A 57505-nucleotide genomic window follows, 5' to 3' on the forward strand; every position below is an offset into this window, starting at 1 on the left:
ATCGGACCGTTACGCTGCTTGCCGATAATGATTTCGGCGTCCATATCATGCCCCTTGTCGCAGGTCTTGTCCTTGTTGCGACACTCCTCGCAATAGACCGCCTCGCGATAGACGAACATGATCACGTCAGCATCCTGCTCAATGGCACCCGACTCACGCAGGTCGGCCATGATCGGCCGTTTGTCGGTACGATTTTCCAGTGAACGGTTAAGCTGCGACAAGGCCATCACCGGCACATCGAGTTCCTTGGCCAGGGCCTTGAGGGAGCGGGAAATTTCAGAAATTTCCTGTTGACGGCTTTCCTGATTGGAGCCCTGCATCAACTGCAGGTAGTCGACCACAATCAACCCGAGTCCGCGTTCAGCCTTCAGACGCCGGGCCTTGGCGCGCAGTTCAAGAACTGAAATCGCCGGAGTATCATCGATATAGACCGGCGCCTCCGCCAACAGACCGGCACCGGTAGTCAACTTCGGCCAGTCCGATTCACCGAGATTGCCGGTTCGCAGGCGGCTGGCATCAACCCGCGACAACGAGCAGAGCATACGCTGAACCAGCTGTTCCTTGCCCATTTCGAGGGAGAAGACCACAGTCGGCACCGGTTCCTTATGATGCACGGCGGCGTTCTCGACGATGTTGAGACAGAAGGCGGTCTTACCCATCGACGGCCGCCCGGCGAGAATGATCAGGTCGCCGCCCTGCAGGCCGGCGGTCTTTTCATCCAGGTCGGTAAACCCGGTGGGAACCCCGGTAACCATCTCCTTGCGGTCATAGAGCTTCTCAATCGCCTTGAAGGTATCCTTGAGAATTTCCTTGGCCGAGAAATAGGATTGCTGGGTCTTCATCCCGGTGATCTCGAAGATTGATTTCTCAGCCCAGTCGAGAGCCTGTTCGACATCCCCGCCCTCATACCCCCGCGTAGCGATCTCGGTGGCGGTGCTGATCAACCGGCGGGAAATCGCCTTTTCTTTCACCAGTTTGCAGTAATAGGAAATATTGGCGGCGGTCGGAACATAATCGACCAGGGCCGCCAGATAGGCATTGCCGCCGACGGCATCGAGTTCACTTCTGCGGTCAAGCTCGGCCGTCAGGGTGACAAGATCGGCGGGTTCACCTTTTTCGGAGAGGTTCACCAGGGCGGTGAAAATCTTGCGATGACTTTCCTTGTAGAAATCATCGGCGGAGAGCAACTCAAGCGCCTTGTTGAGAGCCTTGTTCTCAAGCAGAATCCCGCCGAGAATCGACATTTCCGCTTCCAGGCTCTGGGGCGGCAGGCGATGAATGCTGTCGGTCATCCGACCCCCGGGATCAATACCGGCCGGGGAAGAACCCCCGGCCGGCAGGATGGTTATTCACCTTCAGACTCGGCAACAACAGTCAGCTTGATGGTGGCGGTGACACCGGCATCGAGCTTGACGGCGATTTCAAAATCGCCCAGCTGCTTGATCGGTTCATCAAGCTGGATTTTCTTCCGATCCAGTTCAATGCCCTTCTCGGCCAGTTTGGCCTCGATCTCCATGCCGGTGACGGCACCGTAAAGCTTGCCTTCTTCGCCGGCCTTGTGGGCAACCTCGATGCGGTTCGCTTCGATCTTGCCCTTGAGAACCTCGGCAGCCTGGACAACGCGTTGGAATTTACGCTCGGCCTGGCGCTTCTGGTGCTCAAACTCCTTGATGTTACGGCTGTTGGCGATGACGGCCATCCCCTGGGGGACAAGGTAATTACGACCATACCCGGGTTTCACCTTGACCAGATCACCAATATTGCCGAGACCATCAACATTTTCGGTAAGAATGATTTCCATCGGTCTCCTCCAAATTCTTTCTATCAGTCAGATTTCTTTTGCCTTGGTTTACGAAAATCGGCCCACATATCGAAAACCCCGATTCCGGTCACGATAATCGGCAACGGGTTCAGTACCGCAATCAACAGGTAACCGAAGCCACGTATGAAGGAAGGGATTTCCTTCCGGCCGAAAAAGAAGCTGACTACCGCCAGCCCCTGCAGAAAATAAATCGGCAGCAGCAGAACCAGGCCGTTCAGGGCCACAAGTCGGACCGCACCTTCACCGAACACGACCCCGAACCCGGCCAGGATCAAGGGCCAGATCAATATTTCCGGGGCCTTCCAGCCTGAAAGCGGAGCTCCGGGTATCCGGTATTCACCACGCGCCAGCCGCCCGAGAAATACCACCTGCAAACCCAGCATGATGGCGGTCACCAGAGCGATCCAGGCAGGAAAAGTCCCCTTTAAAAAGGTGCCCATCTGCTGTATCGCCGATCGAAACGACTCGGCCTGTTCAGCATTGAGATTCCCCTGGTCGGCGAGTTTCAGGGCGCTTGTCACCTCACCCTGGAGATACTGATCCACCATTGATGGAAGTGAGACGCCGGATTGTTGACTGTAGATCAGCAACGTCACCGAAGCCAGCGAAACCAGACCGAGAGTACCGTACAACAGAACCCGGTCCCAGGGGACTCCCTGGCGGAGCAGGCCGGCGACGATCATTGCCGGCAAGGCGAACTGGGCGGCAAAGGCGAACATGGCACTCAGGCCGCCGAGCATCTGCATCCCGCCACAGGCCAGCAATGCCGAGCCGCAGCCGATCAGCATCCCGCGCCTCATCGCCACATAAGCAAGCGGCACCGGCACCAGAAAACTGAGCAGCATTCCCAGAACCCCGAACTGCCCCGCGAGCAATTGCAGCAACAGGCTGCCGAGAGTACCGATCAGCAGAAACCGCAGGTTGTCCCTCTTCATGCGGTTCGTTACAATCCCCGCTAGTCTTTCAGAGAATGACTGGAGGTAAAGGGCAGCAACGCGATATTACGGGCACGCTTGATGGCAGCGGTCAGTTTACGCTGATGCGTGGCGCAGTTGCCGGAAATCCTCCGCGGGACAATTTTCCCGCGCTCGGAAAGAAAATATTTCAGGGTGTCGATATTTTTATATTCGATGGTCAGGCTCTTGTCAGCACAGAACCGACAACCCTTACGCCGGGAATAACGCCGCCGCGGGCCACCGCCACCAGTGGATCGTCTCTGAAATGCCATGGTATCTCTCCTTCGTCTCTGTTTGGGTGTCAGGCAGTCGCTTCGCCTTCAGCGGTTTCGGTTTCAGCAACCGGCGATGCGGTCTCTTCTTCGGACTCTTCGGCAACCGGCTCGGCAGGAGCCTGGTAGCCCTTTTCAAGCTGAACAGTCTGAAATTTGAGAACCGAATCCTCGATCCGCAAACGTCGCTCAAATTCGGCGATGGCGGCGGCGGGAGCCTGATAGATGTACAGGACGAAGGTCCCACGGGGTTGTTTCCTGACCAGGTAGGCCAGCTTTCGTGAGCCCCAGTTGTCGATGTTGAGGATCTCGGCCTGTTCACCCTCGAGATACCCTTTGAGCTTGTCGATCTGGGCGGTCAGCTCATCCCCGATCAGATCAGGGTGCAGAATGACCACTGTTTCGTAGGTACGCATAACGTTCCTCCTCATGAGTTGTGAGCCCCGGTCAGCCGGAGCAAGGAGCTTTCACGTCGGACCACCCGACGTAAAAGGGAATTTTTAGCACAGGTCGGCGGAAAAAGGCAAGACATCAGACGTTGAATCGAAAATGCATGACGTCACCGTCCTGCACCACGTAGTCCTTGCCTTCCAGACGCATCAGCCCCTGGTCCTTGGCGCCGGCTTCACCGCGGGCACTGATGAAGGCCTCATAGGCAATGACTTCCGCACGAATAAACCCTTTTTCAAAATCGGTATGAATCACGCCGGCCGCCTGCGGGGCCCGGGCACCGTCGACAACCGTCCAGGCACGCACTTCCTGCACGCCGGCAGTGAAGTAGGTGATCAGCCCGAGCAGCCGGTAACCGGCATGAATCATCCGGTCGAGCCCGGATTCGTCAAGACCCAGTGCCTGCAGAAACTCAACCTTTTCTCCGCCGTCGAGTTCTGCGATTTCGGCCTCGATCTTGCCGCAGAGAATGACCAGTTCGGAGCCTTCCGCCGCAACATGTTTGCGGAGTTGTTCGACATAGTCATTGCCGTCGGGGAGGTCATCCTCGGCCACATTGGCGACATAGAGGACCGGCTTGGCGGTAATCAGGAAAAGATCCCGCAGCAGGGCCAGTTCCTCGGGTTCCAGCCCGGCCGCACGAACCGGCTTGCCATCGTTGAGGACCTCTTCGACACGCTGCAGAACAGACAATTCGGCCTGAGCCGACTTATCACCGCTTCTGGCCAGTTTTTCGATCCTCTGGATGCGTTTGCCGAGGGTCGCCAGGTCCGCCAGGTTGAGTTCGGTCTGGATCACCTCAACATCCCGCAACGGGTCAACGCTGCCGTCGACATGGACCACGTTGTCGTCTTCGAAGCAGCGAACGACATGAGCGATGGCATCGACCTGGCGAATATGACCAAGAAACTGGTTTCCCAGACCTTCCCCGGTGCTGGCCCCCCGAACCAGGCCGGCAATATCGACGAACTCGATGGCGGTCGGCAGCACTCTTTTCGGCTGGACGATCTCCGCCAGAGCGTCAAGGCGCTCATCCGGGACGGAAACAACCCCGACATTCGGTTCAATGGTGCAGAAGGGATAATTGGCGGCCTCAGCACCGGCCGAGGTGATGGCATTGAAGATGGTCGACTTGCCGACATTCGGCAGACCGACGATACCGCATTTAAAGCCCATAGTTTTTTTCGTCCGCAAACAGATAGCCGGGGCGCAGGGCCCCGGCTATGAAGTGATTCAGTTTTTCATCAGCCGCCTAGGCGAGCAGCGGGGCAATAACCAGCGAAACAACACTCATCAGCTTGATAAGGATGTTCATCGCCGGGCCGCTGGTGTCCTTGAAGGGATCGCCGACGGTGTCGCCGATAACGGCAGCAGCGTGGGCATCACCGCCCTTTTTCTCCCCTTCAATCTTGCCCTGCTCAATATATTTCTTGGCATTGTCCCAGGCGCCGCCGCCATTGGACATCATCAATGCCAGCAGCACACCGGCCAGAGTGGCACCGGCGAGCATCCCGCCGAGCGCTTCCTTGCCGAGTACAAGGCCGACCAGCACCGGGGCGACAACCGCGACCACGCCCGGCAGGACCATTTCCTTGAGAGCGGCGCGGGCGGAGATATCGATACACTTCTCAGGTTCCGGCTTGACCCCTTCCTTGCCTTCGAGCAGACCGGGGATTTCGCGGAACTGCCGACGGATCTCGTCAACCATCTTGCCTGCAGCGCGGCCGACGCTGGTCATGGTCATCGCACCCATGAGAAACGGCAGCGCGCCACCAACCAGCAGGCCGACAACGACCAGCGGGTTGATCAGGTTGATGCTCTGCAGCCCGACAGTGGTGGCATAGGCGGAGAAGAGAGCCAGGGCGGTCAACGCCGCCGAACCGATGGCAAAACCCTTGCCGATGGCAGCGGTGGTGTTGCCGATGGCGTCGAGGCCGTCGGTGATTTTCCGCACGTCTTCGCCGAGGCCGGCCATTTCCGAAATACCGCCGGCATTGTCGGCGATCGGACCATAGGCATCAACCGTCATGGTGACGCCGACGGTGGCCAGCATGCCGACGGCGGCGATGCCGATGCCGTAGAGCCCGGCCGTGGCGTTGGCGACCAGGATGCCGGCGCAGATAATCAGAATCGGCAGGCCGGTGGATTCAAGACCGACCGCCAGTCCCTGGATGATGTTGGTCGCCGGGCCGGTCTTGCTCGCCTCGGCAATACGCATCACCGGGCCGTGGGCGGTGTAGTACTCGGTAACCTGGCCGATGGCGATCCCGGCCAGGGTTCCGGCGAGAATCGCCCAGAAGACCCCGGTGGCGATGCCCAGCGCATGGATCATGATGAAGGCGGCAACCAGGAATCCGCCGGCGGCAACAAAGGTGGTGGCATGCAGCGCCTTGGCCGGGTCCATGCCCTTGAGAACCTTCATCGACCCGATACCGATAAGCGAAAAGACCAAGCCGACGATAGCCAGACCGAGCGGCAGCAGCATGGCGGCCGCTTTCACTTCGGCCAGACGGGTCAGGGCTTCCGGACCGCCGCCGAGTTTGACCAGCAGCGCCGGGCCGGCAGCCGCGGCGATGGCGATGGTGGCGATGATCGAGCCGACATAGGATTCAAAGATGTCGGCGCCCATACCGGCGGTATCGCCGACACAGTCACCGACGTTGTCGGCGATGACACCGGGGTTGCGGGGATCATCTTCAGGGATGCCGGCCTCGACCTTGCCGACCAGGTCGGCGCCGACATCGGCGGCCTTGGTATAGATCCCGCCGCCGACACGGGCAAAGAGCGCGATGGAGGAAGCCCCCATGGCAAACCCGTTGATGTACTTGGCCGTTTCCGGGTCACCACCGTACATGATGTAGGCGATGCCGACGCCGACCAGGCCGAGGGAGGCAACCGCCAGCCCCATGACAGCGCCGCCATTGAAGGAAACCTCAAGGGCCTTGGCCTGACCGTGAGCCCGGGCCGCCTCGGTGGTGCGGACATTGGCGCGGGTCGCGGCCTTCATACCGATAAAACCGCAGGTCATGGAACAGATAGCACCGCCGACGAAGGCGAGAGCTGTCTGATAGTTGATGCCGATGACGATCAGCACGAAGACCACGGCGATAAAGATGGCCAGCACCCGATACTCGCGACCGAGAAAGGCCATGGCACCGGCATGGATATCGTCGGAAATCTCCCGCATTTTCTCATTGCCGACCGGCTGAGCCTTGACCATGATGTACATCACAATGGCGATCACGAATCCGACCGCCCCCAGGATGGGAGCAAACATCTGCAGTTCCATTGGACTCTTTCCCTCTCTTCTTCTCTACACTCGGTTAATGTTTCCCTGCCACCGCGGACAGGTATTTAGGAAGTGAACAAATCCCGATTATTGTATGCGTTCATGCCGGCTTCGACACCTTCGCAAAGGGCGATCCGCAAGGCATCGACGGCACCGTCAAGAACCTGATCAAGAACCTTCCGTTCAGCGCTGCTGAACGGTTTGAGGACATGGGCCACAACATCCCCTTCACCGACCGGACGCCCGACACCGATTTTACAGCGGACAAAGTCGCCGTGACCAAGAACCTGACGGATGTGCCGGATACCGTTATGGCCGCCATGGCCACCGCCGAACTTGAACTTGATCCTCCCGAACGGGAGGTCAATATCATCGTGAACCACAATCAAATCCCCCGGAGCGATACCGAGGGACTTGAGGGCAGAGCCGATGCTGGCGCCGCTGAGGTTCATGTAGGTCTGGGGCAGCAGTACCGTTGTTTCGACCGCGGCCACCCTCCCGGCGCCATACAGGGCCTGATGCCCCTTGCGCTTGAGCGCTATACCGGCAACGGCGGCCAATCGCTCGGCCACCATGAAACCGACATTATGCCGGGTCAGCCGGTACTTTTCTCCGGGATTACCAAGCCCGGCCAGCAGTTTCACAGAATCCCCGCTTCGCGGCCTTATTCGGCTGCAGGCTCTTCGACCGCCGTCACCTCTTCGCCTTCTTCATCGGCAACAACTTCATCTTTGTGGCCGGTACAGGTGATGACGGTAAAGTTGACATCATGAGGGATCTCGACACCAGCGGGGGTCGCGATATCAGCGACATGCAGCACGTCGCCGATATTCAACCCGGTCACGTCAACCTCGATGGTGGACGGAATCGCGGTCGGCAGACAGACAACCTCCAGTTCATGGCGCACCACTTCGAGGTTGCCGCCGGCAATCTCGCCGGCCGACTTGCCCACCGGCACCAGGGGGACCATGACGCTGACCGTGGACGTCAGATCAACCGCGTGAAAATCAACGTGCAGAGTCTGTCCCCGCAGGGGGTCAATCTGCATATCCTTGACGATCACCTGCCTGCCGTCAAAAGCGCCATCCCCCTTGAGGGTGATCAGCGTATTCCAACCGGCATCCGGATCCAGACACTTGATCAGCACCTTCGGGTCGACGCTGATCGGGCAGGGCTCCATACCGGGGCCATACACCACGGCGGGGACCAGCGCTTCGCGACGCAGAGAGCGGGAAATGCCCTTGCCGACCTTGTTGCGGGCGGAAACATTAAGTTCAACGTGTGCCATATCTATGATCCTCCAGTAAATTCTCGAAAATGATGTTCTGTTCTCCGACCCTCGTCAGACAAACAGGGAACTGACCGATTCGGCCCCATGAATACGCCGGATCGCCTCGGCGAGCAGACCTGCCACCGAAAGCACTCTCAGCTTGGAACATTTTTCAAGCTTATCTTCAATACCGATGGTATTGGTGACAACGACTTCCTCAAGAGCACTGTCATTGATCCGCTCCAGGGCCGGGCCGGAAAGAACCGGGTGCGTGGCGCTGGCATAAACCTTGTCGGCACCCTGCTTGATCAGCGCCTGGGCAGCCTGACAGAGAGTTCCGGCGGTATCAATCATATCGTCGACAATCAGACAGGTCTGCCCTTCCACGTCCCCGATGATATGCATGACCTCGGAAACATTCGGACCACTGCGCCGCTTGTCGATGATTGCCAGCCCCGCGTCAAGGCGCTTGGCGAAAGCACGGGCACGTTCCGTACCGCCGGCATCGGGAGAGACGACCACCAGGTGCTGATCCCGGAACCGCTCCATGACGTCAGCCAGAATAACCGGAGCAGCATAGAGATGATCAACAGGAACATTGAAAAAACCCTGAATCTGCCCGGCATGCAGATCCATGGTGACCACCCGGTCAATACCGGCCACCGCAATCAGGTCGGCGACCAGCTTGCTGGTGATCGGCGTGCGGGGCGCCACCTTGCGATCCTGACGGGCATAACCGAAATAGGGAATGACCGCCGTAATGCTGGCCGCCGAGGCCCTCTTCAGAGCATCTGTCATGACCAGCAGTTCCATCAGGGTATTGTTCGACGGCTTGCAGGTGGACTGAATCAGGTAAACATCACAGCCACGGACATTTTCGCCGATTTCGACCATGATCTCGCCATCGGAAAAGGTCTTGACTTTGGCTTTGCCGAGAGGGACGGACAGGTTGTGACAGATCTCCCTGGCCAGTTCGGGGTTGGAATTCCCGGCAAATATCTTCAACTTGTCGACGACCTTACTGCTCATATCCGCTACCCGTAAAAAAACGATGAGGCCATGGAAGCGCCATGACCTGCCCGGTTGCCGAGGGAGAAAGACGGGACCCGTTCCAACGCCTTCCGCTATTCATTAAACGTGAACCCTGAAGACCCATCCCGCTGCTGCCTTTGCACCATGACAAAGGACCAGCAAGGAGACCGGTCACAACTGCGAAGTGGCTGGGGCGCCAGGAATCGAACCTGGGAATGCCGGAATCAAAATCCGGTGCCTTACCGCTTGGCGACGCCCCATGAATGCCTTCGCGCCCGCAGTCTGCCGGTTCAGGGCAACGACCGAACCACAAAAGTACTCCACCCGGTGGCGACGGAGATGCTCCGCTCTGCCTCGCGAGCGGCCGACTCGGAATCAAACAGACCGAAAACAGTGGCCCCGCTGCCCGACATCAGAGCCCCCAGAGCCCCGGCGGACAACAGTTTTTGTTTCATTTCCACAACCACCGGAAAACGACGGCAGGTCACCGCCTCAAGATCATTGTGAAACAGACGCACCAAGTCACCTGTATCCCGGGGAAACTCGCGCAGTTTAGCCGTCTGCCCGGGGGATGTCAACCCCAAATTTTGGAACACCCAGGCGGTTGAAACCGGGATATTCGGATTGACCAGCAGGTACCAAACCCGCGGCAGATCGGCCACTGGCCGGAGGCGTTCGCCAATCCCTGTTGCCCAGGCCGCCGAACCAAGCAGGAAAAAGGGCACATCGGCACCGAGACGAACCCCCAAGGACATCATTTCCGGGACGGAAAGACCCACCTTCAGCATCTGGTTGAGACCCTGCAGGACCGCGGCCGCGTCCGCAGAACCGCCCCCCAGACCGGCGGCAACCGGTATCTGTTTTTCAATGGTGATCACCACGCCACAATCGACCCTCGCCCGCTCCAGCACCATGCGAGCGGCGCGCGCGGCGATATTCTCCTCGCCACTTCCAAGGTCCAGACCGGGACAGATAACCTCGACCCCCGGCCGGTCACACAAGGAAATCGCCACCCGGTCATAAAGCCCCACCTGCTGCATCAGCATGGCCAACTCATGATAACCGTCGCTCCGCCGACCGAGGACATGAAGACAGAGGTTTATTTTAGCGGCCGCCCTGAACGTAGCCTGTTCAATCATCTCAACCATCCTTTAGTAATCAACCTTGCTGAACCTACTCCATGTCACGCCCGCATTCAACCGGGAATCTCCCTCAGGGTCGATGGGCAATTTTGGCCACCATCAACTCCTAATCGGCTGAAATTGGCCACCTGTTCAGGAAACCGGTCGTGCAGCCGGACAGACCATCGTTTGGCGCAACAGTCAAATAGAAAAGGATTCTATTTTCTTTCATGCCCGGTGGAAAATTCATCCCCGACGACTCTCGCCACCCCTGCCGTATACCCTGTATTTCAACAACTTGAGCATCCTTCCAGCCAGTTCCCACCCCCCTGCGGGAGCATTGCCGGCAGAGATGGATCCGTCACCAAACAGCGCAAAAGCAGCTTTTGATCCTGTTAAACATTAGTTTTGCGACATCCTTGAAAATGTTTCCAACATGCTGATTTCCATAAACTAATCTCCTTCAAAAAATTCAAACGGGAAATTTCGTTCTATTTGCTGGCATTCTATTTGCTCAAAAAACGTAAGTTACGGATTCGTTCGGGCTGGACAGCTCCGTATGCGAATCGGCGTTCCAATAGGCATCCATGCCTTTAAGGTGTTGCTATGGTGGCAACATTATTATCACCCATCACGCAAAGAGGAGAGTTGAACATGAAAAAGAAACTATTGCTGGTCAGTCTGTTTGCCGCGGTTGCCATGGTCGTTACGGCCACGGCATCGTTTGCCGCCCCGATCGTCATCAAATTCTCACACGTGGTCGCGGAAAACACCCCCAAGGGCCAGATGGCCAACAAGTTCAAGCAACTCGTCGATGAGCGGCTGGCCGGCAAGGTCGTGGTAGAGGTCTTCCCCAACTCGCAGCTCTTCACCGACAAGAAGGTCCTTGAGGCGATGCTGCTCGGCGACGTGCAGATTGCGGCCCCTTCCCTGTCGAAATTTAAGAAGTACACCAAGAGCCTGCAGATCTTCGACCTGCCGTTCCTGTTCAAGAACATGGACGCGGTGGAAAAATTCCAGCAGGGCCCCTACGGACAGAAGCTGCTCCGGGCCACGGAGAAAAAGGGGCTGATCGGCCTCGGCTACCTGCACAACGGCCTCAAACAGCTCTCGGCCAACTCCAAGCTGGTTGTTCCTGCCGATGCCGCCAGGAAAAAATTCCGCATCATGAGTTCCGACGTCCTCGCCGCGCAGTTTGAAGCGGTGGGCGCCCTGCCGATCAAAAAACCCTTCTCCGAAGTCTTCACCCTGCTGCAGACCAAGGCGATCGACGGCCAGGAGAATACCTGGTCGAATATCTACTCCAAGAAGTTCTACGAAGTGCAGCCCTACATCACCGAGTCAAACCACGGCGTCCTCGACTACCTGGTCGTGACCTCGTCCGAATTCTGGAACGGCCTGCCCGCCGATATCCGCACCGAAGTCAAGAAAGCCCTCGACGAAGCCATCGCTTTCGGCAACAAGGTCGCTGCCGAGAAGGCGATTTCCGACCGCCAGAAGATCATCGACTCCGGCCGGTGTGAAGTCATCGAGCTGACCGACGCCCAGCGGCAGCAGTGGGTTGACGTGATGAAACCGGTCTGGAAGAAGTTCGAAGACCAGATCGGCAAGGAATACATCGAAGCCGCTGTCAAAGCGAACGACTAACCACGTTTGGAACAACCCTGACGCGGACCTCGCAGGGCGGGGTCCGCGTTATTTACTGCCCGGTGTCATAAGGAATTGATTATGTTGAACAGGATAATAAACAGCCTCGAAGAAGGGATCATCTGCATTCTTCTGGCCGCCATGACTCTTGAAGTCTTCATCGAGGTCGTCATGCGCTACGGCTTCGGAACCGGGGTCATGTGGGGAGAGGAACTGACCCTGCACCTCTCGGCCTGGATGGTCCTCTTCGGCGTCTCGTACGGCCTCAAGGTCGGCTCGCACATCGGTGTTGACGCCCTGGTCAAAATCCTCCCCCCTCTGGCACGCAAGATCGTCGGCGGGGTGGCGATCTGTGCCTGCCTTTTCTACTGCGCTCTCTTCATCGAGGGAGCCTGGGTCTACCTGCACAAGGTCTACAGTATCGGTCTCGAACTCGACGACATGCCGATCCCCAAATGGATCGCCCACAGCATCCTGCTGATCGGCATGGTGATGATCGCCTGGCGTCTGCTGCAGCTGTTGTGGGGAATTTTTACCGGCAAAAATGAAGGATTCGTCCTCACCGACGAGGCCAAGGAAAGCATGCGTCTGGCGAAAGAAACCGCCCAGGCGGCAGGTACGGGAGGTGAATCCAAATGACCACGGCGGCACTGTTTGTTCTTCTGCTCCTGTGCATGCTGACCGGCATGCCGATCGCATTTGCCCTGGGGCTGTCGAGCATCACGACAATCCTGCTCTTCTCACATGACTCGCTGGCTTCGATCGCTCTCAAGCTCTTCGCCACCCAGTCCGAACATTACACACTGCTGGCGATCCCCTTTTTCATCCTCTCGTCGACCTTCCTGTCGACCGGCGGAGTCGCCAACCGCATCATCAATTTTGCCACGGACTGCGTCGGCTGGATCCGCGGTGGACTGGCCATGGCGTCGGTTCTCGCCTGCATGATCTTCGCCGCCGTTTCCGGCTCGTCACCGGCCACCGTTGCCGCCATCGGCTCGATCGTCATCACCGGCATGGTCAAGTCGGGATATCCGAAGGAGATGGCCGCCGGGGTCATCACCAACGCCGGAACCCTCGGCATTCTGATTCCGCCTTCGATCGTCATGCTGGTCTACGCCGCCGCCACCGAGCAGTCCGCAGCGCGCCTGTTCATGGCGGGATTCCTGCCCGGTCTGATGATGGGCACCCTGCTGATGCTGGTCATCTACCTGGTCGCGCGGGTCAAGGGCCTGCCGGCGCAACCCTGGGTCGGATTCAAGGGCATTCTAAAATCGGGCGGCAGGGCCAGCGGCGGCCTGATGCTGATCATCATCGTGCTCGGTTCGATCTACGGCGGCATCGCCAGCCCGACCGAAGCCGCCGCCGTTTCCGCTGTTTACGCCTTCTTCATCGCCATCTTCGTCTACCGCGACATGGGGCCGCTCAAGGGAATGGTCTGGCGGCGTGAAGGAGATTCAGCCGGCACCGTCTTCGCCCGCAACCTGCTGCTGTCGATCAAGGCCTTTCCGCTGTCACTGTTTCACAAGGACACCAAGAAGGTCCTCCTCGACTCGGCCAAGGTTTCGATCATGCTGTTGTTCATCATCGGCAACGCCATGCTCTTCGCCCACGTGCTGACAACCGAGCGGATTCCGCACCACATCGCCGAGATCATCGTCAGCTGGGGCCTGCCCGCCTGGGGTTTCCTGATCGTGGTCAACCTGCTGCTGCTGGCGGCCGGTAACTTCATGGAGCCTTCGGCGATCATCCTGATCATGGCACCGATCCTCTTTCCGATCGCGGTCAGACTCGGCATCGACCCGATCCACCTCGGGGTCATCATGGTCGTCAACATGGAGATCGGCATGATCACCCCGCCGGTCGGACTCAACCTGTTCGTCACCGCCGGGATCACCGGAGAAAACCTGGTCTGGGTGCTTCGCGCCGCCCTGCCGTGGCTGATGATCCTGCTGTTCTTCCTGGCACTGATCACCTACATTCCGCAGATCTCACTCTGGCTGCCGGAATACATCGACTACCTCAAGGGGTACTGACAGGCGATCACAGACCTGCCGGCAGGGGCCACGGCTCCTGCCGGCAGGACATCCCTTCTGACGACCGGAAACGATGCGACGTTTGACCCGAAAAACCATCATCAGGCAGCTCGGCCTGCAACCCCGCCGCCTGTTCACGCTCCTGGTGCCTCTGTTCCTGCTGGCCGCCATTACGCCGGCTCCGGCCGCCCAGGTGACGATCAAGTTCAGCCACGTTGTTGCCACCGATACTCCGAAAGGGCAGGCCGCACTCTATTTCAAACGACTTGTCGAGCAGAAATCAAAGGGAACCATCAGGGTCGAGGTCTACCCCAACGCTTCTCTCTACAGCGACCACGAAGCCATCGAGGCGCTTTCCCTGAATGTCCTGCAGATGGCAGCTCCCGCATTTGCCAAGTTCACCCGGTTTGTCCCGGAACTGCAGCTGTTCGACCTGCCTTTTCTATTTGAAAACACCCGACACCTGCACCGGGTTCTCGACGGAAACGTCGGACGGGCCCTGCTCAGAAGTGTTTCCAAACGTGGCCTGGTCGGACTCGGATTCTGGGACAATGGCTTCAAACAACTGACGGCCAACCGCCCGCTGGTGTACCCTGCAGATGCCGCCGGCCTGAAATTCAGGATCATGAATTCCATGGTCCTGGCCAGACAATTCAGGGCTCTCGGAGCTCAACCGGAAGTCCTTCCCTTTGCCGAGGTCTACGGTGCCCTGCAGCACAAAACGATTGATGGGCAGGAAAACACCCTGTCCAACATCTACAGCAAAAAATTCTTTGAGGTCCAGAAGGATCTCAGTCTCACCAACCACGGCTATCTCGGCTACCTGGTGGTCACCAACCAGCTCTTCTGGAATCAGCTCACCGACCGACAGAAAGAAATTATCACCAGTTCGCTGCAGGAAGCCACCGCCTATATCCGTGGCAGGGCAGCCGAACTGAATCGGCAGAGCCTGAAAGCCATCAGGTTCTCCGGCAAAACCCGCATTCATGACCTGACCCCTGAACAGCGTCATGCCTGGCAGACCCGACTGCGGAAAATCTATCCCGAATTCTACGACACGATCGGCAGAAGGCTGATCGAAGACACGGTGGCGGCAGAACAATAAACACTGCCGGTGAGACGCAGAAAAGACCACTTCCATACCTGTCCGATTCTTATCTGCGGCTGATCAAAAAATCACTGAACCATGTTAAAATTATCTGGCTACCAGCACCGGCGAGCGGCCGGACAAGAACAGAGGATGTCGTTGTCGTTATTTCCTGAAACACGATTGATAAGGAGACCCCATGCTGCCTCAATACAAGAACATTCTCGTGACCACTGATCTCAGTCCCAACTCGGAGCACGCGTTCCGCCACGCGGTGATGCTGGCCCGTCACAATGATGCCAGAATCCATCTGCTTCATGTCGTCCCCGAAATTGATGCGACGGTTCGCAGCTATGTTGCCGCGGTCATGGGGGAAGGAAAACTGGAAGACTTTGAAGCTCAGCATGAGACCAGGGCACAGGCCGCGATCCACGCTGAAATCGATCATTTTGCCACCACCGAACTGACCGATCATCCAGAGGATCTGAAACGTTTTGCCGGAAGCATCGTCACCCACGGCCCGACCGTCGCGAAAATCCTGCAGGTCGCCGATCAAATCAAGGCCGACGTTATCGTCATGGGAACACACGGTAAAGGGGCCCTTGAGTATACCTTTCTCGGCAGTACTGCGGAGAAGGTGCTGCGCAAGTCGAAACGGCCGGTCTTTGCCATTCCACTTCCGAACTGAGAGAAGATCCTTTCGTCATCCTATGCGGGACGGTACAGGGTCTTCCCTGTACCGCCCTTTCTGCATCAGTTCGAGGAGGGTCTGATGACCATTCGCCGGCCTTTTACGGTTCTGGCAATACTGTTCCTGCTCCTCCTGGTCCCTCCGCAGACCGGAGGAGCCGCGACAACAACACTCCAGTTCAGCGGCGGCCCCGACGGTGGAACCTTCCAGTACTTCTCCAACGGGATTGCCACCCGCCTCAGCCGTCTGGCCAACAACCTCGAAGTCAACAATCTTTCATCGGCCGGCTCCGTGGAAAACATTCGCCGTGTCAACGCCGGCGAAGCCGATTTCGGCATCGCTTATGCGGGTGACATTTTCCTGGCCGCAAAAGAGAGGCTCGACAAAGACCCCCAAAACGACCTCAACGTCCGGGTCATGGCCTACCTGTACGGAGCACCGGTCCACCTGGTCACTCTCGCGAGCAGTGACATTCACCAGGTCAAAGACCTTGTCGGGCACAGGATTGCTGTCGGGGGAACCGGTTCAGGCGCCGCGGCCGCCGCGCAACGCTACTTCACCGCACGAGGTCTCTGGACACGGATGAAGATTGAATTCATCGGATACAGCGAGGCGGCGCGAGCTCTGGCCGGCGGCCGGATAGACGCCATGTGGATCCTGGCCGGATGTCCCAATGCCAGCGTCACCCAACTCGCCGCCCGAAAAAAGATCCGCCTGCTGGACACCTGGGAAACCGGGGTCGAAAAACAGCTCCTGCAAAACTACCCCTTCTACGACCCGGTCACCATCCCGGCCGCCACCTACCCCGAGCTCGGCAGGGACATCAGGACTTTTCAGGATGCCGCTCTCTGGATTGTCGGCAGCCTGGTCCCGTCAGAAATCGTCCATCGCGCCCTGGAAGATATTTTCAGCCCTGAAGGATTGAGCTACATGGTCAAGGTCAAGAGTACCGCCCGGGCAATGTCCATCACCGGCGCACTGACAGGAGTCGTAACACCGCTTCATCCGGGAGCGGAAAAATTCTGGGAAGAAAGGGGACTGACTCAGCTCCCCTCGTCACCATAGTCACAAGTGAGAAGAGTTATCGGTGCTTCCAGATAACTTTTCAGCGTCATCATGAATTCAGCCGCATCCGCGCCATCCAGAATCCGGTGGTCGGCCGCCAGAGTCATGCGCGCCACAGTGGCAACCGCCGGTTCCCCATGATCATCGACAATCACCTCGCCCCGCACCGTTCCGACCGCCAGCACCGCCGCCTGGGGAGGAGTGATGATGGCTCGAAAGGATTCAACTCCGAGCATGCCCATGTTGGTGATCGTGAACGTTCCCGCATCAAGATCTTCCGGCAGCAACCGGCCCCGCTGTGCCCGGTCAACAAGCTCGGCGGCCCGGCGGCTGATTTCCTTCAGACTCATCCCACTGCAATCCTTGAGGACCGGATTGTAGAGCCCCCGGTCCGTCGCGACCGCCATGACGATATTGACGTTCGGCTGTTCAACGGCCTCACCGTCAACCCACCAGCTGTTCACCCAGGGATGTTCCCGCAGAGTCCGGGCCGCAGCGGCCAGAACAAACGAATTAATGGTAATACCAAGATCTTTACGAAAACGAATGACATCTGTCATATCGATCGCGTAAGTGACATAAAAATGGGGGATGGTACGCCATCCTTCCGTCATCTTGCGCGCCATGATACGCCTGATTTTCACTGATTTCTTTAATTTGGCAGGTTTCTCCGGAGTTTCCCGCATGGGCTCTGTCGCCCCGGATGAAACACCGGCAACCCGTTCGACATCCTCCAGAACAATCCTGCCCCCGGGTCCGCTGCCGACAAGGGTCGCGGTGTCCAGACCCAACTCCGCGGCTCTCTGTTCGGCCGCCGGTGACATGGAACCTGTCTCTCGACAATCCGCCGACACCTCCCGGCACCCTTGCGGATCATCACTGATCACAGCGAGAACGCCGCCGACCGGCACTGTCTCACCGACTGCGGCCGGCAACGCGGAAATCACCCCATCACAATCGGCTTCCAGCTCAATCGTCGCCTTGTCGGTTTCAATGTCGGCGATGACAAGCCCCTTACGGACCGGATCACCGACTCCGACGCGCCAACCAAGCAGGGTTCCCTCCTGCATCTCCTCACTCAATTTCGGCAAACAGATAGTCTTCCCCATACCATGTCTCTCCCCAAATAGATCGCAACACGACGTCACGAAAACAGTTTACCCTCTGCAACACCAATAGCAAAAGGCCGGGCGTGCGGCCCGGCCTTTTGAAACTCAAAATCAACGTGGGTTACTCAACCCAGAAAAACATTATTGTTCCTCGCCCGGTTGGCGAGAATCGTCGGATCGACCACCTCACCACAGGAGCAGCATTTCCAGGCGTCGAAGGAACGAACAAAATCGTAATACTTCTCAGCGTACATGCGTCCACGGCATTTCGGGCATTTCATGGCGTCTCCTCCTTGTTCAATGGTTTGATCAAATCCTTGACAGGATGTTTTCTTTCCCTTGTGCCATCGAACTATTTCACAGGACGTGCCAGACTTGAAAAAATAAAATGACTTTTTTGGTAATGTTTCTCCAGAAATTTTTTTCTCTTTATTTTTCAGCAACTTCTAAGATCAAAATAATGCTGAATTTTTTCTTAATACTGCAGGACCGATACCGGGAACTCTCTGAAGTCCATTGAAGTTACGGAAATCGCCATATTTTTGACGATTCTGAATGATCCGCCGGGCCAAACCGGGCCCCACGCCCGACAAAAAACACCAATCCGATTCTGTCATGCGGTCAGGATGAAGCGGTATCCGTAGAACAACCCGCTGTGCCGCAGGCATCCAATGCCTCACAAGAACCTGTTTTTGCGCCTGATTCCCTGTAAATTCAAGGCATTCACCACTTCTGATCGGCATGCTCCGCAACGCCCGCGCGAGACGGGACCGATTTTCGGGAGAATCCGTCATCAAAATGACGGACAATGCATCAGAAGCGTCAGAAAATTGGTGGACTCCCGGACTGTGAAACCCTTTCCCAAGTGATATCAGTAACTTATTATGGTCAAAAACAAAAGACGGGGTCCCCCGATGCAGCAGGGGACCCCGGTAAAAAGATGCGGCTGTCAGAACCAGCAGCAACAGGCCCAACAGGAGGGCGCCATCCCGTTTACTCTTTCTTGTCGGCAGCATAATCCTGGACAAGTTTATACTGGATGGCGTCGATCAGGGCCTGGTAGGAAGCATCGATAATGTTGTCACTGACACCGACGGTTCCCCAACGGGAATTTTTATCTCCAGACTCGATCAGAACCCGGGTAATGGAAGCCGTACCACGGCCTGCCGGCAGGACCCGAACCTTGTAGTCAAGCAGTTTCATCTGCTTGAGCTGTGGATAGAACTTCTCCAGCGCCTTGCGCAGGGCGTGGTCGAGAGCGTTGACCGGCCCCCGCCCTTCAGCCGCGGTATGCTCGATCTTGCCACCGACCTTGACCTGGATCGTCGCCTCGGAAAGAGGATTGTCATCACCATGGCGCTTGGTATCGATCACCCGGAACCCGAGGACCGAAAAGAAGTGCCGCAGAGTGCCGAGAGCCCGACGCATCATCAATTCAAAGGAGGCTTCCGCTCCTTCGAACTGGAACCCCTGGTTCTCAAGGTTTTTGATGGTTTCAAGAATCTCCTGGGTCACCGGGTCCTTGCTGTCAAGGTCAATGTTGAACTGCTCGGCCTTGGCGAGGATGTTGGAACGACCGGAAAGATCCGAGACCAGCACCCGCGTCAGATTGCCGACCTTCTCCGGCCGAATATGCTCATAGGTTTCGGGGTGTCTCTGGATGGCGGAAACATGAACGCCCCCCTTGTGGGCGAAGGCCGAATTGCCGACATAGGGCTGATGCTTGTTCGGCACCAGGTTGGCAAGTTCGTACACCGTCCGCGAAGCGATCCGCAGCTGGCGCAGCTGGTCCTCGGTCATGCACGGGCGGTTCATCTTCAGGGTCAGAGCCGGAGCGATGGAACAGAGATTGGCATTGCCGCAGCGCTCACCGAAACCATTGATGGTTCCCTGGACATGAACGGCGCCGTGCTCAACAGCGGTCAGGGAGTTGGCAACGGCACATTCGCTGTCATTATGGGCATGAATCCCGAGCGGAGTGCTGATATGCTTCCTGACGTCGTCAATGATGTCGGCGATCTCAAACGGCAGGGAGCCGCCGTTGGTATCACACAGGACAATGCAGTCAACGTCAGCATCGGCAGCCGCCTTGAGCGTCTGCAGGGCATACGCGGGGTTGGCCTTGTAACCGTCGAAAAAGTGTTCGGCATCATAGATCACTTCACCGACATGCTGCTTGAGATAAACCAGCGAGTCATTGATCAACTCAAGGTTCTGTTCCAGAGAGATCCGCAACGCCTCGCGCACATGGAAATCCCAGGATTTTCCAAAGATGGTGATGGTATCCGGCTCGGCCTGGATCAGGGTACGGATATTGTCGTCATCTTCCGGTTTGACTCTGGCCCGACGGGTCGATCCGAAGGCGGCGATTTTAGCCTGTTTGAGGGAAATGTTGCGAATCTCCTTGAAGAAAGCGATATCCTTCGGATTGGATCCCGGCCACCCGCCCTCGATATAATGAATGCCGAGATCATCGAGCATTTCGGCAATACGAACCTTGTCGGCGACCAGAAACGAAATATCTTCGGCCTGGGTGCCGTCCCTCAGGGTCGTATCATACAAACGGATCTGACTCATACTCTCCTCCCCTTCTCAAAGGAGCCCGCCCACATCGGCAGGCCACCCGCAAAATGGCTGCGCCGCGGCGCAGCAGTCTATTCCTGCTGCACATCCTCGGCACCCAGCCCGAAGGCCTCGTGCAGAACACGTACCGCCAACTCGGTATATTTCGCGTCAATAATACAGGAGACCTTGATCTCGCTGGTCGAAATCATCTGGATGTTGACCCCCTCCTGCGCCAGGACCTGGAACATCTTGCTGGCAACCCCGGAGTGAGAACGCATGCCGACACCGATGATGGAAATCTTGGAGATCGCCTCGTCGCTGCGAACCTCGGCGGCACCGATTTCCCGGGCGGACTCCCCGACAATCTGCAGGGCCTTGCGATAATCTCCCTTGGGGACGGTGAAGGTCATATCGGTGATGCCGTCACTTGAAACATTCTGAATGATCATGTCGACGGTAATGTTGGCATGCGCCAGCGGCGTGAAGAGCTGCGAGGCGATGCCGGGCTTGTCGGGGACTCCCAGCACGGAGATCTTGGCTTCATCCTTGTTGTAGGCGATTCCCGAAACCAGCACGGTTTCCATATCGGCATCCTCCTTCGTCACCAGGGTCCCCTGGTGGTCGTTGAAACTTGAGCGGACGTGAATGACCACGCCGTATTTCTTGGCAAACTCGACACTCCTGATCTGCAGCACCTTGGCCCCCAGCGAGGCCATTTCAAGCATCTCGTCGTAGGAGATCTTCTCAATCTTGGAGGCATTGTCGACAATGCGCGGATCGGTGGTGTAGACGCCGTCGACGTCAGTGTATATCTCGCAGACATCGGCCTTGAGAGCGGCCGCCATCGCCACCGCGGAGGTATCGGAGCCGCCGCGGCCGAGGGTGGTGATATTGCCGTCCGGATCGATACCCTGAAAACCGGCGACGATGATAATGCTGCCGGCATCGAGATCGTGCCGCACCCGGGCATCGTCAATACTGTCGATTCGGGCCTTGGCGTGAACGGCATCGGTCCGTACCGGGATCTGGCTGCCGAGATAACTCTTGGCGGCGTACCCCATCGACTGCAGACACATCGCCAGCAGACCGATCGTCACCTGTTCTCCGGTCGAAACAACAACGTCGTACTCGCGCTCGTTGGGGAATTCACAGATCTCCCGGGTCAGGGCGACCAGGCGGTTGGTTTCTCCGGCCATGGCCGAGACGATGACCACGACATCGTTGCCTTCATCATAGGTTTTTGCCACGCGGCGGGCAACATTGCGGATCCGTTCGACCGTACCGACCGACGTTCCGCCGTATTTCTGAACCACCAGAGCCATGGTTCTTCCATCCTCCCTGAGAAACCGGCCCCCTTCGGAGTGCCGGAATTGTTAACGTTTACGCCGTCCGACCTTGTGAACGGCCAGACCGCTGACATCCTCGGCCGCCTCCTTGACCATCTCCGGAAGAGTCGGGTGAGAATGAATAATTTCACCAAGCTGCTCTGCTGTCAGACCGGCGGCCATGGCGGCACCGACCTCGGCAATCAGGGTCGAGGCATCGGCCCCGGCGATCGATGCGCCGAGCAGGCGCCCGCTCCCCTTTTCGGCAAGCAGTTTGATCGACCCTTCGGTTTCACCTTCACAGACCGCCTTGCTGGTCGCCAGGTAAGCGAAGCGGCCGACCGCAACCTCGATCCCCTGTTCCTTGCACTGCTCTTCACTGAGACCGACCTGGCTGACTTCGGGCAGAGTGAAAATGGAACTCGGCACCACCCGGTAGTCGGCATGCGCCGAACCACCCAGCGCATTGGTCACAGCAATGCCGGCCTGGTAGGAGGCAACATGAGCCAGTTGAATGCCGCCGGTCACGTCGCCGATGGCATAGACATCATCAACGCTGGTGCGCATCTGGTCATCAACCTGAACACAACCACGTTCATCGCAGGCGACACCGACCTCCTCAAGCCCGAGACCTTCGGTATTGGGCCGCCTGCCGATCGCGATCAGCACTTTTTCCACCTGCAGGACGTCACCACTTGAAAGTGTCGCCCTGACCCCGCCGTCAACGGTCTCAAGAGCCGTGACCGAGGTTCCGGTGTGAACCTTGACGCCCTGCTTCTGAAAGCTTTTTTCAACCTCCCGTACCGCCTGCCGGTCACTCATCGCCAACAGCCGCGGCAAGGCTTCGACCACCGTCACCCGGCAGCCGAAAGTTGAAAAAATACTTGCAAATTCACAACCTATGTAGCCCCCCCCGACCACCAGCAGGCTTTGCGGAAGGTTCTTAATAGCAAGAATTCCGGTACTGGTCAAAATATTTTCCTCGTCAACCGGCAGGCTTTTCGGCACCGCCGGCAACGACCCGGTCGCCAGGATAATCTTTTTCGCCCGGACGTGACCGACCACCCCGCCTCGCCGCACCCGCAAGCGTCCCGGACCCTCCAGGGCTCCACGGCCGCGAAACAGGTCGACACCATGCCCCTTGAGCAACTGCTCAACCCCGCCGACAAGTTTCGCCACCACCTTGTCCTTGCGTTCAGCGGCGCGGGTATAATCAAAATTGAGCGAAGGGATATCGATGCCGTGATCGGCAGCCTGCCGCAGACGACGCAGCAGGTGGGCGGTACTGAACAGGGCCTTGGTCGGAATGCAGCCGCGATTGAGACAGGTTCCGCCGGCCTTGTCATCTTCAATCACACAGGTCGCCGCGCCGGCACGGGCAGCCTTGATCGCCGCGACGTAACCACCGGGGCCCGCTCCGACGACTGCGATATCAAATTCCTTCATCATTTCCCTCCCTGACAACCCGTCATCTGCGGGCCGTTTTCCGTTTGCCACCTGTTACGAACCTGCTCCAGCCAAGCTTCGGCCGGACCTCCGCGGGCATTGAAGCTGAGCAGACGCTCGTCCTCTTTCCTACCATATCCGAGCCGCAGGAAGATTCCCGGCGGCTGCAGATCCGGGAAACGGTCCAGCCACTCGACCAACGTGACACCAGTTCCGTAGAGACAGTCATCAAAACCGATCTCATCCAGTTCGGTGATATCCGTGAGGCGGTAGAGATCGAAATGAAACAGCTGCAGTCTCCCCGGATAGAGATTGAGCAGGGTATAGGACGGGCTGGTCACCGGGATCCGCTCCGGGACTTCCAAACCGGCAGCCACTCCCTGGGCAAAACAGGTTTTTCCCGCCCCCAGTTCACCATTGAGAAACAGCGCCGCCCCCGCCGGAGCGGTCGCACCGAACATCCGACCGATGCGTTGGGTCTCCTCCGCGCTGCGACTGAGCCTTTCCCAGCAACGGTTCATAAATTCATCGAGCGAATGATATCAAGCCGGCCGACCACGCCGAGGACATGACGATTGTCATCCACGACCGGAACCAGGTGAACTTTTTTATCGACCATCAGCTGCGCCAATTCGGCAACGGTTGTTTCCGGTCGACAGGTCGGCGGGTCACGACGACAGATGGCATCGACCCGGCGGGCAGTGACCTTCGCGACTTCCTGCCGGAACTCCTTTTCGCTTTCGAGATAGAAAACCCAGTCAAAGATCGAAATGACGGTCGGAATATGCAGGGGACGGTCCTGCTCGACCAGATCGGTCTGGGTGACGATACCGAACAGCTTCTTCTGTTCATCGATCACCGGCAGGGCGTTCTTGTCCAGTTCGACAAACTTTTTCCCCAGTTCATCGACGCTGGTGTCAGGTGTTACCGTATGGACCTCGCGGGTCATGATGTCAGCAGCGGTCAGCATAGCAAGCCTCCTTTCAAAGCCTGGCGGGTCGGGGGAATTTCGGCGGCCAGTTCACCGGCGAGCATGCCGGCATCCCCTATTCGGCAACGCAACCGGTCGGCAGCGGCGCCATGCAGGTAGACACCCAGGCGTGCCGCTGCAAAACTGTCCAGTCCCTGAGCGAGCAGTCCACCGATCAGCCCGGTCAGGACATCGCCGCTGCCGGCGGTAGCCAGCAGCGGATTGCCGCTGCTGTTGACCGCCAACTCTCCCGCGGGAGACGCAATCAGCGTCGGTGCCCCCTTGAGGACCACCACCACGTCCCGGAGTCTGGCGAAATCGCGAGCCGCGGACGGTCGGTCGGCTTCAACCTCGGCGACAGTTGTTCCCAGCAGACGCGCCATCTCCCCGGGATGCGGCGTCACCACCAGTGGTTCTGCATCACGACGACGCAAAGTCTCAGTTGCGTCGGCCAGGACATTGAGAGCATCCGCGTCGAGCACCATGGGACCTTTCCAGTCGTCAAGCAGACGGGTCACCAGGGTCTGGATCGAAGAGGACTGTCCCAGACCGGGGCCGATGGCGAGCGCCTGTTTTCCGACCGTCAGCCGCGACAGCGCATCGGCCGCCGCGGACGCGATCTTTCCCTGATCCTCGGCCATCGCTTCCGTCATCACTTCCGGAACCGCGGCCGCGACAATCGCCTGCTGGCTGCCGGGCACCGCCACCGTGACCAGTCCTGCGCCACTGCGCAAGCCGGCTTTCGCGGCGAGAACCGCCGCTCCGCTTTTACCTCGGGAACCGGCAATCAGCAGGAGATGCCCGAAGGTGCCCTTGTGTCCGCAACAGGGGCGATCCGGGAGCAGGGAGCGCGCCACCTCCGCGGTCAGCCAAAAGCAGCTTTCGTCCAGATCTTCGGCCAGACGTTGCGGGATGCCGATATCGGCAATACGCAATTCTCCCCGCAACTCGGCACCGGGATGCAGCAGGTGACCGAGTTTCGGCGCGGCAAAGGTGACCGTCACATCGGCCCGGACGGCACAACCGAGTTGCCGACCGCTTCCGGCGGCAACTCCCGACGGAATATCGACCGCCACCACCGGTCCGGCAAAGGCGTTGATCCACGCGACGGCCATCACCGCATGACCGCGAAGGTCGGCATTCAGGCCGGTACCGAACAGGGCGTCGACCACCAGTTTCGGCTGACAACGAGCCAGTTCGGTCCGCAGACTTTCCTCGTCGGCGACGACTGTGATCTTTCCATGGCGATTCCGCAGTGCCCGCAGGTTGACGGCGGCATCACCAACAACCTGATCGGCCTCGGCCAGCAACAGGGTTTCAACCTGCCAGCCGCGATCCAGCAGCAACCGGGCAACCACGAAGCCATCACCGCCGTTATTCCCTCTGCCGCACAGAATCAGCACCGGCCCAGGAGAAAGGTCGGCGTACTCACGGCACAGAACATCGGCAACCGCGCGTCCGGCGTTTTCCATCAGAACGACGCCCGGCACCCCGATCTCCTCGATGGTGCGCCGATCCAGTTCGCGCATCTGTTCGGCAGTCAGGACTCGCATAACTTCTCCAGTATAACAGTTGCCATGGCGTAATCACCGTCATGGCTGTAGGAGAGTACCGGCGGCAGCAACCCGCGCTCCGCCTGCAGTTCGGCCGCCTTTCCCGTCAGGACAAAGGATGGTTTTCCCAGCGCGTCACGAACCACCTCCATATCCTGCCAGCTGAGCCCCTGACGCAGGCCGAGGCCATAAGCCTTGAGCAGTGCCTCCTTGGCGGCGAAGCGGGCGGCGAAGTGACGGGCCGGAACCGCCCGGGCCAGGCAGTCATCCCGTTCCGAAGCGGTGAACAGCCGCCTGAGAACCGCCCGGGACGGGTCGGCAAGCAATTTTTCAAAACGGGAAATGCGAACCAGGTCGACGCCCAACCCGGCAATGGAAGATGACAACTGCATCAGCTGATCAGCGCCAGCATCTCACGCACCGCGCGCTCCATGCCGACCAGCACCGCTCTGGAGATGATGCTGTGACCGATATTGAATTCATGAAACCCGCTCAGCGCCGCGACTTTATCGACGTTCTGGTAATTGAGACCATGTCCGGCGTTGACCCCGAGGCCAAGCTTGCGACCGGCCCGCAGGGCGGTTTCGATCTTCTCCAGCTCCTGACGGCGAAGCTGGTCGGTCCGCGCCTCGCAATAGGATCCTGTATGGATTTCAATAAAGTCGGCGCCGGCCCGATGGGCCGCCTTGACCTGCTCGATGTCAGGGTCGATGAAAAGGCTGACACTGATACCGGCCTGCCGCAGAAGGCCGGTCTGTTTCTTGATCAGGTTCCGATGCAGGCAGACATCCAGCCCGCCCTCGGTGGTCAATTCCTCGCGTTTTTCCGGGACCAGGGTGGCACTGTCGGGGAGAATATCAAGCGCGATCCCGACCATCTCGTCCGTTGCCGCCATCTCCAGGTTGAGCCGTGACTGTACTGTCTGCCGAAGCAGACGCACGTCACGATCCTGGATATGGCGGCGATCTTCGCGCAGATGCACGGTGATACCGTGGGCTCCGGCAAGTTCCGCCAGAGACGCGGCGATAACCGGGTCGGGTTCACTGACGCCGCGGGCCTGACGCACCGTGGCCACATGATCAACATTGACACCTAGTTTTGCCACCGGATCAAGCCTCCTCTTCCGCGCCGATTTCAGTTTTGACCATGGCCGCGATGTCATCCGCCATTTCGGCAATCTGCCGTTTGTCAGGCCCTTCCAGCATGATCCGCAGCAACGGTTCGGTACCCGAATAACGGATCAGCACCCGCCCTTCCCGACCGAGCTTCTGCTCCACCGCGGCAACAGCTTTCTGCACACCGGGGCATCCCGAAAGATCGCGTCTTTCGGCAACCCGGACGTTGACCAGCACCTGAGGCAGAGCGGTCATCACCCGGGCCAGTTCCGAGAGTCTGCGCCCGCTGCGTTGCATGATCGCCAGCACCTGCAGCGCGGAGAGCATACCGTCGCCGGTGGTATTGTGATCAAGAAAAATCATGTGCCCCGACTGCTCGCCACCGAAATTGTAGCCGTTACGGCGCATTTCCTCGACCACGTAGCGGTCGCCGACGGCGGTACGAACCATCCGGCCGCCGGCCTCACGCATCGCCAGTTCGAGGCCGAGATTGCTCATCACCGTCGCCACCAGCGTGTTGTTGGCCAGCGTTCCGGAGTCGAGCATCCGGGTGGCGCAGATCGCCATGATGTGGTCTCCGTCGACCTCGTTGCCGAATTCATCGACAAAGATAACCCGGTCAGCATCACCATCTAAGGCAATACCGAGATCAGCCCGATTCTCACGCACTGCTTCGGCAATCCCTTCGGGATGCAGGCTGCCGCAACCGGCATTGATATTGGTCCCGTCCGGAGACACTCCGAGACGAACCACCTCCGCCCCGAGTTCCTCAAGCACCGCCGGTGCGACCTTGTAGGCGGCGCCATGGGCGCAATCAAGGACAATCTTGAGACCTTTAAGGTCGAGATCACGGGGAAAGGAATTTTTCAGGAAGACGATGTAACGGCCGCCGGCATCATCGATACGGAAGGCCTTGCCGACCTCGGCGGCAATCGGTCGCAGGGCATCGATTTTTTTCGAGAAAATCAGATCTTCGATACTCAGTTCCTGCTCATCGGGAAGTTTAAATCCGTCTCCGGAAAAAAACTTGATGCCGTTATCCTGATAGGGATTGTGAGACGCGGAGATCACCACCCCGGCATCGGCCCGCATCGACGAGGTGATAAAGGCGATGCCCGGGGTCGGCAGGGGCCCGACCAGCAACACGTCAACGCCCATGGAACAGATCCCGGCGGCGAGGGCATTTTCAATCATATAACCTGAAAGACGGGTATCCTTGCCGATGACGATACGATGTCGCTTCACACCGTCCTTGAAAATATAGGCCACCGCCCGTCCGAGCTGCATGGCGATTTCACTGGTCATCGGGTGGATATTGGCAACGCCTCGCACCCCGTCGGTTCCGAACAACTTCTTCTTCATTTTGTGTCCTGTTTTTTGCCGGCGGAGCCCTTGGCACCACCGGCAGCTTCAGCCGGGACCTTTTCTACCAGGTTGCCCTCCGGCTCAGGGGGGCCCTTAATTGTGACCTGCACTTCAACCGCCGCCTGTCCAATCAACCTGGTATAGGTGCCGCGATAAGCAACCGGCACCATCAGCGTAAAACTCTCCTTGACCCCGGTCAGGTCAACCGGCTCGGTCTGGACCTGGTGGACATTTTTCAGCTCACTCTCGGCACCCTCGATCGTAACCTTTGACGGTTTGATACTGACCTTGACCAGTTTGTAGCCTTCGGGCGGTTCACCGCTGACAGCCACCTTGACCGGAACACTCTTCTTTTTAACCCGTTCCAGCTTGACGTCGACATAGGAGGGAGAGAGTCGCGTGACACGCAACGCGCTGGGGATATTGAGCCGTTCATCAAGTCGCTTAAAGGAAGTGATTCCCGGTTCAAGGCCCTTCAGATCGACAGAAATACTGATATCCTGCGGGCTGAGATTCATCAGCAGGGTACGTGGCCCACTGATACGCACATCGATCAGATTCGGCACTTCGTTGGCAATCATCATCCCCTCCGGGATATTGCCGAGGTTGAGGGGGACGGAGAGGCCGATTTCCTGTCGTCGTTCTCCCATGACAAAAAACCACAGAACCAGAGCGAAGATCAGTGAAATCAGTTTCAGGAACCAGTTTTGCGCCAGACTACTCAGCATAAATCACCGTTTCTTCGGGGATTTCCGGGTCTTGCGACTCTTCGGCTCCAGCAGTTTCTTCAACACCCGTTTCAAGCCGTTAGAATCGAGATCACGAGTAATCCGCCCGCCGATAACCACCGAAATCTTGCCGGTTTCCTCCGACACGACAATCGCCAGAGCATCGACCAGCTCGGTGAGCCCGATAGCAGCGCGATGCCGGGTTCCGAGAGCCTTGCTGACGGTGGTATCCTGGGTCAGCGGCAGAAAACAGCCGGCACGTTTCAGGCGGCCCTCCTGCAGAACCAGCGCGCCGTCGTGGATCGGGGCCTTGGGATTGAAAATGGAAATGATAAGCTCGCAATTGACCTGGGCGTCAATCTCGACGCCAACCTCAAGAAAATCGTTGAGCCCGGTTTCGCGTTCAATGACGATCAGCGCGCCGATGCGCTTGCCGGCCATAATGACACAGGCCTTGACCAGCTCCCCCATGATCGCGCTCTCTTCCCGATACGACATATCGGCAAAAAAGGGATTCCGACCGACGTGAATCAACGCCCGCCGGATATCATTCTGGAAGATGACAACGATCACCAGGATGATTGAAGAGAGGAAATTATCGAGCAGCCAGTGCAGGGTATAGAGCCCGGTGGCCTGGGAGACGACATAGACGATCAGAACCACCGCCAGGCCGAGCAGCATCTGCACCGCGCGGGTGCCTTTGATCAACAGGATGATGCGATAGATAATAAACGCCACCAGCCCGATATCGAGTGCATCGAGCAACCAGCGAAAATCATGCAGTGCGTCAATCAGACCGCCCATGGGGCTCCATCCTGTGCAGCAGAGAAATAACGGGAATCATTCGTCCCGAACGTAACGGAACACGGGCGACCTAACAGACAACGGGATCGCGACAAACCGCCCAGGCCATCAGCGCCGCCTGGCGTGCCGCGGCGACATCATGCACCCGGTGCAGCATGGCCCCCTGGCTGACCCCCAGCGCCACCGTCGCCAGGGTTCCGGCAAGGCGCTGCTCCGGATCCTGCTGGTCGAGTATCCGACCGATAAAACTCTTGCGTGAAGTCCCCAGGAGAATCGGCACTCCAAGACACTGCAACTCGGAAAGACGGCGCAGAAGTTCAAGATTTCCGGTCACATCCTTGCCGAAACCGATACCGGGGTCAACCGCCAGCTTTGCATGGGGAACACCGGCCGCCTCGGCCAGCTCCATGGCCCGACGCAGAAAGGCAACAACTTCACCTAAGAGATCATTGTAGCCGGTCTGCTGCTGCATCCGGTCCGGGCGTGCCGGCGTGTGCATCAGAAACAGCCCGGCTCCGGCAGCAGCAACCACCTGAGCCATCCCGGCATCAAAGGTGAGGCCGCTGATATCGTTGACGAAATGAGCACCGGCGGCAAGGCATTCGCGTGCCACCCGACTCTTGCTGGTATCGACCGAAATGACCGGTCCAAGCCGCCCGGCAAGGGCCTCAACCACCGGCACAACCCGGGCCAGCTCTTCTTCTTCGCTGACAACCGCGGCACCGGGACGGGTACTTTCGCCGCCGACATCGATCAGGTCGACGCCTTCAGCCATCATCCGTTCCGCATGGCGCAGAGCCTCATCCAGACCCGTGTAACAGCCGCCGTCATAAAAGGAATCAGGGGTCAGATTGAGAATCCCCATGATTCGCGGGCGGTCAAGCTGGATCCGACACTCTCTACCCTCAAGGACAGGGGCCGGAGCCTGTACATGGAAGGGCATCAGGACTCCGGGGCATCGGACTCCGGGGCATCGGACTCCGGGGCGGCCCGCCTGTCGGAATCCCTGTCCGCCGGGGGCTCCTCAGCGGGGAAAACCAGGGCCTTGAGCTCCTGGGCATCCAGGTTTTCCCGTTCAAGCAACGCCTCGGCAACCCGATTCAGTTCGGCCTTATGATCCGCCAGAATCTGCCGGGTACGCTGATAATTGGAGGTGACGATCGCCTGAATTTCCCCATCGATCTGCCGTGCCGTGTCCTCACTGTAATTCTTCATGTGGCCCATATCACGACCGAGGAAAACCTCACCCTCCTTTTCACCGAAGGTCAGGGGACCGAGGGTGTCACTCATCCCCCATTCACAGACCATCTTGCGGGCTATGGCCGTGGCCCGTTCCAGGTCATTGGCGGCACCGGAGGTAACACTGTCGAAGGTCAGTTCTTCGGCCACCCGACCGCCAAGCAGGGTGCAGATCTTGGTATGCAGTCCATCCTTGGTTTCATTGTATTTTTCTTCTTCGGGCAGATACATGGTGACCCCCATGGCCCTCCCCCGGGGAATGATCGAAACCTTGTGCACCGGATCAGCACCCGGAATGTACTGGGAAACCAGCGCATGCCCCGCCTCGTGATAGGCCGTCACCTTTTTCTCTTCCTCGGTAATGACCATCGAACGACGCTCCGCACCCATCATTACCTTGTCCTTGGCGGCCTCAAGTTCCGCGGTTTCAACCCGGTTCTTGTCAGCACGAGCGGCAAGCAGAGCCGCCTCATTGACCAGGTTGGCCAGATCGGCCCCGGAAAACCCGGGCGTGCCGCGGGCAACGGTCTCCAGATCGACATTGTCCGCCATCTGCACCTTGCGGGCATGAACCTGCAGGATTTTCAACCGTCCCTTGATGTCAGGACGCGGCACCACTACCTGACGGTCGAAACGGCCGGGACGCAAAAGCGCGGGGTCGAGAACGTCGGGACGGTTGGTGGCCGCGATCAGAATCACGCCTTCGTTGGATTCGAACCCGTCCATCTCGACCAGCAACTGGTTGAGAGTCTGCTCACGTTCATCGTGACCGCCCCCCAGACCGGCTCCGCGGTGCCTGCCGACGGCATCGATCTCATCAATAAAAATGATACAGGGCGCCTGCTTCTTTCCCTGCACGAACAGGTCTCGCACCCTGCTGGCACCGACACCGACGAACATCTCGACAAAATCAGAACCGGAGATGGAAAAGAAGGGGACCCCGGCTTCACCGGCTATCGCCCGAGCCAGCAATGTCTTGCCGGTTCCCGGTGCCCCGACCAGCAATACCCCCTTGGGAATACGGCCGCCAAGCCGGGAGAACTTTTTCGGATCCCTGAGATAGGCGACGATTTCCTCAAGTTCATCCTTGGCCTCATCGATTCCGGCGACATCCTTGAAGGTCACCCGGGCCTGACCGTCGTTGAGCAGTTTGGCCCGGCTCTTGCCGAAACTCATCGCCTTGCCGCCGCCGGACTGCATCTGGCGCATGAAAAAGATCCAAACCCCGATCAGCAGCAGAATCGGCCCCCAGGAAACCAGCAGGGTAAACCAGAAACTGCGATCCTCCTCGGGACGCGCCTGGATGACAACCCCCTTGGCACGAAGATCCTTGATCAGTTCAGGATCATCCGGAATGTAGGTCTTGAAAGTCTTGCCGTCCTCGTAACGGCCTTCGAGATTTGGCCCCTGGATGGTGACTTCCTTGACCTGACCGTCATTGACGGCCTCTAAAAATGCCGTGTAGCTGATCGGCTTCTGATCCTGTCCATGCTGTGTCATCATGTTGAACAGCAGGATCATGACCAGGGAAATGACCAACCACAGAGCGAGATTTTTATAAAACTGGTTCACGGTACCCCCTAGGTGGCGTAGCGACAGGAATGCGCTCTTCCTCAAGCGCTTAATGATCCGGAAAACTTAACACGAAAAAGCCGTCTTCTCAAGCAGTTTTGTCCCCTCCGAGCCCCCGGACAAGCGAGCACCGCAGCACTTTTTCACCCTCTTCGGCAACCAGCCCGTGGCACCGGCGCAACCCGACGACCCAGAGGATCCGGTCCCCGACCAGCAGCGCCTGACCGGCCCGCTGTTCATGGCTCAACCTGGCGGCAATGAAATAATCCTTTAGCTTGCGCTGACCGGGGGCGCCGCAAGGGTAAAAACGGTCTCCGGGACGTCGGTTCCGCAACCACAGGGGAAAACGGATTTGATCCGCGGAGAATTCAACCTCATTCTCTCCCGGGGACCTGCCCTTTTCCGCGTAAGCCAATCGCAGAAACCGGCCGCCGGGAAGCGGGTAGACTCCCGGGGCGGCAACCTCAATCTGCCACTCGCCGGGAATTTCCGGGGGCTGCCGGCGCAGCAGCACCCGGTCGTAACGACGCGCCACCCAAAGTCCGGGCAGATCGACCGCCAACTGCGGACGGGCGGCTTCGAGCAATCTCTCGCATGCGATCAGATGAACTTCACCGTAATCATCCCGACCGCCGTACCGCCGCAGCAACTGCAGCCAGATCCTCTGCCTCAGCGCGGGATGCTGTTGCGCCAGAGAGGCCAGCGACAGCCACGCACCGTCGGCCTCGGAGTGAACATGAAAGCCGGTCCAGTCGTCAACCATCTGCCGCCAGTAATCCTCGTCCCGCCCCGCCCGGGCGGCCAGTTCGGCCAACTTCCCAGGCGCATCCGACTGAATTTCACTTAACAGGGGCAGAACCTGATGACGCAGACGGTTACGGGTCCGGGCCAGGTCACGGTTGCTGCGGTCCTCCCGCCACGCCAGTTGCCGATCACGCAGAAAAGCCCGCAACTGATCACGGGAAAAGCCCAGCAGGGGGCGGAGAAAAGGGGGATCACAAGGCGCCATGGCGGCCAGACCGGTGGTGCCGCAACCGCGTAAAATGCGGAACAGGACCGTTTCCGCCTGATCATCGCGGTGGTGACCAAGAGCAATACGACTGCAATCGGTCCGTTCCGCCACCCGGCGAAGAAAACTGCGTCGTACCCGCCGGGCAACGGCTTCGAGATTCCCGCCGGCGGCGGCACCAGCGACATCCTCCCGTTCGACAAAGCATTGCAGACCGAGACGATCGGCCTGTGCAACGACAAATCGTGCGTCCTCACCACTCTCCGGACGCAGACCATGATCCAGGTGAGCCACCACGAGATGAAGATCCAGGGCCGGGGCCGCCAGGGCAAGCAGCTGCAACAGCGCCATCGAATCGGCGCCGCCGGAGCAGGCCACGACCAGCCGGGTTCCGGCGGCAAGACGACATGGCCCCTGCAGGGCGGCAAGGAATTGCTGAAACACGGCAGCCTCGAAACGACAGCAGCCCCCTCCGAAACCGAAGGGGGCTGCTGTCATGGTTGGTGGCGGTGCAGAGATTCGAACTCCGGACACTGCGGATATGAGCCGCATGCTCTAACCAACTGAGCTACACCGCCGTAAACTATGGTCAGCCTTCCATCCCGAAAGGCATTGATTCTGGTTGCGGGGGAGGGATTTGAACCCCCGACCTTCGGGTTATGAGCCCGACGAGCTACCAAACTGCTCCACCCCGCGTCAGAGCTTGGGAATTTACTCGCCCGAAGTGGCAAAGTCAAGATTTTTTTTCGCTCCATCCGCGCCACACACCACGTCTCAGCGTTTGCGCACCAGCGGTGAAAATTTTTCTTCCTTGCGCAATCGTCCGGCGGCCTTGTCAGCAAGCCCGCGCTCACTGTACGGCCCGGCGTAAACCCGGTGCCAGATCCCCTTGCTGCCGAGATCGGCCCGCTTGACAAAGGTCACATAGCCCTTGCCGGCCAACCGGTTGCGCAACGCGGTCGCCTGTTCCACCTTCTGGAAGGAGGCGATCTGCACCACGTAACCAGGCCCCGAAACGGGTGCGGCGGAAGACGTCGTGCGCGGCGCGGGCACAGCCGGTTTCGACACCGCCGTCGGGCGGGCCTGGCGGACCGGTCTGGTGGCAGCAGCCTCCTTTTCCGGGAGTGACGACGGTGCGGGTGTTGTCGCCGGCGGCAGGTTGATGCCACTGCCGAGCGGCTGCTCGCCGCGCGGCAGGGTGTCGTAAAAGGTCAGCTTGTCGGGCGCGCCTTCAGCGGCGGCGGCCGGAGCCTGGGCGCCGGAAACCACATCGGTCGTTGCCGCCGGGGGGGATTGCCCCGTCGCGGGAGTCGACGCCGCCCCCGCTGAATCGGCTTTCGGCAGGGACAGGGGCTGATCCATCCGGACAACCGGCGACGGCGCGCGACCGCCGCTGCGGCCGACCATGACCCCGAGCGAAAAACTCGCCAGCGACACCACCAGCACCAGCAGCACCAGGATCACCGCCTGTTTACGTTCCATGCGTCGCTGCGTGCGCGAAACAACTCTCTGAGCTTGAGCCATGTTGCCGCCTCCCCTCCCCTACATCCGTTCCGGCGCGCTGACACCCAGCAGCCGCAGGGCGTTTTCGAGAACCTGGCGAACACCGTTGAACAGATAGAGTCTGGCCCGGCCGGTTTCGACATCTTCACCCAACACCCGGCAACGATTGTAATAACTGTGAAACATGGCGGCGAGATCCTGCAGATAATAAATAACCCGGTGCGGCTCCAGATTGCGGGCCGCCGTCGCCAATGTTTCGGGATACTGGTACAGCATCTTGGCCAGCGCCAGTTCTTCGGCCCCGGTCAGTCGATCGACATCGGCTTCTCCGACCCCCGGCACCTGCAATCCCTGCTCGGCCGCGTTGCGGTTGATGCTGCAGATCCGGGCATGGGCATACTGGACATAGTAGACCGGGTTGTCATTGCTCTGCTGTTTGGCCAGCTCAAGATCGAAATCGAGCTGGCTGTCGGCCCGCCGCATGAGGAAGAAGAAACGGCAGGCATCCCGACCGACTTCGTCAACCACTTCACGCAGAGTGACAAACTGGCCGGAACGTTTCCCCATCGACACCGGTTCTCCGCCCCGCAGCAGGTTGACCATCTGAATCATCAGCACCTGCAGCGCTTCCGGCTCTCGGCCGAGACCGGCCAGCATCGCCTTCATACGCGGAACATAGCCATGGTGGTCCGCCCCCCAGACATCGATCACCCGCGAAAAACCACGATCGAATTTTTCCATGTGGTAGGCGACATCCGAGGCAAAATAGGTTGGGCTGCCGTCGGAACGGATCAGCACCCGGTCCTTGTCATCACCGTAGTCGGTGGTCCGCAGCCAGAGGGCGCCGTCCTTTTCGAAGGTCAGGCCGAGTTTTTTCAGCTTGCCCAACTCTTCGGCCACCAGGTCACGCTCGTAGAGAGACGACTCCCGGTACCAGTTGTCGAAACGAATGCCGAAACAGCCCAGGTCTTCCTCAATTTTACCCAGCAGCAGCTTGACGCCATAGGAGCTGCAGATCGGCACCGCCTCGGCTTCCGGCGCATCCACCAGAGTCGGCTGTTCCGCGGCCAGCGAGGCCGCAACTTCACGAATGTACTCCCCCTGATAGCCATCTTCGGGGAAATCGACGGGACAGCCGGCCTGCTCGCGCAACCGCAGCCAGATCGAACGGCCGAGCAGAGTGATCTGGTTGCCGGCGTCGTTGATATAGTATTCGCGCTGGACCTGATGTCCGGCCGCCTCCAGCAGTGAGGCCACGGCATCGCCGACCACCGCGCCGCGGCCATGGCCGATATGCAGGGGCCCGGTGGGATTGGCGCTGACGAATTCGACCTGGATCCTCTCACCACCGGGCTCAGCCGCCAATCCGTAGGATTGTCCCTGGCTCAGGACCTGGTCGAGGACCGCGTACCAGCAGCCGCGTTTGAGATAAAAGTTGATGAAACCGGGGCCGGCGATCTCGATCCGCTCCCAGGGACCGTCAACCCGGCCGAGAGCCGCAATCAGGATTTCGGCGATCTTGCGCGGGGCCTTGCGCTCGGCGCGAGCCATGGTCATGGCCACATTGCTGGCGAAATCACCATGGTCCGGGTTGCCGGGAACCTCGATGGTCCAGCCGGACGGCAACTGGGCGGAATCGAGGGTTTCCTCGGCAAAGCAGGATTCAAGAGCGGTGACAATATGCTTTTCTAGTTGTTTTTTCATTTTTTCCCGGAAAGTTCTGAAGAATCTTCATCGGCATCCTGTGCCGACGACCTGCGCAAGGTGAGATCTTCACTGAAATCAGGACAATGCAGGCTGACGTCACTGCCCCTGTTGAAGCGTTTCTGGCAATTCGCCCGCCAGGCACAGACCAGGCAGGTTTTCTGGTTCGGACGGCTCATGGGGCCTCCTTGTTCAAGACCTGAATCAGCGACGAGCTGACCCGGTTGAAACGGCAGAACATGTTAGCGCTCCGTCGAGCGGGGTGTCAAGGCAGCCGACCCGTCCCCTGACGATCTTTTTTCCGTTGCAGTCCCCGTCTTTCCGGTTGGCGGAAACTGATAGACCAGCTCATCCGGACGCACCATCCCGAGTTTTCGCCTGGCCAGGTCCTCGATTGTGCGCCGGTCATTTTTCAACGCTTCGATTTCCTGCCGCAGGCGGCGATTCTCATCACGCAACTGCTCCACCCTGGTCCGCAGTTCCTGACGCTGCTGGTACCCCTTCCACAGACGCAACACGCCGTTGTCACCCAACAGGGCGAAACCGGCCAGCAGCAACAGCGGAAGCAGCCACCAAAGGGGAAAGCGGAAACGCCGGCGAAATGAAAACGGTTCTGTCATGACTGTCACAGCTGCGTTGCGGGCGGTTTCCTGCGCGACCCGCTCCGCCCCAACCCACTCAGGGAAAAGGAGAAGAGAAACTCGGTATCATCACGGCGGTCACGGTAGGTAAAAAAGAGACTCCAGCATTGGGAACGATATTCCAGGTCAACCACCTTTTCCAGGCTCCCGCCGCCAGCGGAAAAATTGTAGCGCTGCTGATAATTGACATAGAGCGGTTTGAAGACGGAGAGATCAATTTCAGCGCGGGCGTAATCAACCGCCCCTTCGCGATAACGATAACCGATCTGCAACCCATTGCCACGGCCGTCACGATAACGACCATCGACATTGAAGGTGGTGAAGCCGCGTTTATCCCGATTGGGATCGAAACGGGCGTCGACATCAAGCAGGCTGTTGCGGGTCGGGCGCAGAATCAGTTCGCTGCGCAGAGACGAAAAGGGACGCCGCTCGTCAACCGGGTTGAGCAGTTCCCGCCGCGACTCCCCGATATCGTACTCCTGCGTGAGGCGGAGATAAAGGAATTCATGGTAAACGGGGTCGGCGCCGGGAGATTCAATGCGGGCAACCAGCCGATTGGTGAGACCATAACTGAGACGGTTGACCGCTTCGATCCGGTCGAGAGAATCGAACTCCGGGAGATGTGACTGATCTTCGTCAGGAACGAAAGTATAAGCCAGATCGGTTTCAATGCTGTGTCGAATCCGGGTGACCAGTTTTCCCGACAACGGGAAAACCCGGTAAAGGGTGGTCGAAATGCGGGTTTTGAAATCATAGATGCCGCTGTCTTCGTAGCCCGGCCCTTCTCCGGATGTCCAGTAATGGCTGCGGGTATAGCCTATTTCCGGCTGGATCTCGATGATGTCCCCCGGCTGCCAGACCACCGACAGCGCCGGCCGCCCCTGCAGCCGTTCCCCCTTGAGGCCCCTCCGCCTCCAGAAGTAGGTACTTGCCCCGGCAAATTCCGCGTAGACGGGCAAGGAACCAAGCCGCTGCTGCACGGCTTCGAAACGAACCTCGGGGAGCCGCTGCAGGGTCTGGTCATTATTTTTCTGCAGGTCCTTGGTGTACTTGATCTGGGTCGTCAGATTGAACTTGTTCCAGTTGCGGTTGACGCTGATTGTCGTATCGACCTTGTCCTTGTTGTACTCCCCGGAGACCTTGCCGAAATCTTCAAAATAGTCACGACTGCTGACGTACTCGGCATCGGCTTTCAACCGCCACTGATACGGCAGCATGCCGTCGTGATCCCATTTGCCGGCATAGCGGCTGTCAGCCCCCTTGACCCCGTTGATATGGTAGAGGTCAAGATCACCGACATTGCCGCCACTGAACACGTAACGATATTCAGCCCCTTTGCCGAGGCCGAGATCGGAGAGCCAGTCAAGGTAGAAGGTGGCATCCTGGTTGCGGGCGATAGCCCAGTAGAAGGGGATCGAAATCTGGGTGCCCCGCCTCTGCGAATAGCCTCCGCTCGGCATCAGGAACCCGCTTTCACGTTCCTGTTTGACCGGGTAAATCAGGTAGGGCGTGTAGAGGATCGGGATATCGCGCAGATAGAAAACCGCATCGTGCCCCTTGGCGTAACCATCGACAGTGACCTCCAGGTCGCGGGCCGAAAAATGCCAGTCGGGGTTGTCACCGTCACAGGTGGTAAAACTTCCGCGGGTGAGATGATAGGTTTTCTGGTCGAGCTTCTCAATCTCCTCACCGGCAACATGAAAGTTCTGCTCCCGGATCAGTAATTTCCCCTTTTTCAGGCGGCCTCGGCCGGAACGGAGATTGAGGCGCAGTGACTCGCCCTTGAGTTCTCCTTCCGGGCTGCTGATGCTCACCTTGCCACTGGCCGTGACCTCCGTCGTCTGCGGATTGACCCTGACCGACTCGGAACGCAGCGTTATCGGACCGGACGTGATACGTACCGCGCCGTCCGCCTGGTAGGTTCCGCTCTGCTGGTCAAACTCCAGCCGGTCGGCCTCGATGTCGATGGGCTGGTTTTTCAACTGATCGAGGGCGCCGACGGTCGGCACCGTCTCCTCCGATTGAGGATCGGCCGCCACCACCGGCCGACCGGGCAACAGCGACAGTAAAAAAAGCAGCAGCAGAACCGAACGCATCGATACCCTCAACAATCCGAAGAAACAGTCAATACATGGTGATCGGCACGACACAGTTCTGTCCGCGCCTCGGCGACCAGGAACAGGGAGCCGGCCACCAGCACCCCCTTCTCACTGCCGGGACTTTCAAGGGCCGCCCGCAACGCCTCGGCAACCGACGCAAAAATGTCCGCGGGCAGACCGGAGGCCTGGAGACGATCAACGACCTCCCGGGGCGCAACGCTCGGCTGGCCGGCCAGGGGAGCAATGCAGCAGGAGCGGCAGAAGGGGGCCAGCAGCGAGAGGATTTCACCGCAATCCTTGTCCGCCTTGAATGCCGTAACCAGGACCAGTTCGTCCAGCCCCTCGGCAGCAAGATAGTCGGCCAGGCTGCGGGCACCGGCAGGGTTGTGGGCACCGTCGAGCAGAACCGGCCCCCGTCCTTGCCAGAGTTCAATCCGACCGGGCCAGGTCAGTCTCTTCAGGGCATCGGGAAAGTGGCGAGGGTCAAGAGCACAGCCCATTTCAGTCAGTTGTTCAGCAGCCGCCAGGGCGAGTCCGAGGTTGTCACACTGGTGGGCGCCGGACAGGGCCTGCGGCACGTCAGTCAGCCGCCAGTTGCGACCGGAGAAATTGATGCTCCGCGGGGAACGGGACGCGACCTGCCAATCCTCCCCGGCAATGCGCAACGGGGCGGCAAGACGCACGGCGCGCTGCTGGACAACCCGCATTGCTTCGGGAGTCTGCCGGGCACTGAGGACCGGTACCGACGGTTTCATGATTCCCGCCTTTTCCATGGCAATCGCCGTCAATCCTTCCCCCAGCCAGACCTGATGATCAAGGGCGATCGGTGTCAGCAGACAAAGCCGCGGATGCACCGCATTGGTGGCGTCAAGCCGCCCGCCGAGCCCCGTTTCGAGGACCACCCAGTCGACCCGCCGGCGCTGAAAATAGAGCAGCGCCAGCACCGTCGTAAACTCGAAGAAGGTGACCGGGATGCCGACCGCGACAGACTTCAGCTCCGCTGTCAGTGCCGCGACATCTGACTCCGGGATCGGCGTCCCCGCGATCTGGATGCGTTCGGTAAAGGAATGCAGGTGGGGCGAGGTATACAGCCCGACCCTCAGGCCGCTGCTGCCGAGAAGGGCGGCAAGGGCACAGGCAGTCGAACCCTTGCCGTTGGTTCCGGCGAGGTGCACGATTGACAGCGAATGCTGCGGATTCCCCACCCGCTTCAGCAGTTCCTGAACATTGTCAAGCCCGAGCTTGATGCCGAACTGCTGCAGGCTGTAGAGATAATCCAGGCTGCGGCGGTAATCCACCGCTCAGCTCTTGGTGAAGATCCGCAGGATCTGCGCCAGGCGTGCCTTCATTTCCTGGCGCTGGACAATCATGTCGACCATGCCATGCTCAAGTAGAAATTCGGAGCGTTGAAACCCGTCCGGAAGCTGTTGGCGAATGGTCTGTTCAATGACCCGCGGACCGGCAAAACCGATCAGCGCTTTCGGTTCGGCCATATTGATGTCACCGAGCATGGCAAAGCTCGCCGTCACGCCACCGGTGGTCGGATCGGTAAGAACTGAAATAAATGGCACACCTTCGGCCTTGAGCTTGGCCAGCACGGCACTGGTCTTGGCCATCTGCATCAGGGAGAGAATGCTCTCCTGCATCCGCGCGCCCCCGGACGAAGAGAAGATAATGACCGGGCACTTCAATTCCAGCCCCTTCTCCATGATCCGGGTGATTTTCTCGCCCACCACCGAACCCATGCTGCCGCCCATGAAGCTGAAATCAAAGACTCCGACGGCGACCGGCAGCCCCTCAATGGCGCCTGTTCCACAGACAATGGCATCCCCCCCGCCGGCCTTGGCCAGGGCGGCCTTGATGCGGTCCTTGTATTTCTTCGAGTCCTTGAAACCAAGAAAATCAACCGACTGCATGCCGGCATCGACCTCCTCGAAGGAACCGCCGTCAAGCACCAGGTCAATCCGCGCCCGCGCGGAAATACGGAAATGGTAATCGCATTTCGGACAGACGTTCAGATTGCGCTCGATCTCCTTGGTATAGATGATCTCATCGCAGTTTTTGCACTTGGTCCAGACGCCTTCGGGCATCTGAACCTTTTTCGCCTCAACCGCCCCGGTCAGGGGCTTTTTCTTTCTCTTGAACCAGGCCATGGTTACCTCGCAGCACGCACAGAACCGGCGAAATAGAAGGCTTCGCCCCCCTTGAGAACTTCCAGTTGAAGGTCTCCCAAGGCGGCCAGTTCGGCTTCAACTTCAGCCAGAAACTGGGGTTTTACATGGAAAATTTTGACGGGAACATCCGGACGGCCAAACTTGGCAAGTTCACTTCTGAGCATCGCCGGAGTCAGGTGACCGCTGGCAATCGCAAGCTCACGAAGCCGGTCCGGAAATGAGGTTTCGATAAACGCCAGCAACAGATCACGACACCCTCGGCCGAGCTGCCAGATGGCTTCGGTCGTCGTGGTATCCCCGGAGAAGAGGACCGAACCGGCATCACCGTGGAGCAGATAGCCGGCGGTGAACACCGGGTGGCTGGTGCGAGCCCACTCGACCCGATAACCGGCGATTTCAGTTCCACCCGCCTCATTGAGAGGACAGAACTGCAGGGCCGGCGCGGCGGCCTGCGGCAGGCGCGAAAAGTCGGGCCAGACCTCACCATTGAAGAGATTGCGACGCAGGCTTTCCAGCACGACGGCAGGGCCCCAGACCCGCAACGGGCTTTCACGCAGGGTCAGGACATTGTCAACCAGAAAAGCAAGGTCGACCATATGATCGAGATGGCCGTGAGTCAGCAGCACATCGTCAATGGCAGCCTGTTCTTCCAGGGGAAGAATGGCGGTCACGGTGCCGGCGTCGAGCAACAGTCGTCCGTCAAGCAGCAGACTGCTGGTATTGAAGCCGGGCAGGCGCGATCCAAAACTGCCTAAGACACGTATCTCCATGAATTCCCCGTGGACCGCCCCGAACTTCAGGCGGCCCGGTCAACTGCCTGGCGCAGGGCGGCGATAAATTCCGCGACCCGCTCCGGTAGTTCGGGTGATTTGCCATATTCGGCAATAATCTTGACCAACGCACTGCCGACCACCACCGCATCGGCAAAAGCGGCCACCGCTTCCGCGTCGCTCGGCGAGGTGATACCGAAACCGACCGCAACCGGGACCCTGCTTTCGCGGCGCAACTCGGCGACATCTGCAGCAATCGCCTGAGGATCGACATGCTGAGTACCGGTGACGCCGGTCATCGAAACATAATAGAGATAACCTTCGCCGGCGGCAGCCAGCTGCCGACGACGTTCCGGGGGGCTGGTCGGGGCCAGCAGCGTTATCAGGTTGATCTGCCTGCGGCGCAGGGCTCCATGGATTTCTCCCGCCTCTTCGGGCGGCAGGTCGACCAGCAACAGGCCATCCACTCCGGCAGCGGCGGCATCCTCGGCAAAAGCATCGATGCCATAACGCAGCACCGGGTTGAAATACCCCATCAACACAATCGGCGTGCTGGTGTGCTGCCGCACCCGACTCACCAACTGCAGAATCGCCCCGAGAGTCACGCCACCGGCCAGGGCCCGCTCTGAAGCGGCCTGAATCGTCGGTCCGTCCGCCATCGGATCGGAAAACGGAATCCCCAGTTCAATGACATCGGCACCATTCTCAACCAGGGAATGCAACAACGTCTCGGTGGTCTTCATATCCGGATCGCCGGCGGTCACAAAGGGCACCAGTGCCTTGCGACCCTGTTTTTTCAGTCTAGCAAATGTTTCGGCAATCCGTCCCATGCTCTACCCGTTTTCCATTCAAATTCTGCCAGTTTAATCGAACGACGATACCTTTTCAACCGTTATCCCGCCAGGCGTCGTACCGTCTGCAGCAGGTCCTGAAACATGGCAACCGTCAGACGACCGGTCTGAATATTGTAACGGCTGGTATGATAGCTGCCGACCAGACTCGGCGCCCCGGCAAAGGGATAAACAACACCATGCCCGAAAGGATAATCACCGAGACGTTCGACAAACCCCCAGGCCTTGTAGGCCTGCAGCAGGGAACGGAAAGCATCTCCTCCAAGGGCGACCACCACCCGCAACCGCGGCAGGGCGGCCAGCTCATTCAGCAGAAATCCGCGACAGGCATGAAATTCATCGGCCCGCGGTTTATTTCCCGGTGGCAGACACTTGACGGCATTGGTCAGATAGAGATCATGCAACCGCAGGCCGTCATCCGCCGCCACCGCCTGGGGCTGATTGCTGAACCCCGCCTGGTGCAGCAACGGATACATGAAGTCACCGGCGCCATCCCCGGTGAAGGGGCGTCCGGTACGATTGGCTCCATGCGCCCCGGGCGCCAGTCCGACCAGGCAGACACGTGCCTGACAGTCGCCGAATCCGGGCACCGGCCGGTTCCAGTAATCACTGCGGCTGAGACCGCGGCGGGGCGGAAGCTCGCCGAGCAACTGCACCAGACGCGGACAACGCCGACAGCTCAACAGACCGGGGAGTTCAGCACCGAGCATCATCATCTCCCGGCAACCCGATCCAGTGACACGGTGCTGGGCCGAATGGATGGAGAACGGCCATGGTCTGTCAGGATCCGCTCTTCGGACCGCGCTGTTTCTGCCGGGGGTGTCGTCTGGACCGACGCCGCTTTTCACCTTCGGTCGGTCGTCCCTTCTGCGGCGGTTTCTTGCGCGGCGCCGGCCGCTTGTAATTCCAGACCAGCTGATCATCCTCGGGAAAGGTGCTGGGAATCTTCTGCCCCAGGTATTCCTCGATGTCGGCCAGGTAAAAAACCAGCTCTTCATCAGCCAGGGTGATCGCCTTCCCCATTGCTCCGGCACGCGCGGTCCGACCGATGCGATGAACATAATCTTCCGGATCCTGTGGGAGATCGTAATTGATCACGTGGCTGACATCCTCGACATGGATGCCGCGGGAGGCGACATCGGTCGCAACCAGGAAATTCAACCGGCCGGCCTTGAAATCGTCAAGGATACGCATCCGTTTGCGCTGCACGATGTCACCGGAAATAACTGCCGCCTTGCAGTCGTTGGCCTTGAGCTTGTCGGCCAGATGTTCGGCCTCGCGCTTGGTATTGACAAACAACAGGGTGCGCTGCGGCTTTTCCTGCCGGATCAGCCCCAGCAGCAGGGGGAATTTCTCCCGGCGGGTGACATGATAGAGGATCTGCTCAACCCGGTCGGCGGTCATCTTCTCGGGCTCGATGCGGACCTTTTCGGCAATATCCATGAACTCGTAGGCCAGTTCCATCACCCGCTGGCTGAGGGTCGCCGAAAAGAGCATGGTCTGGCGCTTTTCATAGGACGGCAGCTTGCGCAACAGAAAACGCAGGTCCCGGATGAAGCCCATGTCAAACATCCGGTCGGCCTCGTCGATGATCACTGCCTCGATGCGGTCGAGGGCAAAGACCTTCTGTTTGTAGTAATCGATCAGACGCCCCGGTGTCGCCACAATCACGTCGACGCCGTTGCGCAGCGCCTGGCGCTGTTTTTCATAATCGACGCCGCCGAAAATCGGCTGCACCTTGAACGGACAACCGCTGCCGAGCCCTTCGGCATCGGCGCAGATCTGCACCACCAGCTCCCGGGTCGGGGCGATGATCAGGGCGCGCGGGTTGGCGGTGGTCCGTCCCCCGCTGCGCAGCAGACGGGTAAAGAGCGAGATCAGGAAGGCGGCAGTCTTGCCGGTGCCGGTCTGGGCCTGGGCTGCGACATCCTTGCCGGCCAGCGCCAGCGGGATGGACTGTTCCTGCACCGGGGTCAGTTCGCTGAAACCGACAGCGTTGATCCCCTGCAGCACTTCGGCCGGCAGGTCGAGTTCGGTAAATTTCATAAGCTCCTGGTTCCGGATGTTGCGGATCACCGCGACTGCGGGATCTGGCATCCTGTTGATGAACGTGCCCGCCATGCATGGCGGGATTTGCGAAACCCGGTCGATAAAATCGCTCCCGGATAAATTCTCAGCAGGGTGTCGAAAAAATCATTCCCGGGCTGAGCAAAAATGTCAAATCTCGACGCCGATGGCATCGGCGACGGTATGTATATCCTTGTCTCCGCGACCGGAGAGGCAGACCACCAGCACCTGGTCCCTGCCAAGCTGCGGGGCCAGCTTGACCACATGGGCGATGGCGTGGGCACTCTCCAGTGCCGGAATGATTCCTTCAAGCCGGGTCAGGGTCTGAAACGCCGCCAACGCCTCGTCATCCCGAATCGAGACATATTCGGCCCGGCCGATATCATGCAGGTGGGCATGCTCGGGGCCGACGCCCGGATAATCAAGACCGGCGGAAATAGAGTGGGCATGCTCGATCTGCCCATCTTCATCCTGCAGCAGATAGGTCTTGTTGCCGTGCAGCACTCCGACCTCACCGGCACCGATGGACGCGGCGTGCCTGCCGCTGTCGATACCGAGTCCGGCCGCCTCGACCCCGATCAGGCGCACCTTTTCATCCGCAATAAAGGGATAGAACATGCCCATGGCGTTGGAGCCGCCACCGATGCAGGCCACCGCCGCGTCGGGCAGTCGGCCCTCGATTTCGAGAATCTGGCGACGGGTCTCGCGGCCGATCACCGCCTGGAAATCGCGCACCATTTCCGGGTAGGGATGCGGCCCGGCCACGGTACCGATAACGTAGAAGGTATCACGCACGTGGGTGACCCAGTGGCGCAGGGCGTCATTCATCGCGTCCTTGAGGGTGGCCGTGCCGCTGGTCACCCCGTGAACCTCGGCGCCGAGCAGTTTCATGCGAAACACGTTCAATGCCTGGCGGCGGATATCCTCGGTCCCCATGAAAACCTGGCATTCGAGCCCGAACAGGGCAGCGACCGTGGCGGTGGCGACGCCGTGCTGACCGGCGCCGGTTTCGGCGATCACCTTCTTTTTGCCCATCCGCCGTGCCAGCAGTGCCTGGCCGACGGTATTGTTGACCTTGTGGGCCCCGGTATGGTTAAGGTCTTCACGCTTCAGGTAGATTTTCGCCCCGCCGAGGTGCTCCGTCAAGCGCCGGGCGAAATAAAGCGGGCTGGGACGGCCGACATAATGGCGCAGGTAATAGTCAAGTTCGCGCTGAAAGGAGGAGTCCGCCTGCGCCTTGCGATAGGCCTCCTCCAGTTCCTGAATCGCCGGCATCAGGGTTTCGGCAACATAGCGACCGCCGAAAATACCGAAGTGCCCCTGGTTGTCTGGATAATTGTAGCTCACTCTCACATCTCCCGCCGGGGAGGCGAATTCATCCCCCGGCTCTCTCTCCGGACAGCTCTGATAAAGGCTGCAACCCTGGCCGGATCCTTGATTCCCGGCGCCGACTCGACTCCGCTGGAAACGTCGACGGCATAGGGTCCGACACAACGCACGGCGTCGGCAACATTGTCCGGTGTCAACCCACCGGCCAGGATCAGCGGCCGGCGACCCGCCAGCTCCGCCGCCAGCTGCCAGTTGAAACTGCGTCCGCTGCCACCATAGCACTCCGGGTCCCAGGCATCGAGCAGCAACGCCGAAACCTGGTAGGAGCCCGCCTGTTCAAGTGTGGCCGCGTTTCGTACCCGCAAAGCCTTGATCACCTTCACCCCGTCCAGGCGACAGGCTTCCGGCGGCTCGTCGCCATGGAGCTGAACGGCATCCAGCCCGCAGGCCGTCACCGTTTCATGAATCGTCTGCGGGTCGGCATTGACAAACAGGCCGACCAGGGTGATGAAGGGTGGCAGCCCGGCAACAATCCTCTGCGCCTGCTCGATGCTGACACAGCGCGGGCTGTCCTCGAAGAAGACCAGTCCGAGCGCGTCGGCACCACAGGCAATGGCATGCTCGCCATCCTCGCGCCGGGTGATACCGCAGATTTTGACCCGAACCGTCAACGCAGCTCCTAACCGATCTTCGGCAGCGCCGCGAGCGATTCCCTGATCGCCTCGGCCGGATAGGAGTAATCCTCCAGTGCGCCGGAGAAGTAGGCGTCGTAGGCGGCCATATCAACATGGCCGTGACCGGAGAGGTTGAACAGGATGGTCCGTTCCCTGCCCTCCTCTTTCGCCTTGAGGGCCTCGACGACAGCGGCCCGGATGGCGTGTGATGACTCCGGCGCCGGAATGATGCCCTCGGCGCGGGTGAACTGCACCGCGGCCTCGAAACAACCGGTCTGACCAAACGCCTGTGCCTCGATCACGCCGGCGTCCAGCAGTTGCGACACCAGCGGAGCGGCACCGTGGTAACGCAGCCCGCCGGCATGGATCCCCGGCGGCATGAAATCGTGGCCGAGGGTGTACATCCGGGAAATCGGCGCCATCTTGGCGGTGTCGCCGTAATCGAATTCGTAGACCCCCTTGGTCAGGGTCGGGCAGGACTGGGGCTCGGCCGCCAGCAGACGTACCTCCTTGCCGGCCGCCTTGTCGGCCACAAACGGAAAAGCAAGCCCGGCGAAATTGGACCCGCCGCCATGGCAGCCGATGACAACATCGGGATAGTCGCCGACCAGCGCCAGCTGTTCCTTGGCTTCCAGGCCGATCACCGACTGATGCAGACAGACATGGTTGAGGACGCTGCCGAGGGCATAGCGGGTGTTCTCGTGGGTCACCGCATCCTCCACCGCCTCGCTGATGGCGATTCCCAGCGAACCGTTGCTGTCGGGATGCTGTTCGAGAATCGCCCGGCCGGCATCGGTCTGGTCCGAGGGCGAGGGAATGACATTGGCTCCCCAGAGCTGCATCATGCTCTTGCGGTAGGGTTTCTGGTTGAAGGAGACCTTGACCATGTAGACGGTGCATTCCAGGCCGAACATCTGGCAGGCCAGGGCGATCGACGACCCCCACTGCCCGGCGCCGGTCTCGCTGGCAATCCTTTTGGTCCCGGCCAGCTTGTTGTAATAGGCCTGGGGAACGGCGGTATTCGGCTTATGACTGCCGGCCGGGGAAACCCCTTCGTACTTGTAGTAAATCTTCGCCGGGGTACCGAGAACCTTTTCCAAACGCCGGGCGCGGAACAGCGGCGAAGGACGCCAGAGACGGTAGATGTCCAGAACCTGTTCGGGGATCTTGATCCAGCGCTCGCTGGAAACTTCCTGTTCGATCAGTCCCATGGGAAACAGCGGCAGCAGATCGTCCGGGGTCACCGGCTGCAGGGTGCCGGGATGAATCACCGGTGCCATCGGGCCCGGCAGATCGGGAATGACATTGTACCAGCTGGTCGGAATACGGTCTTCCGGAAGAAGAATCTTGGTTACCTCAGACATGACTACCTCCCTGGAGTTCGGCCAGCTTGGCCGGAATATCAGTTTCACGCATCAGGCTCTCACCGATCAGAAACGCGCGCGCCCCGGCCCGCTGCAGGCGCTCGATATCCGCCCGCGTGTGCAGTCCGCTCTCGGCAACCGGCAGCGCCTCCGGCGGCAGCAGCGGCAGCAGCCGCTCAGTGGTCGCCAGATCCGTGGTAAAGGTTTTCAGGTTGCGGTTGTTGATCCCGAACAGCGGCGCGGCAACCCGGAAACTTTTTGCAATTTCAGTCTCATCATGCACTTCGAGCAGCACATCAAGGCCGAGTTCAGCCGCTTCGGCGGCAAAATCCTCCAGCTGGGCCGACTCAAGGGCGGCGGCTATCAGCAGAACGGCATCGGCACCGGCCGCCCGCGCCTCAAAAAGCTGATAGCGGTCAATCATAAAATCCTTGCGCAGCAACGGCAGCGAAACCTGATCCCGGACCTGTTGCAGGTAAGCAAGATCACCGTAGAAGAACTCCCGGTCGGTCAACACCGACAGGCAGGTCGCACCACCGTCCCGGTAGTCACCGGCGATCCTGACGGGATCGAAATCGGCGCGGATGATTCCCCGCGAGGGAGACCCCTTCTTCACCTCGGCGATAATGGCGGTGCCAGTTTCACTGCGGGACGAAAGAGCGGCGGCAAAGCCGCGCGTCGGTTCGAGATCGCGACAGCGGGCCCGGTACTCGGAGAGCGGCATCCGGGCAACCGCATCGGCGACCTCCTGCTGTTTATGACACAGAATTTTGTCCAGAATCGACATCCGTTGCAACTCACTCAGGCGGGGATCAGACCCGGTTGGTCAGTTCGACCAGGGCATCCAGACAGGCAAGAGCCCGTCCCTCGTCAATAGCAGTCGCGGCCCGGGACAGCCCCGTCAGGGGATTCTCGGCAGCGCCTGCGGCCACCAGGGCATAAGCGGCATTGAGCAGCACCACATCCCGTTTCGGGCCTGTTTCACCGGCAAGAACAGCGCGGACAATGGCCGCATTACATGCGGCATCGCCACCCTGCAGGTCACTCAACGAACAGGTTTCCAGGCCGAAACTGCGTGGATCGATGAGTCCCATCTCCACCTTGCCGTCGGCAATCGCGGCCACCCGGGTCGGCCCGGTCAGAGTGATCTCATCCATACCGTCACTGCCATGGACAACGAACCCGCGTCGACAGCCCAGTCCGCAAAGGACTTCCGCCAACGACGCGACCAGATCTTCGCGAAAAACCCCGAGGACCTGGCAATCGGCACCCGCCGGATTGGTCAAGGGTCCGAGAATATTGAAAATAGTCCGGATGCCGATCTCGCGGCGCGGGCCGATAGCATGTTTCATCGCTCCGTGCAGGGCCGGAGCGAAGAGGAAACCGACACCGACCTGTTCGATGGCGGCGGCAACCTGATCCGGGGTGACATCAAGATTGACGCCGAGAGCCTCAAGCACGTCGGCACTGCCGCAGGCCGATGAGATGCTGCGATTACCGTGTTTGGCGACCTTGACGCCACAGGCGGCGACGACAAAGGCGACCGTGGTCGAAATGTTGAAGCTGCGCGTACCGCTGCCGCCGGTGCCGCAGGTATCGAGAATCGACTCCCGGTCAAGATTGATCTCGTCGCGATCGATATCCAGGGTCCGGCCGACCCGGATCGGGGTGGCGTGATCCCGCATCACCCGCGCGGCACCGCGGATTTCTTCGACTGTCTCGCCCTTGATGCGCAGGGCGGTGATCAGCGCGCCGATCTGGGCCGGGGTCGCCTCCCCGCCCATGACCTGGTTCATCACCTCGATCATTTCCGCTTCACTCAGGTTCTGTCCTTCGACCAGTTTGGCGATCGCCTGTTTGATCATGCCGCCCCCTTTTCCGAAGCCAGGGCTCCGGGGGTGAAGTTGAGGAAGTTGCGCAACAGCTGCTTGCCGGCGCTGGTCAGAATCGATTCCGGATGGAACTGGACACCCCAGACCGGCAGCTGTCGATGTCGCAGGCCCATGATGGTACCGTCCGCGGTCCAGGCGGTGACCTCAAGGCAGTCGGGCAGGCTTTCCCGCTCGACAATCAGCGAATGATAGCGAGTGGCGACAAAAGGGTTGTCGAGGCCGGCAAACAGCCCGCGTCCGTCATGTTCGACGGGACTGGTCTTGCCATGCATCAGCGAGGCGGCGGCAACCACTTTGCCGCCGAACGCCTGACCGATCGATTGATGTCCGAGACAGACGCCGAGCAGTGGAATCCGGCCGGCCAGTTGCTGCACCGCGGCCACCGAAATTCCCGCTTCGTTGGGAGTACAGGGGCCGGGGGAGATGACCAGGTGATCCGGAGCCAGCCGTTCGATGTCGGCAATACTGATCCGGTCATTGCGATGGACCTCGACCTCGGCGCCGAGTTCACCGAAATACTGAACCAGGTTATAGGTGAACGAATCGTAGTTGTCGATCATCAACAACATCTCAATCGAGCCCCTCCCGGGCCATGGCAATGGCTTTGAAAACCCCCATCGCCTTGTTCAGGGTTTCCTGGTATTCCATCTGCGGATCGGAATCAGCGACGATCCCGGCGCCGGCCTGCAGGTGGATGCGACCATCATGAGCGACCAGGGTGCGGATCGCGATGGCGGTATCCATATTGCCGGAGAAACTGAAATAACCGACGGCCCCGCCGTAGATCTCGCGGCGTGCCGGTTCCAGCTCATCAATAATTTCCATGGCGCGGATCTTGGGCGCACCGGAGAGCGTGCCGGCGGGAAAGGTGGCGCGGAAGACATCGAAACAATCCTTGTCGGCATCGACTTCGCCGCGCACATTGGACACGATGTGCATGACATGGGAATAGCGCTCGATGACCTTCAGCTCACTGACCTCAACCGTTCCGGTGCGGCAGACCCGCCCGAGGTCGTTGCGGCCCAGATCGACCAGCATGATGTGTTCAGCACACTCCTTGGCATCGGCCAGAAGATCCGCCTCCAGCGCCAGATCCTCCTCGCGCGTCGCTCCCCGCGGCCGGGTACCGGCAATCGGACGCACCTCGACCCGACTCCCCTCCTTGCGCACCAGAACCTCGGGCGAGGCACCGATCACCTGGGTTTCGCCGAAACGGAGAAAAAACATGTAGGGCGACGGGTTCAGCGTCCGCAGGGCACGGTAGACATCAAAGGGGTCGGCACCGAGTTCACCGGAAAATCGCTGCGAAAGCACCACCTGGAAAATATCACCGGCCCGGACGTATTCCTTGCAACGGACAACCGCCTGTTTGAACTGGTCGGGGGTGAAGTTGGGCTGCAACTCCCCATCAGCGATGACCGGGACGTTCATACCGCGGCGATCAATCGGCCGACGGAGTTGAGCGATCATCTCCTCGACGCTGGCCACGCCCCTTCTGTAGGCGAGTTCAGGGTCTTCGTCCGCCTGCAGATGGACGTTGCAGACGACTTTGATCTTCTGCCGCACATTATCGAAGATCAACAACCGCTCGGTGAGCAGGAAGCAACTGTCCCAGGCATCGATCCGGCGCGGATTGTGATCGGGAAGAGTCTCGACGAAACGAACCATGTCGTAACCGAGGTAGCCGACGGCACCACCGCAGAAACGGGGCAGTCCCGGCAGTTCCACCGCCCGGTACTCAGCCATCAGGCGCTGCAGTTCAGCCAGCGGATCGTCACTTTCGCCACTGCGCAGCACCCGGTCTCCGGAGCAGACCTCAAAATAGTGGTCCCGGCTGCGGAACACCCGCCCCGGACCGCTGCCGAGAAAGGAATACCGCGCCCACTTTTCGCCGCCCTCGATACTTTCGAGCAGAAAAGCGGTCTGCCCGTCGTCGATCTTGCGAAACGCGGACACCGGAGTTTCCATATCCGCCAGGATTTCGCGGTAAACCGGAATCAGGTTGCCGGTTGCTGACAAGGCCTGGAATTCTTCACAGGTAGGATAAAACATGCGGTCTCCGGGAGGGGCGATAAGTCGGTCATCATTAGCACGGAGACCCCTGAATCGTCAAGTTTGCGCCGGACAAAAGACAAAAAAAGGGGCAGGTATTATCCCTGCCCCCGGTTGCACAAAAAACTGTAAAATTCAGTCTTTATTCTTTTCCTCGGTCGCGTCATCATCGGCGCCGGCTTCAGCCGCGGGCTCCTCAGCGGCTTCTTCCTCGACAGGGACCTCCTCGGTCGAAGCTTCCTCCGTCGTGGTTTCCTCAACAGCCGGAGTCTCAACCTCGGGTTCCGCCTTCTTGGCAGCCTTCTTCTTTTTCGGCTTGATCGTCAGTTCCTCTTCGACCAGTTCAATGATCGACATCGAGGCATTGTCTCCCGAGCGATGTCCAAGCTTGATGATACGGGTATAGCCGCCGGGACGTTCCTGATAGCGGGGCGCAATCTGTTCGAAGAGCTTGGCGACCACCTTTTTGTCCTGAATCACCTGCAGGACCTGGCGACGGGCGTGCAGGGTGCCGCGCTTGCCGAGAGTAATCATCTTTTCGGCCAGCTTGCGCAGTTCCTTGGCACGGGCATCGGTTGTGGTGATTTTCTCGTGCTGAAGCAGCGAGGTTACCATATTGCGAAGCATTGCCTTGCGGTGACTGCTGTTGCGACCGAGGCGTCTTCCTGCTTTACGATGGCGCATGATCTCTAAATCCTTTCTAACAGTTCGACGGACGGTCTATTCTTCGTCAGCCTGCTTCTGCAAAATTTTCAGATATTCCGGATCGGGGAAATTCTCAAGAACCATTCCCAGGCCAAGTCCCATTTCGGCAAGGATATCCTTGATTTCATTGAGGGACTTGCGGCCGAAATTCTGGGTTTTCAACATTTCGGCTTCACTGCGCTGAACCAGGTCGCCAATCAGACGGATATTGGCGTTCTTCAGGCAGTTGGCGCTGCGCACCGAGAGTTCAAGCTCATCGACAGTCCGGTAGAGGTTCTCGTTGATCCGGCGACTCTCTTCTGTCTCCTCACTCTCCTCCGGCTCCTGCTCCTCATCGAAATTGATGAAAATCTGCAGCTGCTCCTTAAGGATCTTGGCTGCATAAGCCACGGCATCATCGGGGCGGACACTTCCATCCGACCAGACTTCAAGCGTCAACTTGTCATAATCGGTGATCTGGCCGACACGGGCGTTGGTCACGTTGAAGTTGACCTTGCGCAACGGCGAAAAAAGTGAATCGATCGGAATGGTCCCGACCGGGGCCTTCTCATCGCGGTTACGCTCCGCCGGCACATACCCTTTGCCGAGCTTGACCACCATATCGATCTCAACATCAGCCTCCTTGGAACAGGTGGCAATATGATGATCGGGATTGAGAACCTCGACCTGCGAATCAGTAATGATATCAGCAGCGGTAATCTCCCCGGCGCCCTTTTTCACAATCCGCACGTTGCGGCTGTCACTGCCATGCAGCTTCAGCAACACGCCCTTGAGATTGAGAATAACATCCGTGACATCCTCGGTCACACCGGGGATGGTGGAGAATTCATGGAGAACACCCTTGATTCGCACCGAACTGATGGCCGCACCCTGCAGGGAAGAGAGCAACACCCGGCGCAGAGAATTGCCGAGAGTGGTACCGAATCCGCGCTCAAAAGGCTCGGCGTAGAACTTGCCGTAGGTGTCCGTCAGGGTATCCGCTTCGACCTGGAGGCGCTTGGGCTTGATCAGATCTCTCCAGTTTTTATACATGCGTTTCCCTCCACGTTCAGGCCAGCAGCCTGATATCACGTTGAATTATTTGGAGTACAGTTCGACAATCAGGCGTTCATTGAAAGCCGGGGTCGTCATCTCTTCGCGAACCGGGAGGGTCTTGACCGTCCCTTTGAAACCGGCCCGATCAAGCTCCACCCAGGACGGAACGCCACGTCGCATCACGCCGTCAAGCGCTTCATTGATACGCACAACTTCGCGGCTCTTTTCACGCAGGGTGATCTCGTCCCCGGGACGAACCAGATAGGACGGGATATTGACCTTACGCCCGTTCACCAGGAAATGTCCGTGACGCACCAACTGCCGGGCCTCATTGCGCGACGAAGCAAACCCGAGGCGATAGACCATGCTGTCAAGACGGCGTTCCAGCAGCACCAGCAGGTTTTCACCGGTGACGCCTTTCATCTGGTCCGCTTTCTTGAAATAGGACCGGAACTGCTTCTCCAGCAGACCGTAGGTACGTTTAACCCGCTGCTTCTCGCGCAGCTGAGTGCCATAGTCGGAGACCTTGATGCGGCCCTGGCCATGCTGGCCGGGAGCGTAATTACGTCTCTCGATAGCGCATTTGTCGGTATAGCACCTGTCCCCCTTGAGGAACAGTTTCATGTTTTCTCGCCGGCACTGACGGCAGACGGAACCAGTATATCTAGCCAACGTTCGTCCTCCTCTACTTAGACTCTACGACGTTTGGGGGGACGGCAGCCATTGTGCGGAATCGGCGTAACGTCCTTGATCATGGTCACGGTCAACCCCGCGGCAGAGATCGCACGCAGAGCGGATTCACGACCGGAACCCGGCCCCTTGACACGAACTTCAACGCTGCGCATGCCATGGTCCTGAGCCGTTTTGGCAGCTCGTTCGGCAGCAACCTGAGCGGCAAAAGGAGTGCTTTTGCGCGACCCACGAAAACCGGAACCTCCGGCCGTGGCCCAGGAAATAACGTTACCGGCGACATCGGTAAAGGTAACGATCGTGTTGTTGAAGGTCGCCTGGATATGCGCGATACCCGTGGCCACATTCTTCTTTTCGACTTTTTTTCTGCTTGTACGCTTCCCTGGCTTAGCCATGGTTCCTCCGCATTATTTCTTCTTACCGGCGACAGTTTTGCGCGGTCCCTTGCGGGTCCGGGCATTGGTCTTGGTTTTCTGACCGCGCACCGGCAGACCTCGGCGATGACGCAGGCCCCGATAGCAACCGAGGTCCATGAGACGCTTGATGTTCATGGTCACATCACGCCTCAGATCGCCTTCGACCTTACAGTCATTGTCAATGATGGACCGAATCTGGCCAACCTCACTCTCGGTCAGATCATCAGAGCGGGTGTTGGGATCAACACCGGCTTTGTTGAGAATCTGCTGGGACGTTGAACGTCCGATTCCGTAGATGTAGGTCAGCGCAATTTCAATCCGCTTGTTTCTCGGCAAATCAATACCAGCTATACGTGCCAATTGTCTGCTCCTTTAATCCCTTAGCCCTGTCTCTGCTTATGCTTGGGGTTTTCGCAAATGATGCGAACCACACCCTTGCGCTTGATGACCTTGCATTTGTCGCAGATTTTTTTGACCGAAGCTCGAACTTTCATGGTCCGTTCCTTTAACGTTCTTCCTGGTTATCGTGAATCCGGGCAGGCTGTCGACCTCAGACCCGGGTCAATATTTCCGGCCCATTGGCCGTAATGGCCACGGTATGTTCAAAGTGGGCCGAATCAGCACCATCGATGGTCACCGCGGTCCAGCCGTCCTCAAGCACGCTGACACCGGGTTTCCCGGCATTGATCATCGGTTCGATCGCCAGCACCATCCCCTCCTTGAGCTTTGGCCCCTGGTGGGGACGGCCGAAGTTGGGTACCTGCGGCGACTCATGCAGTTTCTGCCCGATTCCGTGGCCGACAAATTCACGGACAACGCTGAATCCCAGCGGCTCTACAGTGGCCTGAACGGCATGGGAGATATCTCCCAATCGCTGTTCAACCAACGCCTGACTGATCCCGGCATCAAGGGATCGCGCGGTCACCTCCAGCAATCGTTGGCGATGCGCACTGACCTTCCCAACCGGCACAGTCATCGCCGAGTCACCGTAATAACCCTTGTAAAGCACCCCGAAGTCGATACTGAGGATATCCCCTTCCTGCAACGGAACATCATCAGGGAACCCATGCACGACTTTATTATTGGGCGATGCACAAATCGAAAAAGGAAAACCGCCATAACCCTTAAAGGCTGGCAAGGCCTTCCTTTTCCGGCATTCTTTCTCAGCGAGACAATCAAGCTCGCCGGTGGTCACTCCCGGCTGAATCCGTTCTTTAAGCAGTGCGAGTATTTCTCCGACCATCTGCCCGGCAACACGCATCCGGTCGATTTCCTGCCTCGACTTCAGAACAATCAATTCAGCCTTCCAGAAGAGCGGCGCGAATATCTGACTGAACGACAGCGATATCCTGCATTCCGTCAATCGCCGCCAACAAACCATCCCGCTGGTAATAAGAAACCAATGGTGCGGTCTGTTCCTGATAAACCTTCATTCGATTACGAATCGTCTCTTCGCGGTCATCATCCCGCTGATACAATTCGCCTCCGCAGGCATCACAAACACCGGCGGTCCCGGGTGGGTCGAAACGGAGATGGAAACCCTTTCCACAGCTGCGACAGGTACGACGTCCGGTCAGACGTTCAACCAATGCCTCGATGTCGACCTCAAGCGAGATGACCGCCTGCAGTTCCTTGCCCAGTTCAGCCAGAGTGCTCTTCAAAGCATCAGCCTGCGGAACGGTACGAGGGAAACCATCCAGAATAAAACCCTTTCCACAGTCCGCTTCCTGGAGTCGGTCCCGAACAATTCCGATAACAACCTCATCAGGAACCAGTGCGCCTGAATCCATGCACGCCTTGGCCTTGAGTCCCATCTCGGTACCCGCCTTGACGGCGGCGCGCAACATATCACCGGTCGAAATCTGCGGAATACCGAAGTGCTCGATCAGCAGTTTCGCCTGGGTGCCTTTTCCGGCCCCGGGAGGGCCGAGCAATATCAGATTCACCTTACCCTCCAGCTAGCCACGACGACCCTTAAGAGAAACACCCTTCATGAACCCCTCA

61 protein-coding genes and 3 tRNA genes (2 of these 64 cut by a window edge) are annotated in these 57505 nt (G+C 59.1%); 6 read left to right on the top strand and 58 right to left on the bottom strand.

Annotated elements, in window-relative coordinates; genetic code table 11:
• From dnaB to ispE, 12 genes are all read right to left on the bottom strand, one after another.
• Nucleotides 1-1292, bottom strand: the 5' portion of a protein-coding gene (gene dnaB / locus B5V00_RS02935) for a replicative DNA helicase (protein WP_085009260.1). The gene continues 76 nt to the left of window position 1, outside the view; the window shows 1292 of its 1368 coding nt (coding positions 1-1292); its start codon is at nt 1290-1292; its stop codon lies off the left edge, out of view.
• Between the two features lie 53 nt (nt 1293-1345).
• Nucleotides 1346-1801, bottom strand: coding sequence for a 50S ribosomal protein L9 (gene rplI / locus B5V00_RS02940; RefSeq protein ID WP_085009261.1), 456 nt, complete (start codon nt 1799-1801; stop codon nt 1346-1348).
• 23 nt (nt 1802-1824) lie between these two features.
• Nucleotides 1825-2757, bottom strand: coding sequence for a DUF2232 domain-containing protein (locus B5V00_RS02945; RefSeq protein ID WP_085009262.1), 933 nt, complete (start codon nt 2755-2757; stop codon nt 1825-1827).
• Between the two features lie 20 nt (nt 2758-2777).
• On the bottom strand, nt 2778-3050 hold the full coding sequence (gene rpsR / locus B5V00_RS02950) for a 30S ribosomal protein S18 (RefSeq protein WP_085009263.1): 273 nt from the start codon (nt 3048-3050) through the stop codon (nt 2778-2780).
• A gap of 29 nt (nt 3051-3079) precedes the next feature.
• Nucleotides 3080-3466, bottom strand: a complete 387-nt coding sequence (gene rpsF, locus B5V00_RS02955) for a 30S ribosomal protein S6 (protein ID WP_085009264.1) — start codon at nt 3464-3466, stop codon at nt 3080-3082.
• 115 nt (nt 3467-3581) lie between these two features.
• A complete protein-coding gene (gene ychF / locus B5V00_RS02960) occupies nt 3582-4676 on the bottom strand; it encodes a redox-regulated ATPase YchF (protein WP_085009265.1) in 1095 nt (364 codons plus the stop codon).
• A gap of 76 nt (nt 4677-4752) precedes the next feature.
• Complete coding sequence (locus B5V00_RS02965) at nt 4753-6789, bottom strand: sodium-translocating pyrophosphatase (protein WP_085009266.1); 2037 nt, start codon at nt 6787-6789, stop codon at nt 4753-4755.
• Nucleotides 6790-6854: 65 nt separating this feature from the next.
• Nucleotides 6855-7457 (bottom strand): aminoacyl-tRNA hydrolase, encoded by a 603-nt coding sequence (pth, locus tag B5V00_RS02970; protein WP_245803901.1) that lies wholly within the window; start codon nt 7455-7457, stop codon nt 6855-6857.
• Nucleotides 7454-8077, bottom strand: a complete 624-nt coding sequence (locus B5V00_RS02975; RefSeq protein ID WP_085009268.1) for a 50S ribosomal protein L25 — start codon at nt 8075-8077, stop codon at nt 7454-7456. The genes pth and B5V00_RS02975 overlap by 4 nt, the downstream gene beginning before the upstream one ends.
• 54 nt (nt 8078-8131) lie before the next feature.
• Entirely contained in the window at nt 8132-9088 is a 957-nt protein-coding gene (locus tag B5V00_RS02980; RefSeq protein WP_085009269.1) for a ribose-phosphate pyrophosphokinase, read from the bottom strand.
• Between the two features lie 188 nt (nt 9089-9276).
• Nucleotides 9277-9351, bottom strand: a tRNA-Gln gene (locus B5V00_RS02985).
• A gap of 30 nt (nt 9352-9381) precedes the next feature.
• Entirely contained in the window at nt 9382-10227 is an 846-nt protein-coding gene (ispE, locus tag B5V00_RS02990; protein ID WP_085009371.1) for a 4-(cytidine 5'-diphospho)-2-C-methyl-D-erythritol kinase, read from the bottom strand.
• 639 nt (nt 10228-10866) lie between these two features.
• Here ispE and B5V00_RS02995 point away from each other — a divergent pair.
• From B5V00_RS02995 to B5V00_RS03020, 6 genes are all read left to right on the top strand, one after another.
• A complete protein-coding gene (locus tag B5V00_RS02995; RefSeq protein ID WP_085009270.1) occupies nt 10867-11859 on the top strand; it encodes a TRAP transporter substrate-binding protein in 993 nt (330 codons plus the stop codon).
• An 81-nt stretch (nt 11860-11940) separates the two neighbouring features.
• On the top strand, nt 11941-12498 hold the full coding sequence (locus B5V00_RS03000) for a TRAP transporter small permease (protein WP_085009271.1): 558 nt from the start codon (nt 11941-11943) through the stop codon (nt 12496-12498).
• Nucleotides 12495-13892, top strand: coding sequence for a TRAP transporter large permease (locus tag B5V00_RS03005; RefSeq protein ID WP_085009272.1), 1398 nt, complete (start codon nt 12495-12497; stop codon nt 13890-13892). The genes B5V00_RS03000 and B5V00_RS03005 overlap by 4 nt, the downstream gene beginning before the upstream one ends.
• Nucleotides 13893-13965: 73 nt before the next feature.
• On the top strand, nt 13966-14997 hold the full coding sequence (locus B5V00_RS03010; protein ID WP_085009273.1) for a TRAP transporter substrate-binding protein: 1032 nt from the start codon (nt 13966-13968) through the stop codon (nt 14995-14997).
• Nucleotides 14998-15178: 181 nt separating this feature from the next.
• Nucleotides 15179-15667, top strand: a complete 489-nt coding sequence (locus B5V00_RS03015) for a universal stress protein (RefSeq protein ID WP_085009274.1) — start codon at nt 15179-15181, stop codon at nt 15665-15667.
• 84 nt (nt 15668-15751) lie between these two features.
• On the top strand, nt 15752-16735 hold the full coding sequence (locus tag B5V00_RS03020) for a TAXI family TRAP transporter solute-binding subunit (RefSeq protein ID WP_085009275.1): 984 nt from the start codon (nt 15752-15754) through the stop codon (nt 16733-16735).
• On the opposite strand, the gene B5V00_RS03025 is transcribed toward B5V00_RS03020, so the two are convergent.
• From B5V00_RS03025 to secY, 46 genes are all read right to left on the bottom strand, one after another.
• Nucleotides 16714-17844, bottom strand: coding sequence for a dihydrolipoamide acetyltransferase family protein (locus B5V00_RS03025; RefSeq protein WP_085009276.1), 1131 nt, complete (start codon nt 17842-17844; stop codon nt 16714-16716). The genes B5V00_RS03020 and B5V00_RS03025 overlap by 22 nt on opposite strands.
• A 125-nt stretch (nt 17845-17969) precedes the next feature.
• The gene (locus B5V00_RS16820) at nt 17970-18125 is read right to left on the bottom strand and encodes an SIR2 family protein (RefSeq protein ID WP_103114041.1); all 156 of its coding nucleotides are present in this window, start codon (nt 18123-18125) and stop codon (nt 17970-17972) included.
• 171 nt (nt 18126-18296) lie between these two features.
• A complete protein-coding gene (locus B5V00_RS03030) occupies nt 18297-18818 on the bottom strand; it encodes a ComEA family DNA-binding protein (RefSeq protein WP_172399601.1) in 522 nt (173 codons plus the stop codon).
• A gap of 19 nt (nt 18819-18837) precedes the next feature.
• On the bottom strand, nt 18838-20421 hold the full coding sequence (gene cimA / locus B5V00_RS03035; protein ID WP_085009278.1) for a citramalate synthase: 1584 nt from the start codon (nt 20419-20421) through the stop codon (nt 18838-18840).
• 77 nt (nt 20422-20498) lie between these two features.
• A complete protein-coding gene (locus tag B5V00_RS03040; RefSeq protein WP_085009279.1) occupies nt 20499-21731 on the bottom strand; it encodes an aspartate kinase in 1233 nt (410 codons plus the stop codon).
• Nucleotides 21732-21782: 51 nt separating this feature from the next.
• On the bottom strand, nt 21783-23183 hold the full coding sequence (gene lpdA, locus B5V00_RS03045; RefSeq protein WP_085009280.1) for a dihydrolipoyl dehydrogenase: 1401 nt from the start codon (nt 23181-23183) through the stop codon (nt 21783-21785).
• Nucleotides 23180-23701, bottom strand: a complete 522-nt coding sequence (tsaE, locus tag B5V00_RS03050; protein ID WP_085009281.1) for a tRNA (adenosine(37)-N6)-threonylcarbamoyltransferase complex ATPase subunit type 1 TsaE — start codon at nt 23699-23701, stop codon at nt 23180-23182. The genes lpdA and tsaE overlap by 4 nt, the downstream gene beginning before the upstream one ends.
• Nucleotides 23698-24150 carry a CBS domain-containing protein gene (locus tag B5V00_RS03055; protein WP_085009282.1) on the bottom strand — a complete coding sequence of 151 codons (453 nt, stop codon included), beginning with the start codon at nt 24148-24150 and terminating at the stop codon, nt 23698-23700. Before B5V00_RS03055 ends, tsaE begins: the two co-directional genes overlap by 4 nt.
• Nucleotides 24144-25703 carry an NAD(P)H-hydrate dehydratase gene (locus B5V00_RS03060; protein WP_085009283.1) on the bottom strand — a complete coding sequence of 520 codons (1560 nt, stop codon included), beginning with the start codon at nt 25701-25703 and terminating at the stop codon, nt 24144-24146. Before B5V00_RS03060 ends, B5V00_RS03055 begins: the two co-directional genes overlap by 7 nt.
• Entirely contained in the window at nt 25691-26095 is a 405-nt protein-coding gene (gene acpS, locus B5V00_RS03065) for a holo-ACP synthase (protein ID WP_085009284.1), read from the bottom strand. Before acpS ends, B5V00_RS03060 begins: the two co-directional genes overlap by 13 nt.
• Entirely contained in the window at nt 26095-26808 is a 714-nt protein-coding gene (locus B5V00_RS03070; RefSeq protein ID WP_085009285.1) for a pyridoxine 5'-phosphate synthase, read from the bottom strand. The genes acpS and B5V00_RS03070 overlap by 1 nt, the downstream gene beginning before the upstream one ends.
• Before the next feature lie 4 nt (nt 26809-26812).
• Nucleotides 26813-28180 (bottom strand): phosphoglucosamine mutase, encoded by a 1368-nt coding sequence (gene glmM / locus B5V00_RS03075; RefSeq protein WP_085009286.1) that lies wholly within the window; start codon nt 28178-28180, stop codon nt 26813-26815.
• Nucleotides 28177-28911 (bottom strand): CdaR family protein, encoded by a 735-nt coding sequence (locus B5V00_RS03080; RefSeq protein WP_085009287.1) that lies wholly within the window; start codon nt 28909-28911, stop codon nt 28177-28179. The genes glmM and B5V00_RS03080 overlap by 4 nt, the downstream gene beginning before the upstream one ends.
• Nucleotides 28912-28914: 3 nt before the next feature.
• Nucleotides 28915-29715, bottom strand: coding sequence for a diadenylate cyclase CdaA (cdaA, locus tag B5V00_RS03085; RefSeq protein WP_139800627.1), 801 nt, complete (start codon nt 29713-29715; stop codon nt 28915-28917).
• A 70-nt stretch (nt 29716-29785) separates the two neighbouring features.
• Nucleotides 29786-30658, bottom strand: coding sequence for a dihydropteroate synthase (gene folP, locus B5V00_RS03090; RefSeq protein WP_139800628.1), 873 nt, complete (start codon nt 30656-30658; stop codon nt 29786-29788).
• On the bottom strand, nt 30658-32526 hold the full coding sequence (ftsH, locus tag B5V00_RS03095) for an ATP-dependent zinc metalloprotease FtsH (protein WP_085009289.1): 1869 nt from the start codon (nt 32524-32526) through the stop codon (nt 30658-30660). The genes folP and ftsH overlap by 1 nt, the downstream gene beginning before the upstream one ends.
• 88 nt (nt 32527-32614) lie before the next feature.
• The gene (tilS, locus tag B5V00_RS03100; protein WP_172399602.1) at nt 32615-33979 is read right to left on the bottom strand and encodes a tRNA lysidine(34) synthetase TilS; all 1365 of its coding nucleotides are present in this window, start codon (nt 33977-33979) and stop codon (nt 32615-32617) included.
• Nucleotides 33980-34036: 57 nt separating this feature from the next.
• A tRNA-Met gene (locus B5V00_RS03105) sits at nt 34037-34113 on the bottom strand.
• Between the two features lie 41 nt (nt 34114-34154).
• Nucleotides 34155-34231, bottom strand: a tRNA-Met gene (locus B5V00_RS03110).
• Nucleotides 34232-34309: 78 nt separating this feature from the next.
• Entirely contained in the window at nt 34310-35059 is a 750-nt protein-coding gene (locus tag B5V00_RS03115) for an SPOR domain-containing protein (protein WP_085009291.1), read from the bottom strand.
• An 18-nt stretch (nt 35060-35077) separates the two neighbouring features.
• Entirely contained in the window at nt 35078-36742 is a 1665-nt protein-coding gene (gene argS / locus B5V00_RS03120) for an arginine--tRNA ligase (protein ID WP_085009292.1), read from the bottom strand.
• The gene (locus tag B5V00_RS03125; RefSeq protein WP_085009293.1) at nt 36739-36921 is read right to left on the bottom strand and encodes a hypothetical protein; all 183 of its coding nucleotides are present in this window, start codon (nt 36919-36921) and stop codon (nt 36739-36741) included. Before B5V00_RS03125 ends, argS begins: the two co-directional genes overlap by 4 nt.
• A gap of 63 nt (nt 36922-36984) precedes the next feature.
• Nucleotides 36985-37362, bottom strand: a complete 378-nt coding sequence (locus B5V00_RS03130; protein ID WP_085009294.1) for an FtsB family cell division protein — start codon at nt 37360-37362, stop codon at nt 36985-36987.
• A 5-nt stretch (nt 37363-37367) separates the two neighbouring features.
• A complete protein-coding gene (locus tag B5V00_RS03135) occupies nt 37368-39479 on the bottom strand; it encodes an LPS-assembly protein LptD (protein ID WP_085009295.1) in 2112 nt (703 codons plus the stop codon).
• A gap of 8 nt (nt 39480-39487) precedes the next feature.
• On the bottom strand, nt 39488-40780 hold the full coding sequence (locus tag B5V00_RS03140) for a bifunctional folylpolyglutamate synthase/dihydrofolate synthase (protein WP_085009296.1): 1293 nt from the start codon (nt 40778-40780) through the stop codon (nt 39488-39490).
• 3 nt (nt 40781-40783) lie between these two features.
• Complete coding sequence (gene accD / locus B5V00_RS03145) at nt 40784-41635, bottom strand: acetyl-CoA carboxylase, carboxyltransferase subunit beta (protein ID WP_085009297.1); 852 nt, start codon at nt 41633-41635, stop codon at nt 40784-40786.
• Nucleotides 41636-41637: 2 nt separating this feature from the next.
• Nucleotides 41638-42426, bottom strand: a complete 789-nt coding sequence (locus tag B5V00_RS03150) for a 3',5'-cyclic-nucleotide phosphodiesterase (protein ID WP_085009298.1) — start codon at nt 42424-42426, stop codon at nt 41638-41640.
• 26 nt (nt 42427-42452) lie between these two features.
• Complete coding sequence (gene trpA / locus B5V00_RS03155; RefSeq protein ID WP_085009299.1) at nt 42453-43256, bottom strand: tryptophan synthase subunit alpha; 804 nt, start codon at nt 43254-43256, stop codon at nt 42453-42455.
• A gap of 62 nt (nt 43257-43318) precedes the next feature.
• Nucleotides 43319-43987: a uracil-DNA glycosylase gene (locus B5V00_RS03160; RefSeq protein WP_139800630.1), complete on the bottom strand. Its 669-nt coding sequence runs from the start codon at nt 43985-43987 to the stop codon at nt 43319-43321.
• Between the two features lie 70 nt (nt 43988-44057).
• The gene (locus B5V00_RS03165; protein ID WP_085009301.1) at nt 44058-45323 is read right to left on the bottom strand and encodes a DEAD/DEAH box helicase; all 1266 of its coding nucleotides are present in this window, start codon (nt 45321-45323) and stop codon (nt 44058-44060) included.
• A gap of 171 nt (nt 45324-45494) precedes the next feature.
• Nucleotides 45495-46691: a tryptophan synthase subunit beta gene (trpB, locus tag B5V00_RS03170; RefSeq protein ID WP_085009302.1), complete on the bottom strand. Its 1197-nt coding sequence runs from the start codon at nt 46689-46691 to the stop codon at nt 45495-45497.
• Between the two features lie 2 nt (nt 46692-46693).
• The gene (locus B5V00_RS03175; protein ID WP_085009303.1) at nt 46694-47344 is read right to left on the bottom strand and encodes a phosphoribosylanthranilate isomerase; all 651 of its coding nucleotides are present in this window, start codon (nt 47342-47344) and stop codon (nt 46694-46696) included.
• Nucleotides 47345-47352: 8 nt separating this feature from the next.
• Nucleotides 47353-48711, bottom strand: coding sequence for a TrpB-like pyridoxal phosphate-dependent enzyme (locus B5V00_RS03180; protein WP_085009304.1), 1359 nt, complete (start codon nt 48709-48711; stop codon nt 47353-47355).
• Nucleotides 48704-49498, bottom strand: a complete 795-nt coding sequence (gene trpC, locus B5V00_RS03185; RefSeq protein WP_085009305.1) for an indole-3-glycerol phosphate synthase TrpC — start codon at nt 49496-49498, stop codon at nt 48704-48706. Before trpC ends, B5V00_RS03180 begins: the two co-directional genes overlap by 8 nt.
• A 25-nt stretch (nt 49499-49523) precedes the next feature.
• The gene (gene trpD / locus B5V00_RS03190; protein WP_085009306.1) at nt 49524-50576 is read right to left on the bottom strand and encodes an anthranilate phosphoribosyltransferase; all 1053 of its coding nucleotides are present in this window, start codon (nt 50574-50576) and stop codon (nt 49524-49526) included.
• The gene (locus tag B5V00_RS03195; RefSeq protein WP_085009307.1) at nt 50573-51172 is read right to left on the bottom strand and encodes an anthranilate synthase component II; all 600 of its coding nucleotides are present in this window, start codon (nt 51170-51172) and stop codon (nt 50573-50575) included. The genes trpD and B5V00_RS03195 overlap by 4 nt, the downstream gene beginning before the upstream one ends.
• A 1-nt stretch (nt 51173) precedes the next feature.
• Complete coding sequence (gene trpE / locus B5V00_RS03200; RefSeq protein WP_085009308.1) at nt 51174-52655, bottom strand: anthranilate synthase component I; 1482 nt, start codon at nt 52653-52655, stop codon at nt 51174-51176.
• Between the two features lie 135 nt (nt 52656-52790).
• On the bottom strand, nt 52791-53339 hold the full coding sequence (rplQ, locus tag B5V00_RS17560) for a 50S ribosomal protein L17 (protein ID WP_085009309.1): 549 nt from the start codon (nt 53337-53339) through the stop codon (nt 52791-52793).
• Between the two features lie 36 nt (nt 53340-53375).
• Complete coding sequence (locus tag B5V00_RS03210; RefSeq protein ID WP_085009310.1) at nt 53376-54392, bottom strand: DNA-directed RNA polymerase subunit alpha; 1017 nt, start codon at nt 54390-54392, stop codon at nt 53376-53378.
• A gap of 45 nt (nt 54393-54437) precedes the next feature.
• Nucleotides 54438-55067: a 30S ribosomal protein S4 gene (gene rpsD / locus B5V00_RS03215; protein WP_085009311.1), complete on the bottom strand. Its 630-nt coding sequence runs from the start codon at nt 55065-55067 to the stop codon at nt 54438-54440.
• A gap of 17 nt (nt 55068-55084) precedes the next feature.
• Complete coding sequence (rpsK, locus tag B5V00_RS03220; RefSeq protein ID WP_085009312.1) at nt 55085-55480, bottom strand: 30S ribosomal protein S11; 396 nt, start codon at nt 55478-55480, stop codon at nt 55085-55087.
• A 12-nt stretch (nt 55481-55492) separates the two neighbouring features.
• Nucleotides 55493-55861 carry a 30S ribosomal protein S13 gene (gene rpsM / locus B5V00_RS03225; RefSeq protein WP_085009313.1) on the bottom strand — a complete coding sequence of 123 codons (369 nt, stop codon included), beginning with the start codon at nt 55859-55861 and terminating at the stop codon, nt 55493-55495.
• 20 nt (nt 55862-55881) lie between these two features.
• Nucleotides 55882-55995, bottom strand: coding sequence for a 50S ribosomal protein L36 (rpmJ, locus tag B5V00_RS03230; RefSeq protein ID WP_085009314.1), 114 nt, complete (start codon nt 55993-55995; stop codon nt 55882-55884).
• Between the two features lie 56 nt (nt 55996-56051).
• Nucleotides 56052-56798 carry a type I methionyl aminopeptidase gene (gene map, locus B5V00_RS03235; RefSeq protein WP_085009315.1) on the bottom strand — a complete coding sequence of 249 codons (747 nt, stop codon included), beginning with the start codon at nt 56796-56798 and terminating at the stop codon, nt 56052-56054.
• Between the two features lies 1 nt (nt 56799).
• Complete coding sequence (locus B5V00_RS03240) at nt 56800-57447, bottom strand: adenylate kinase (RefSeq protein WP_085009316.1); 648 nt, start codon at nt 57445-57447, stop codon at nt 56800-56802.
• A gap of 12 nt (nt 57448-57459) precedes the next feature.
• A protein-coding gene (gene secY / locus B5V00_RS03245) for a preprotein translocase subunit SecY (protein ID WP_085009317.1) crosses the window boundary here: on the bottom strand, nt 57460-57505 show its final stretch. The gene runs 1265 nt beyond the window's last position; the window shows 46 of its 1311 coding nt (coding positions 1266-1311); its start codon lies beyond the right edge, outside the window — the gene reads right to left on this strand; it ends in the stop codon at nt 57460-57462.

This window comes from Geothermobacter hydrogeniphilus (assembly GCF_002093115.1).
GTDB classification, from domain to species: domain Bacteria; phylum Desulfobacterota; class Desulfuromonadia; order Desulfuromonadales; family Geothermobacteraceae; genus Geothermobacter_A; species Geothermobacter_A hydrogeniphilus.

Bases quoted from the DNA above. Each gene is read 5' to 3' on its own strand.
- B5V00_RS03055 (WP_085009282.1), bottom strand. From the start codon at position 24,150: ATGCTGACCGCTGCTGACATCATGACCCGCGAGGTCCATACGGTAACA.
- ychF (WP_085009265.1), bottom strand. From the start codon at position 4,676: ATGGGCTTTAAATGCGGTATCGTCGGTCTGCCGAATGTCGGCAAGTCG.
- rpsF (WP_085009264.1), bottom strand. From the start codon at position 3,466: ATGCGTACCTACGAAACAGTGGTCATTCTGCACCCTGATCTGATCGGG.
- B5V00_RS03005 (WP_085009272.1), top strand. From the start codon at position 12,495: ATGACCACGGCGGCACTGTTTGTTCTTCTGCTCCTGTGCATGCTGACC.
- B5V00_RS03040 (WP_085009279.1), bottom strand. From the start codon at position 21,731: ATGGCTCTGGTGGTTCAGAAATACGGCGGAACGTCGGTCGGTACGGTC.
- trpD (WP_085009306.1), bottom strand. From the start codon at position 50,576: ATGATCAAACAGGCGATCGCCAAACTGGTCGAAGGACAGAACCTGAGT.
- argS (WP_085009292.1), bottom strand. From the start codon at position 36,742: ATGAAAAAACAACTAGAAAAGCATATTGTCACCGCTCTTGAATCCTGC.
- B5V00_RS02945 (WP_085009262.1), bottom strand. From the start codon at position 2,757: ATGAAGAGGGACAACCTGCGGTTTCTGCTGATCGGTACTCTCGGCAGC.
- tsaE (WP_085009281.1), bottom strand. From the start codon at position 23,701: ATGAACCGTTGCTGGGAAAGGCTCAGTCGCAGCGCGGAGGAGACCCAA.
- B5V00_RS03180 (WP_085009304.1), bottom strand. From the start codon at position 48,711: ATGTCTGAGGTAACCAAGATTCTTCTTCCGGAAGACCGTATTCCGACC.
- lpdA (WP_085009280.1), bottom strand. From the start codon at position 23,183: ATGATGAAGGAATTTGATATCGCAGTCGTCGGAGCGGGCCCCGGTGGT.
- B5V00_RS03115 (WP_085009291.1), bottom strand. From the start codon at position 35,059: ATGGCTCAAGCTCAGAGAGTTGTTTCGCGCACGCAGCGACGCATGGAA.
- B5V00_RS03025 (WP_085009276.1), bottom strand. From the start codon at position 17,844: ATGGGGAAGACTATCTGTTTGCCGAAATTGAGTGAGGAGATGCAGGAG.
- B5V00_RS03130 (WP_085009294.1), bottom strand. From the start codon at position 37,362: ATGACAGAACCGTTTTCATTTCGCCGGCGTTTCCGCTTTCCCCTTTGG.
- trpC (WP_085009305.1), bottom strand. From the start codon at position 49,498: ATGTCGATTCTGGACAAAATTCTGTGTCATAAACAGCAGGAGGTCGCC.
- B5V00_RS03125 (WP_085009293.1), bottom strand. From the start codon at position 36,921: ATGAGCCGTCCGAACCAGAAAACCTGCCTGGTCTGTGCCTGGCGGGCG.
- B5V00_RS03160 (WP_139800630.1), bottom strand. From the start codon at position 43,987: ATGCTCGGTGCTGAACTCCCCGGTCTGTTGAGCTGTCGGCGTTGTCCG.
- accD (WP_085009297.1), bottom strand. From the start codon at position 41,635: ATGGCCTGGTTCAAGAGAAAGAAAAAGCCCCTGACCGGGGCGGTTGAG.
- B5V00_RS02980 (WP_085009269.1), bottom strand. From the start codon at position 9,088: ATGAGCAGTAAGGTCGTCGACAAGTTGAAGATATTTGCCGGGAATTCC.
- rplQ (WP_085009309.1), bottom strand. From the start codon at position 53,339: ATGCGCCATCGTAAAGCAGGAAGACGCCTCGGTCGCAACAGCAGTCAC.
- trpE (WP_085009308.1), bottom strand. From the start codon at position 52,655: ATGTTTTATCCTACCTGTGAAGAATTCCAGGCCTTGTCAGCAACCGGC.
- B5V00_RS03165 (WP_085009301.1), bottom strand. From the start codon at position 45,323: ATGAAATTTACCGAACTCGACCTGCCGGCCGAAGTGCTGCAGGGGATC.
- B5V00_RS03010 (WP_085009273.1), top strand. From the start codon at position 13,966: ATGCGACGTTTGACCCGAAAAACCATCATCAGGCAGCTCGGCCTGCAA.
- B5V00_RS02965 (WP_085009266.1), bottom strand. From the start codon at position 6,789: ATGGAACTGCAGATGTTTGCTCCCATCCTGGGGGCGGTCGGATTCGTG.
- B5V00_RS03135 (WP_085009295.1), bottom strand. From the start codon at position 39,479: ATGCGTTCGGTTCTGCTGCTGCTTTTTTTACTGTCGCTGTTGCCCGGT.
- rplI (WP_085009261.1), bottom strand. From the start codon at position 1,801: ATGGAAATCATTCTTACCGAAAATGTTGATGGTCTCGGCAATATTGGT.
- glmM (WP_085009286.1), bottom strand. From the start codon at position 28,180: ATGAAGAAGAAGTTGTTCGGAACCGACGGGGTGCGAGGCGTTGCCAAT.
- B5V00_RS02995 (WP_085009270.1), top strand. From the start codon at position 10,867: ATGAAAAAGAAACTATTGCTGGTCAGTCTGTTTGCCGCGGTTGCCATG.
- rpmJ (WP_085009314.1), bottom strand. From the start codon at position 55,995: ATGAAAGTTCGAGCTTCGGTCAAAAAAATCTGCGACAAATGCAAGGTC.
- rpsK (WP_085009312.1), bottom strand. From the start codon at position 55,480: ATGGCTAAGCCAGGGAAGCGTACAAGCAGAAAAAAAGTCGAAAAGAAG.
- B5V00_RS03195 (WP_085009307.1), bottom strand. From the start codon at position 51,172: ATGTTGTTGATGATCGACAACTACGATTCGTTCACCTATAACCTGGTT.
- B5V00_RS03015 (WP_085009274.1), top strand. From the start codon at position 15,179: ATGCTGCCTCAATACAAGAACATTCTCGTGACCACTGATCTCAGTCCC.
- rpsR (WP_085009263.1), bottom strand. From the start codon at position 3,050: ATGGCATTTCAGAGACGATCCACTGGTGGCGGTGGCCCGCGGCGGCGT.
- B5V00_RS03150 (WP_085009298.1), bottom strand. From the start codon at position 42,426: ATGGAGATACGTGTCTTAGGCAGTTTTGGATCGCGCCTGCCCGGCTTC.
- B5V00_RS03000 (WP_085009271.1), top strand. From the start codon at position 11,941: ATGTTGAACAGGATAATAAACAGCCTCGAAGAAGGGATCATCTGCATT.
- cdaA (WP_139800627.1), bottom strand. From the start codon at position 29,715: ATGGGCGGTCTGATTGACGCACTGCATGATTTTCGCTGGTTGCTCGAT.
- B5V00_RS03060 (WP_085009283.1), bottom strand. From the start codon at position 25,703: ATGCGAGTCCTGACTGCCGAACAGATGCGCGAACTGGATCGGCGCACC.
- B5V00_RS16820 (WP_103114041.1), bottom strand. From the start codon at position 18,125: ATGAAATGCCCGAAATGCCGTGGACGCATGTACGCTGAGAAGTATTAC.
- acpS (WP_085009284.1), bottom strand. From the start codon at position 26,095: ATGCAGTTGTCATCTTCCATTGCCGGGTTGGGCGTCGACCTGGTTCGC.
- B5V00_RS03080 (WP_085009287.1), bottom strand. From the start codon at position 28,911: ATGCTGAGTAGTCTGGCGCAAAACTGGTTCCTGAAACTGATTTCACTG.
- folP (WP_139800628.1), bottom strand. From the start codon at position 30,658: ATGCCCTTCCATGTACAGGCTCCGGCCCCTGTCCTTGAGGGTAGAGAG.
- B5V00_RS02975 (WP_085009268.1), bottom strand. From the start codon at position 8,077: ATGGCACACGTTGAACTTAATGTTTCCGCCCGCAACAAGGTCGGCAAG.
- cimA (WP_085009278.1), bottom strand. From the start codon at position 20,421: ATGAGTCAGATCCGTTTGTATGATACGACCCTGAGGGACGGCACCCAG.
- B5V00_RS03020 (WP_085009275.1), top strand. From the start codon at position 15,752: ATGACCATTCGCCGGCCTTTTACGGTTCTGGCAATACTGTTCCTGCTC.
- trpA (WP_085009299.1), bottom strand. From the start codon at position 43,256: ATGGGACGGATTGCCGAAACATTTGCTAGACTGAAAAAACAGGGTCGC.
- B5V00_RS03210 (WP_085009310.1), bottom strand. From the start codon at position 54,392: ATGTATAAAAACTGGAGAGATCTGATCAAGCCCAAGCGCCTCCAGGTC.